The organism is Streptomyces sp. (assembly GCF_031181555.1).
Classification (GTDB): domain Bacteria; phylum Actinomycetota; class Actinomycetes; order Streptomycetales; family Streptomycetaceae; genus Streptomyces; species Streptomyces fimbriatus.
This window is the reverse complement of record NZ_JAPSKQ010000041.1, coordinates 1-42,812: the sequence shown is the minus strand read 5'-3', so window position 1 is coordinate 42,812 and position 42,812 is coordinate 1. Positions and strand designations below refer to the sequence as shown.

Sequence of the window (42,812 nt, the reverse complement as noted above, 5' to 3'; positions counted from 1 at the left end):
GAGCACCAGCTTGATCAGGTCGCGTTCGACCGTGTCCGGCTCCAGGTCGAGCCGCCGGCGCCGGCCGCCGTGCGGCTCGGCGTGCGCCTGCGGGGCGACATCCCACTCGGCGTGCGGCTCGACGTGCGGCTCGGCATGCGGCTCGACGTGCCGGTCGTCCTGGTGGGCCGTCAACGCGACTCCTCGAAGGGGGAGGGAACCTGCGCGTTCACCGAGCTGATGAGCGCGTTGAGATCGATGCGGACCAGGTCGACGTCCGCGATGCGCAGCGTGATGTCGCCCGTGATGACGACTCCGCCGGCCAGGAGCCGGTCGAGCAGGTCCACCAGGGCTATCTCCCGGCGTTCGACGACGGTCACGGCCCCTCCCCCGGTTTCCCCTCCGAGGGTGCCGTTTCCTCACCCGCGAACGAATAGGCGGCCCAGGGGCCGGTGAGTTCGACGCGGATTCCGGGAGCCCCGTCCTTGGTCCGGTCCACCTTTTCCACGAACTCCTCGGATTCCGTGCGCCGCACGAGGTAGGCGGCATTGAGCACATTCCGCCCGGAGGCGCCGGAGAGCGTGGGGTTCTGCGGTGCGTGCAGCCGGGAATCCTCGGCGCACTCGGAAAGCATTTCGTGCAGCCGGGTCGCGAAGGTCTCGGCCTTCTGCCACAGTTCCTCGTGCGATTTCGTCCGCATGCGCCGCTGCCGCAGATAGTCCCGGCCGGACGCCGGCTTCCGCTCCGGCGCGACGGCGGTTTCCGGCGCCGGTTCCGACTCGAGGTAGACCTTGACGCCCCACTCCACGCGGCCCTCCAGCCGGTCCAGGGTCCGCAGGAAGCTCTCCTCCCGCGCCTCCATCATCGTCCGTACGCCGCTGTCGTCCCGGAACACGGTGCCGAGCCGCAGCGGCAGCGGGGTGGTGACGGTGGTGAGCGCGTCGATCACGCCCTGGTGGGCACGGGCGACCGCGGTCAGCCAGTCGAGGTCCTCCAGATGCGCACGGAGCGGTTCCTCGGCGAAGTCCGCCTCCGGCACATGGCTGACGACGGCCACCAGGCCGTGGTGGGGCAGCAGCCGGGGCGGATCGCCGCTCACCCCCGTCAGCTGTGCCTGGAGCGGCGTACCGAAGGGACGGCAGACGGCGTAGACGTACCGCAGTCCGGTCACGGTGTCTCCTCCTGTGCGCGGCGGGGCTCCAGTTCCTCCAGCCGGGCCAGCCGTTCGCGCAACTCGGCGTTCTCCCTGGCCAGTTCGTCCCGACGGGCGCGCGAGGACAGCGCCGGGTCGGACTCCCACCAGTCGATCCCCATCTCCTTCGCCTTGTCGACGGAGGCGACGATGAGCCGCAGCTTGATGGTGAGCAGCTCGATGTCGAGCAGGTTGATGCGGATGTCGCCCGCGATGACGACGCCCTTGTCGAGCACCCGTTCCAGGATGTCGGCGAGGTTGGCGCCACCGCCCTGGCCGTAGGGCTCGGGCAACCGGCTGGGCGTCGTCATCGGCGGCTCCCGCTCTCCGGGGACTCGTCGTCGTACTCGTCGTCGTACTCCTCCGCGTCCTCCGCGTCCTCGGCTTCGGCCTCGTCGTCGTACTCGGCGTCGGCCTCCGCGTCGGGCCCGGGCTCGTCCTCGTACTCCTCCGCGTCCTCCGCGTCCTCCGCGTCCTCGGCTTCGGCCTCGTCGTCGTACTCGGCGTCGGCCTCCGCGTCGGGCCCGGGCTCGTCCTCGTACTCCTCCGCGTCCCCGTTCTCGTCCTCGTCCGCGTAGGCGTCCTCGGCCGGCTCCTCGCCGGTGTCCTCCTCCGCCTCCTCGTCCGCGTCGGACGTGTCCTCCTCGGACTTCTCCTCGGGCGCCGTGCCCTCGTCCTCCTCCTCGGCCAGGGCGTCCTCGTGGCTGCGGACGACCTCGCCGTCGCGGATCTCGCCCCGCCAGCCCTCCTCGACCTCGCCCTTGAGGGTGATGAAGCGGGCGAAGTTCTTCAGGTCGAGCCGGGCCCGGCGGCCCTGGGCGCGCCAGATGTTGCCGGTCTTCTCGAAGAGACCCGTGGGGTAGTACTCGATGACCAGCAGGACCCGGGTGAGGTTGTCGGCGAGACGGTGGAAGGAGACGACGCCCTTCGTCGTGCCCTTGGCGCCCTCGGAGGACCAGGCGATGCGGTCGTCGGGCACCTGCTCGGTGGTCCGTGCCTTCCAGCTGCGGTTGGACCAGAAGACCTTCAGCTGCCAGTCCGAGGTGGTGTCGTCGGACCTGTCGGCGCTCTTGACGCCCTTGGCGAAGGTGCTGAAGTCCTGGTACTGGGTCCACTGGTCGTAGGCCGTGCGCAGCGGGACCCCGACGTCGATGTGCTCGATGATGACGGTGGGCTTCTTGCCGGCCGAGCGCTTGCGCCCGCCCTTGCCTCCGCCCAGGTTCTTCAGGGCGCCCTTCACGTTGTCCTTGGCCCGCGAGGCGCCGAGCTCGACGGCGGTGCGCAGCGGGCTCTTGCCCTCGGCGATCTTGCGGCCACCGTCGGCGGCGAGCTTGGCGAGGCCCGGGCTGTTTCCCTCGGCGATGTCGTTGAGCTTGGCCGTGGTCTCGCCGAGCTTGCGGCCGACGCCGGTCAGCAGACGGGTGGCCTGGGCCGCGAGGTAGTCCTGCAGTTCGGCCTTGAGCCGGTCGGCGGCCTCGCTGTGGGCCACGTCCGCGAGAGGGTTCGTTCCCCCGCGCGCACCGTCACGAACGGCGGAGGACGCGGATCCGAGTGTGTCGGTCATCCTTCACCGCCTCCCTTCGACGTGCGGGAGCGGGTGCCCCGGGTCGCGGTGCTCCGCGCGGCCGCCGTCTTCTTGGCCGCGGCCTTCTTCGCCGGGGCCGCCTTCTTCGCCGCCGTCTTCCCGGCGGGCCGCTTGGCGGCCTCCTTCGACGGGGCCTTCTTCTTCGACGGGGTCTTCTTCGCCGCCCGCCCGGAGGCCGGCTCCTCCTCGCCCTGCTCGTCCTGCGGCTCGCGGTCCTCCTCCTCGGCGGCCCCGGCGTCCTCGGTACCGGCGTTCCCGGCGTCGTGCTCCTGCCGGCCCGCGCCCGTCAGCCGGTCGCGCATCTCGGTGGTACGGCCGTGCAGGCGGTCGGCGAGGGCGTCGAGCTGCCGCTCGACCAGGGCGCCGGAGGCCGCCTTGCCGACGCCGCGCAGATCACCGCGCAGCTGGTCGCCGAGCTCCTTGAACTGCGGGTTGTCCCGGAGCTGCTGGGACACCAGGTCCGCGATCCCCCGCGGGCCGAGATTCAGTTTCTTGCCGGCCACCAGGCCGCCGACGGCGACCGCCGCCTTCAGTTTCCTCGTCCGTCCGAGGAGATATCCGGCCCCGATCGCGAGGCCCAGTCCCACGCGGTTCACTGTTGCACCGTCCCGTCCCCTGTACCCGCGCTCGTGCGCGTTGCGGTCTCCAACCGGTCGAGGAGTTCGTCCTCCTGCCGGTCGAACTCCTCCTCGGTGATCTCTCCGGCCTCCAGCCGCTCCTCGAGCCGGGCCAGTTCGGCACGGATGGTGGCGGGGTCGTAGTAGATGCGCTCCGCCTCCCGGAGCACCTGCCGGATGGCCCAGCCGCTGCCGCGCACCGGGGCGAACGGCAGCAGCAGCACCTCCGAGAGCAGGCCCATGTCCTCACCCCGCTCCGGCGTCCGCCCCGCCGGCCGCGGTGCCCGCCGGTTCGGCCGGGCCGGGCTCGACGAAGCTGTACGGGGGCAGCGGGCCGTTCAGGCGTACCTCGAGGTGGGGCATGTCCTTGCGGGCCTGCTCCACCGCGGCCAGGAAGTCCTCCGCCGCCTCGCGCTTCACCAGGTAGGACACGTTGGCGAGCCAGCCCGTGGACTCGGGGCCCACGCTCACGGAGTCCGCGGCCGGTTCCAGGGCGTGCTCCAGCGCGGCGGCGTCCTCGGTCTCCTTGGCCTTGACCGCGCTGGCGACCATCTCGCCGAGCCGGATCTTGTCCTCGTAACTGCCGCCGCCCGCCTGCCGGTTGGCCTCCGCGAGAGCGCGGATCTCCGGGTTGCCGGCCATCACGTGGTGCAGGACGGCTTCCTCGACGTGGTTGGCCTTGACGTTGTACTCGACCCGGCCGTCCAGCGCCCTCAGCCGCTCCCTGTAGTGCTCGGCGCGCTCGGCGAGGACACCGGTGACGGCGTCGTCGTCCGGGGCGACGCTGCCGAAGCGCATGGGCAGCACGCAGCCGGCCGCGCCGGCCTCGCTGAGCACGTTCTGGTGGGCGAGCAGCTCCCTGCGCTTGGGGCGCAGCCCCTCGGGGGCGTCGCTGACGACGGCCGCCAACTCCCCCTCCCGCAGGATGCGCACCGGACGCGGCGGGTCGCCGACGCCTCCCATGCCCTCGGGGAGGGCAGGGTGTGTGACCGCCGTGATGCCGTAGACGTAGGTGCTCACTCCTGCTCCTCCTTCCGGCGGGTGGACGTGGTCTTGCGGGGCCGCGGACGGGCCTCGGTCTCGCGCTCGGAACCGCCGTCACGCCCCTGCTTGAACGCGTCGGAGATGGTTTCGGCGGCCCCCGACAGCGCCCCCTTGGACTTGCCCCGGGCGCCGGACTCGGTGACCTCGCCGACGATCTCGGGCAGGCCCGGGCTCTTGCGGGGTCCGGCCTCGAGGTCGAGGCGGTTGCACGCCTCGGCGAAGCGGAGATAGGTGTCAACGCTGGCGACGACGACACGAACGTCGATCTTGAGGATCTCGATGCCGACCAGGGACACGCGCACGAATGCGTCGATGACGAGCCCCCTGTCCAGAACAAGCTCAAGCACGTCGTAGAGGCCGCTGCTGCCGCCTCCACCGCCGGTCTGCTGTGCCGGTACGACTGTCATGCCGGCTGCTCCTCCTTGTCTGTGGGTGTGGGTCCGGTCGGGCGGCCTAGCGGCCGCCGGGCCTGTGTGCGTCGGCCCGCCCGCGCTCGTAGCGGCGGACGCGCCGGTAACCGGTGAGCTGGCCGTCGGGGTCCAGCTCCACCTGGTAACTCGCCATCAGGCTCATCGTGTCCGGGACGCGCTCGAGTTCGAGCACCTCGATCTCCAGCGCCCAGCCCTCCTCCGTCTGCTCGAAGGACGACACGGACTCGGCTTCCATACCGGTGAGTTCCGCGAGCTGTCCGCGCGCCTGGCGCAGCACCTCCATCGGGCTCGGCCGTTTGGTGGTCGTGTTCTTCTCCGTGGTTTCCGTGTTCTCCGCGGTCTCCGTGGTCTGACGGGATCGGGGAGACTTCTGGGTTTCCTGTGAACCGTGTGGCTCTTCGGTGTTCTTCGTGTTCGACATGGCCACCTCCCCCTTCGTGTGGCCGCAAGCCTGTTCGCCAAACCTCCACGGACTCACCCGATTGCCGCGCCCCCGCTCGTCGCCCGTCGGCCGGCGGTGCCGCTCAGTCGCGCAGCGCCCGCAGCCGGCGGCGTGCGGGCCCCAGGGCGCGGCCCCGCCGCGGCAGTCCGGCCCACGGGTCGGTGCGCGCCTGTTCGACGGCGTCGGCAACGGTCCAGCGGCGGGCGTGCAGGTCCGGGTCGTCCAGCCGGTCCCAGGAGACGGGGGTGGCGACGGGGGCGCCGGGCAGGGCGCGGACGGTGTAGGGAACGACCGCGGTCTGCGCGTAGGCGTTGCGCTGTACGTCGAGGTACAGCCGGTCGCCGCGGTCCTTCTTGCGGGCGGCGGTGGTGAGCCGGTCGGGGTGGGCGGTGACGAGGGTGTCGGCGACCTCGCGGGCGAAGGCGCGTACGTCGTCGAAGTCGTGGGTGCCGCTCAGTGGCACGATCACGTGCAGGCCGCGGGAACCGGTGGTCATCAGGGCCGAGGGCAGGTCCAGCTCGTCGAGCAGCTCCCCCAGCAGCCGCGCCGCCTCCCGCACCGCCGCGAAGTCGTCGCCCGCGGGGTCGAGGTCGAACACCAGCCGGTCGGGCCGGTCGGCGCGGTCGGCGCGGGACAGCCAGCGGTGCAGGGTGATGCTCGCCTGGTCGACGAGGTACAGGAGGGTGGCGGTGTCGTCGCACACCGTGTGCCGGACGGTGCCGCCCTCCTTGGCGACCTCGGTCCGGGTGATCCACTCCGGATAGGTGTCCGGCGTGTTCTTCTGCATGAACGCGGGACCGTCGATGCCGTCCGGACGCCGGTCCAGCATCAGCGGGCGGCCCCGCAGGTGCGGCAGCATGAACGGGGCGACGGCCCGGTGGTAGTCGACGAGATCGCCCTTGGTGTACTCCCCGGCGTCCCCGCCGCCGGGGAAGAGCACCTTGTCCGGCCGGTGGATCTCCACCGTGCGACGGCCGGCCCGTACCGTCCGCGCACCGCCGTCGGTCACGGCACGACCGCCTCCTCCACCAGCAGCCGGCCGGCCGCCGCGATCGACTCGGCGTCGATGCCGGCGGCGTGCAGCTGCTCGCCCGGGGAGGCCGAACCCGGCATGACGCGCACGGCGAGCCGCACCAGACGCGGTACGGGGCGCCCGTCGGCGAAGGCGTCGAGGACCGCGTCGCCGAGGCCGCCCTCGGGGTGGTGGTCCTCCACGGTCACCAGGCAGCCGGTCTCCTCGGCCGCCGTGCGCAGGGTGTCCCGGTCGACGGGCTTGACCGAGTACAGGTCGATCACCCGTACGGCGATGCCCTCCCCCTCCAGGGTGTCCGCGGCGGCCAGTGCCTCGGGCACGGTGACGCCCGCCGCGACGAGGGTGAGCCGGTCTCGGCCGGAGGAGCGCAGCACCTTGCTGCCGCCGACGGGGAACTCCTCGTCGGGCCCGTAGATCACCGCGCTCTCGCCGCGCGAGGTGCGCAGATAGCGGATGCCGTCGAGGTCGGCCATCTGGGCGACCAGCCGCGCCGTCTGGTTGGCGTCGCACGGGTACAGCACGGTCGAGCCGTGCACCGCCCGCATCATCGCCAGGTCCTCCAGACCCATCTGGCTGGGCCCGTCCTGGCCGATCGCGACACCCGCGTGCGAGCCGACGAGGTTGAGGTGGGAGCCGCTGACCGACGCCATGCGGATGAAGTCGTGGGCGCGGGTCAGGAAGGCCGCGAAGGTGGAGGCGTACGGCACCCAGCCGCGCGCCGCCATGCCGACCGCCGTGGCGACCATCTGCTGCTCGGCGATGTAGCACTCGAAGTAGCGCTCCGGGTGCTCCTTGGCGAAGAACTCCGCGCGCGTGGAGTCGCCGACCTCTCCGTCGAGGGCGACGACGTCGCCGCGCGCGGTGCCGAGGGCGGCCAGCGCCTCGCCGAAGGCGTTCCGGGTGGCCACCTCCTCGCCCTTGTCCCAGCGGGGGAGTTCGAGGGCGGTGGTGCTCCCGGCGGGCGGCGCTCCCGCTCCGGGCGTGCCGGGGCCGGACGGCGTCCGCACCCGGATCCGCAGGTCCCGCGGACCGCCGAGTTCGGCGATCGCGTCCTCGGCCTCCGGCAGCGGCTTGCCGTGCAGGCCCTCGCGGTCCTGGACGGCCTCGACGCCCTTGCCCTTGAGGGTGCGGGCGAGGATCGCGGTGGGCTGGCCCTTGGTGGAGGCGGCCTCCCCGCAGGCGCGGTCGACGGCGTCCACGTCGTGGCCGTCCACCTCGACGGTGTGCCAGCCGAAGGCCTGGAAGCGGCGGGCGTAGGCGTCGAGGTCGTGGCCGTGCCGGGTGGGGCCGCGCTGGCCGAGCCGGTTGACGTCCACGATCGCCGTGAGGTTGTCCAGGTGCTCGTACGCGGCCTGCTCGGCGGCCTCCCAGACCGAGCCCTCGGCCAGCTCGCTGTCGCCGCACAGCACCCACACCCGGTAGTCGGCGCTCTCCAGCCGCTTCCCGGCCAGCGCGATGCCGACGCCGACCGGGAGGCCCTGGCCGAGCGAACCGGTGGCCGTCTCGATCCACGGCAGCCGCCGGGGCGTGGGGTGTCCTTCGAGGCGGCTGCCGCGCTCGCGGAAGGTGAGCAGTTCCTCGTCGTCGAGGACGCCGGCCGCCTTGTAGGCCGCGTACATCAGGGGCGAGGCGTGGCCCTTGGAGAGGATGAAGCGGTCGTTGCCCGGGTGGTCGGGCCGGTCGAAGTCGTAGCGGAAGTGGTGGGCGAACAGGACGGCCATCAGGTCCGCCGCCGACATCGAGGACGTCGGGTGCCCGGAACCCGCGGCGGCCGCGGCACGGACACTGTCCACGCGCAACTGCTGTCCGAGTTCGACGAGTTCACCGGTGTTCATGAGTCTCCTTCGGCGGGGTCTGCGGGATCGGCGGGGGTGTCGGTGCGCTTGACGGGACCCGGGGCGGCACCGGAGCCCGGGGGCGGCTGATCGGCGGGCGGCGCGGGAACGGGCTGGTTCTTCGCGGGTTCGCCACCCGGCTGGTTCTTCGCCGGTTCACCGCCGGGCTGGTTCTTCGCGGGCTCGCCACCGGAAGCCGCTGCGTGACCCTGTCCCCGTCCCGGTCCGCCCGGCACCCGTGCCAGTTCCGGGGAGGCCGTGTCCAGGGGCACCGACCACGACCGTACGAGCCCCAACTGCACGGCCTGGCGCGGCAGTACGGCGTCCAGGAACCAGTCGGCGGCGACCCGCACCCGGTTGCCCGGCATCGCCGCCAGGTGGTAGCCGCGGGTGACCGCTCCCGCGACCGGCCCGGACAGGTGCACGCCGAGCGGGTTGGCGGCGGCCTTGACGCCGCCCAGGTCCACCACGAACCCCATGTCCTTGTGGCGGTAGGCGCGCCGCTCGCCGTCGCCGAACGACGCGGCGATGTTGTGCCCGCAGACCTTGCCCTGCCGCCAGGCGTGCTGTGCGGTCATCGGGGTGTACTCCCCGGGCTTCTCCAGATCGGGCACCGCGGCCGCGTCACCGCAGGCGAACACCTCCGGCCGGCCCGGCACCTGCAGGTGCGGGTCGACGAGCAGCCGGCCGCGTTCCATGGGCAGCCCGAGGGACTCGGCGAGCGGGTCGGGCCGTACGCCCACGCACCACACCAGCGTGCGGGTGTCGACGAACTCCCCGTCGGTCAGCAGCACTCCCTCGTGCGTGGCCTCCTTCACGGACGTGCCCATGCGCACGTCCACGCCCCGTTCGCGCAGCACCGTGTCCGCGGTGCGCGAGAGCCGTTCGTCCAGCTCGGGCAGGACCCGGTCGGCGATGTCCAGCAGCAGCCAGCGCGGCCGCATACCGGTCCGCAAAGGGTGCCGACTCACCTGCGCGTCGGTGAACAGCTGCCCGTGCGCGGCGACTTCGGTACCGGTGTAGCCGGCGCCCACCACGACGAAGGTGCACCGGGCGGCGCAGCTCTTGGGATCGTCGGCGGAGGCCGCGAGTTCCACCTGCCGGGTCACGTGGTCGCGCAGGTACAGCGCTTCGGGCAGGCCGCGGAAGCCGTGCGCGTGCTCGGCGACGCCGGGGACGGGCAGCAGCTTGTTGACGCTGCCGGCCGCGAGCACCAGCCGGTCGTAGGCGAGGGTGCCGCCCTCGTTCTCGGGACCGGTGTAGTGCACGGTCCGCCCGTCGAGGTCGATGCGGTCGGCCTCCCCCAGCACCAGTCGCACGTGCGGCAGCGTGCCGGACAGGGAGACCGTGACCCGGCGCGGCTCCAGGATGCCGGCGGCGACCTGGGGCAGCAGGGGCAGGTACAGGAAGTAGTCGGTCGGGTTCAGCAGGATGATCTCGGCCCGTCCCCGGGCCAGCCGGGACAGGGTCCGGGCCGTGCGGTACCCGGCGAAGCCGGCACCGACGATCACTATGCGGGGTCGACTCACGGTTCGCCTCCGGCGCTGTCGCATACCTCGGGAGACTTCCGCGTCCCCCCGGCCGGGGCCGCCAAACGTCCGCCGGTTGCCGCCCGGACCCCCGGGTACCCGGATCCGGACCCGGACCGCCCACGTCGCGGAGGCACCCCCCATGCCCGAGTACGGCTACTTCCTCTCGTGCGAGCAGTACGGCCCCGCCGAGCTGATCGAGCAGGCCCGGATGGCCGAGCAGGCCGGATTCCAGAGTCTGTGGATCTCGGACCACTACCATCCGTGGACCGACGAACAGGGGCAGAGCCCCTTCGTGTGGTCGGTGATCGGCGCGCTGTCCGAGGCGGTGTCCCTGCCGGTGGAGACGGCGGTGACCTGCCCGACCGTGCGGATGCACCCGGCGGTGGTGGCCCAGGCCGCGGCCACGAGCGCGGTGATGTCGCCGGGCCGGTTCCGGCTCGGCGTGGGCACGGGCGAGGCGCTGAACGAGCACATCCTCGGTGACGCCTGGCCGCCCGCGCACATACGGCTGGAGATGCTGGAGGAGGCCATCCAGGTGATGCGCCGGCTGTTCACCGGCGAGGAGGTCAACCACCACGGCACGCACTACACGGTGGAGAACGCCCGGCTGTACACCGTGCCGGACGAGCCCGTCCCGATCGACATCTCCGGCTTCGGCCCGGCGGCGACCAAGCTCGCGGCCCGGGTCGGCGACGGCTACGTCACGACGATGCCGGACGCCTCGATGGTGGAGCAGTACCGCAAGGGCGGGGGCGGCGGCAAGCCGGTGAGCGGCGGCACCAAGGTCTGCTACGGCACCGACCGGGAGGAGTGCGTGCGCACCGTGCACCGCCTGTGGGCGAACGAGCTGCTGCCCGGCGAGCTGGGCCAGGTGCTGCCCTCGCCGAAGCACTTCGAGCAGGCGCAGTCCCTGGTCACCGAGGACATGGTGGGCGAGAGCCGGGTGTGCGGCGACGACGTGGACGAGCATGTCGCCGAGCTCAGGCGGTTCGCCGACGCCGGCTTCGACCGGATCCACGTCAACCAGATCGGCCCCGACCTGCGCGGCTTCTTCGACTTCTACCGCACGAAGGTGCTGCCGCAGCTCCAGCAGGCCGGGTGACCCGGACGGAGGAGGGGCTGACGATGGAACTGCACCGGCCCGGCGTCTCCGTGTACACCGTGCCGACCGACGCCCCGGAGGCGGACGGCACGCTGGCCTGGGAGGCCACGACGGTGGTGATCGTCGAGGTGTCGGCGGGCGGCGCGACCGGTACCGGCTGGACGTACGGCCCGCCCGCGGTCGGCTACTTCCTCGAGGGGCACCTCGCCCCGCTGGTGGAGGGACGGAGCGCGCTGGACATCCCGGCCGTGCACGACGCGATGTGCCGCTCGGTCCGCGACACCGGACGCCCGGGCATCGCGTCCTGCGCGATCTCGGCGCTGGACATCGCCCTGTGGGACCTCAAGGCGCGCCTGCTGGAGCTTCCCCTGGTGCGGCTGCTGGGGGCGCGCAGGGAGCGGGTGCCGGTGTACGGCAGCGGCGGGTTCACGACGTACCACGACACGCACATGGCCGCGCAGCTCAACGGCTGGGTGCACGGGCAGCACATCCCGCGCGTGAAGATCAAGGTCGGTGAGGGCTGGGGCCGGGAGGTGGCCCGTGACCTGCACCGGGTGCGGGCCGCCCGGCACGTCATCGGCGACCACGCCGAGCTCTACGTCGACGCGAACGGGGCGTACACCCGCAAGCAGGCGGTGCGGGTCGGTCACGCCCTGGCCGAGCACGGGGTGGGCTGGTTCGAGGAGCCGGTGTCCTCGGACGACCTGACCGGGCTGCGGCTGGTCCGCGACGCCGTGGTGAGCGACGTGACCGCCGGGGGGCACGGGTTCGACCTGCCGTACTTCGCGCGCATGATCACGGCCGGGGCGGTGGACTGCCTCCAGGTGGACGCGACGCGCTGCGGCGGCGTGACCGGGTTCCTGCGCGCGGCGGCCCTGGCCGAGGGCCACGGTCTGGAGGTCTCCGCGCACTGCGCCCCGCACGTCCACGCGGTGGTCGCGGCGGCCGTCCCGAACCTGCGGCACATCGAGTGGTTCCACGACCACGTCCGCATCGAGGACATGTTCTTCGACGGCGCCCTGGACCCCACGGGCGGCACGGTCACGCCCACCCGGGGCCTCGGTCACGGCCTGACGCTGCGCGCGCAGGACGTGGCGGAGTACCGGGTCGGCTAGCACCCGTCCCGCGGGCCGGGCCGGCAGGCGTGTCCGTCACGGGCGGGGCGGGTCAGCCGGGGGGTGGCCAGGAGGCCGGCGCCCAGGGCGAGGGCGCCCAGGCGTCCCCGGTTGCGGGACAGCCGGTCCTGGGGGCTGCGGTCCGTGGACTCGTCGTCGAAGCGCCCGTGGGCGCCGTGGTCCCGCCCGTGCGGTCCGTCGGCCGGCGTCCACAGGTTCACCGGCCCCTCCTGCTCGCCCTCGTCGTGCTGCGAGTGGTACCCGGTGCGGGCGCGGCAGTGGTCGAGCAGGCCGGGTGCGACCGCGTCGGCGACGAGCGTGGCGGCCGTCGAGCCGCCGACCCGGCAACTCCCCCCACGCCGCCGGCCCCGGTCACCACGACGGCCTCGCTGTGCTTCGGCGACCGCCTCGTCCCGGCCAACGCGGGTCACGCCCGCGGCGCTTCGGGGCCGCCACCGCCGTCACCGTCCGGTCGTCGCGGCGGTACGGCGCCCGTGGTCGGCGGGACGGACGGCATCGGCGGAACGGGCGCCGCGGTGCCACCGGGTGCCACGTGCCGCTGCCCGGGGACGGCGGCACGCCCCGGGGCGGGCCGGGGGGCCGAGGGCCGGGCGGCGTTCCGCAGGGCGAGGGCGAGGGCGCCCAGGACGGCGGCCGTGATCAGCGCGGCGGCCCAGTCCGGCAGGACCAGGGCGAGCGCGAGCCCCGCGGCCAGTGCGACGGCCGCGCCCGCGTACAGGGCCACGGCGCCGGACGCGGCGTACAGCGCGGCCCGGCGCCGCTGCTTGCGCGTCTGTTCGCGCAGTTCGTCGCGTACGGTCTCGCGCGCCACCTGGGTCAGCTCGTCGACCAGGTGCCTGTCCAGATGCTCCAAGTGCTCCCAGCGCTGCATGGCCGCCGGGTACCCGGGGCCCGGGACGCGTAACGCCACCGGGTGCGGGGTGTGGAGATCGTCCGTGAGCGTCCCCCCGTCCGGTCCGGTCCAACTAGGCTCGGGCCCATGGAGATTCTGGGTGCCACACTGCGCGTCTGCGTCGACGACATCGAGACCGCCATCCCCTTCTACGAGCGGCTGGCGGGCGGTCCGGCCCTCCGGTTCGAGCGGGGCGGCGTCCAGGTCGCCGCGGTGGGCTGCTTCCTGCTGATGAGCGGTCCCGCGACCGAACTGGAGGTGCTGCGCCGGGTCGCGGCGACGATCGCGGTGAAGGACGTGGAGGAGGCCCACCAGGTGCTGACCGGGCTGGGCGCCGACATCATCGCGGGCCCGGTCCCCACCCCGGCGGGCCGCAATCTGCTCGCGCGGCATCCGGACGGGGCGGTCTACGAGTACGTGGACCGCCACCAGCCGTAGCCGGCCCGGTCACGGCGCGGGCCGGTCAGGCCGTGGGCCGCATGCGGAAGTCGTGGCGCTGCGGCAGCGGCTCACCGGTGATCCCGGTCCACAACCGCCCGATGGCCTCGTCCCCCTCCCGCAGGTCGGCGACCTCGAAGCCCGCGTCGAAGACGGCACGGGCCTCCTCGCGCCTCCCCTCGGCGAGCAGCAACCCCGCCTCGATCAGCCGGAACCGTCCGCGCGCCCGGGTCACGGGGTCCAGCCGCGTCCACACGGACCGCGCGTCCGCCGTACGCCCCACGGCGAGCAGCGCCTCTACCGCCTCCCGCCCGAGCGCGGCGGTGGCGGCGGTCCACGATCCGTCTGCGTCATCGGCGTCATCGGCCTCGCGGCGTTCCCGGCACAGGTCGTCGAAGGCCCGCGCGTAGCGCTCCGCGGCCCGTTCGTGGTGGCGGGCCTCCTGGTCGGCGACCGCGAGGCAGCGCAGCGCCGGCCACACCGACGGGGCGTGCCGCAGCCCCCGCTCCCAACTGCGCACCGCCTGTGCGAGGTCACCGGCGTGCCACTGGGCGACTCCGAGGTGGTACTCGGTGAGGGGGGTGGCGGGCGCCGTCTCGAGCATGTCCCGCCAGTGCCGGGCGACCAGCGTCTCACCCGGCGGCCGGCTGTCCGGCGGCTCGGGGAGGGAGCCGGCGCGCAGCAGGTGCAGCCAGGGTTCCTGGTCCTCGCCCAGGGTGGTCTCGTCGAAGGGCGTGCCGGGCAGCTTCCAGCCGGCCCGCAGCACTTCCAGCGCGCCCCAGCCGGAACCGGTGGCGAGTCTCTCGCCGGGTTCGGCGTCGGCGTACGGCTGCCAGGCGGCGTGGGCGGCGTCGACGTCGGCGCGGGGCAGGGCCGCTTCCAGCCGGTCCTCCGCCTCGCGCAGTACGCCGGTCCACTCCCCGTCCGGCCGCGCCTCGAAGGGGCCGTACGCCTCCAGCCAGGACACCCCGCTCTCGGCTTCGAGCCGGACGTGTTCCAGCTGGGTGCGGGCGAGGCCGGCCTGGATCTCGCAGTAGCCGCCGGTGCCGGGCTCGGTGAGCCACTCCTGCCAGCGCCGCCCGCCGGGTCCCCTCCCCCACACGAACAGCTTCCGGCCGCGCAGCGCGTCGGTCGAGGTCTGCACGAGACCGCGGCCGTCGGCGTCCAGGGCGGCGATCCAGCGCCTGCGCTCCGCGGGCACCTCGTAGAAGTAGTCGGCGGCGTAGGTGCTGTTCGGCGGATAGGTGCGGTCGACGCCGTCGTGCACCGGGACGGGCACCCGGCGCAGCCGGCGTTCGTAACCGATGGGGGTACCGCCCACGCCGTTCAGGCAGTGGGGGAGCCAGGCCTCCTCCGCCGGGGCGAGGACGCGGCAGTCCTCCGGGACGGCGATGTTGGACCACCAGTACGTCGGCACCGGCTTCTCGTGCGGGTTGCGGACGCGGACGCCGACGAGGAGGAAGTCGGAGCCGTCCGGCAGCCACAGGTCGACCTGGAACGGCAGGTCGCGCAGCCGCTCCCACTCCCACAGGCGCAGCATCTCACCGCCGTCGGGGGCGGGGACACGGGCGGCGTGCACGGGCGAGCAGGACAGGGTGGTGTGGCCGGTGGCGCCGATGTTCCACTCGATGCCGCCGGAGAACCAGGCGCCGTTGAGGGCGAAGTTGGCGGGCTGGAACACCGGGTTGCGGTAGAGGAGTTCGCGGCCGGTCGGCTTGTGGACGAGGGAGCCGACCCGGCCGCCCAGGCCGGGCAGCACGGTGGCGCGCAGCCGGTCGTTCTCGATCACGAGGGCGTCGACCGGTCGCGGCTCGCGCCGGCGGCCGTAGCCGTCGCGGACGCGGACGGGCAGCAGGCTGTGCAGGGGTGCGTAACCGACCTGCCGGGCCATGTCGCGCGGCAGGTCCTCCTTGTCGCGGTCCTCGACGCGGTGCGTCTCGTCGAGGGGCCGCAGCGGGGGCAGCGGGTTGTCGGGACCCAGGTGTGCGGCGGGCAGCGTCAGGACCTCACGTCGGATCGTCGTCACGATCTCCATGGAAGCCGCCGCGGGCCCGGCTGCACAGGGGCACTGCGGGTCAGGATTGCGCAAACGGGTCTGAGTAGTTGCGGTACAGGATGTAGCGCTGAGATTGATCATGGTCGCTACCACAGTGGCCAGCCCGGGTGGGGGGCTTCCGGGAAAGATCGTTGAGCGGGTGCGGGGGCTGCATACGGTCCGGCTGTGCCGGTGGAATTTCTGACTGATGAGCGAGCCGCTACCTACGGGACGTTCGGTGAGGTGCCCACGCGCCCGGAGCTGGAGCGGTTCTTCTTCCTGGACGACGACCGCGACCTGATCGCGCCGCGGCGGTCGGACGGGCATCGTCTGGGGATGGCGTTGCAGATCTGCACCGTCCGCTACATCGGCACGTTCCTGGGCGACGATCCCTCGCGGTGCCGTGGGAGGTCGTGGACTACCTGGCCGGGCAGCTCGGCATCGAGGACGCGTCGTGTGTGAAGTCGTACGCGGAGCGGCGGATGACGCCGTACAACCACGCGCAGGAGATCCGGGAGCGGTTCGGGTACCACGACTACGGCGATCGGAAGTGGTTGCGGGAGTTCCGGACGTTCCTGTACGGGCGGGCGTGGACGCACGCCGAGGGGCCGGTGGCGCTGTTCAACCACGCGGTGACGTGGCTGCGCCGGCACCGGGTGCTGCTGCCGGGTGTGTCGGTGCTGGCCCGGCAGGTGTCGGAGGCCCGCACGGTGGCGGAGCGGCGGCTGTACGAGTCGGTGGCCAGGGCCACGCACAAGGCGGACCGGACGCTGGCGCCGGCGCTGGTGGGGCTACTGGAGCGTCCGGAGGGCAAACGGGTCTCGGAGCTGGAGCGGCTGCGTACCCCGCCGACGAAGTCGACGGGGACGGCGATGGTCCGCGCGATGGAGCGGGTGGAGGAGATCTCGGCGTTCGCGCTGGGCCGGGTGAACCTGTCCCGGGTGCCGGTGAACCGGCTGAACACGCTGGCCAGGTACGGGCAGCTGAGCAAGGCGCAGACGATTGAGCGGGCGCCGGAGCCGCGCCGGACGGCCCTGCTGACGGCGGTGGTGCGTCAGCTGGAGGCGCAGGCGGTCGACGACGCGCTGGACCTGTTCGCGGTGCTGATGGCGAACCGGCTGATCAGCCCGGCGCGCAGGGCGTCGGAGAGGGAGCGCCTGGCGATGCTGCCGCAACTGGAGAAGGCGGCCCACATCCTGGCGAAGGCGTCGAAGATCCTCACCCAGGAGCTGGACCTGGTCGCCGAGCACGACGCGGACCTGGACGTGGCCGCGCTGTGGGCAGCGGTCGAGGAGGCGGTGCCGCGTACGGCCGTGGCCGTCGCGGTCGCGACCGTCGAGGCCCTGGTGCCCGAGGACGACGGCTCGGCCGAGGCAGCGATGCGCGAGAAGCTGGCCCTGCGCTACAACACCGTGCGCCCGTTCCTGGCGCTGCTGGGCGAGTCGGACGCGCTGAGCGCGGCCCAGGGCGGCAAGCGCATCTTGAAGGCGGTGCGGCGGCTGCCGGCGCTGTCGCGGCGGCGGGTCAAGGAGCGGCCGCTGCTGCCCCGCGAGGTCGACGCCGAGCTGGTGCCCGCGATGTGGCGGCGGGCGGTGTTCTCCAACGCCAAGCTGCCGCAGGGCGCGGTCGACCGGGACGCGTACGTGGTGTGCGTGCTGGAGCAGCTGCACCGGGCGCTGAACCGGCGGGACATCTTCGCCGCCCCCTCCAACCGGTGGGCCGATCCGCGGGCGCGGCTGCTGGACGGGCCGCGGTGGGAGGCGATGCGGGGCGACGTGCTGGCCGGCCTGTCGCTGAGCGAGGACGTCGGCGAGCACCTGGCCACGCTGACCCGGGGCCTGGATGCGGCCTGGCGGCAGATGGCGGGTCGCCTCGCCGAGGCCGGGGACGAGGCGAAGGTGGAGATCGTCGTCCCCGAGGGCGGGGGCCGGGCCCGCCTGAGTGTGGACAAGCTCGGAGCGGTGGGCGAGCCGGAGTCGCTGACCTGGCTGAAGACGACCACGGAGGCGATGCTCCCCAGGATCGACCTGCCGGACCTGCTGTTCGAGGTGCACTCCTGGACCGGGTTCCTGGACGCCTTCCGCCACGTGTCCGCCCGGCCCACGCGGATGGAGGGGATGCTCGTCTCCCTGGTGGCGCTGCTGGTGTCCGAGGCCTGCAACATCGGGCTCACCCCGGTGGTGGACCCGGAGAACAAGGCGCCGACCCGCTCGCGGCTGTCGCACGTGGACCAGAACTACCTGCGCGCCGACACCATCGCTGCGGCGAACGCGGCGCTGATCACCGCCCAGGGCCGCATCGAGCTGGCGCAGCGGTGGGGCGGGGGGATGTTCGCCTCCGTCGACGGGCTGCGCTTCGTCGTTCCCGTCAAGAGCATCAACACCGGTCCCTCGCCGAAGTATTACGGCTACAAACGGGGCCTGACCTGGCTAAACGCTGTGAACGACCAGGTGGCGGGGATCGGCGCGATGGTCGTGCGCGGCACCCCGCGCGACAGCCTGTTCACGCTGGACACGCTGCTGAACCTCGACGGCGGCGTGCGCCCGGAGATGGTGGCCACCGACAACGCCTCGTACTCGGACATGGCCTTCGGCTTGTACAAGATGCTCGGCTTCCGCTTCGCCCCGCGCTTCCGTGACCTGGCCGACCAGCGGTTCTGGCGGGCGGACGTGCCCGTGCCCGAGGGTGAGGAGCCGGCCGGGGACTACGGGCCGCTGGAGGCCATCGCCCGGCACAAGGTGAACCTGAAGCGGATCGAGACGCACTGGCCAGACATGCTGCGGGTGGCCGGGTCGCTGATCACCAACCAGGTGCGGGCGTACGACCTGCTGCGGATGTTCGGCCGCGAGGGACACCCCACGCCGCTGGGGGCGGCGTTCGCGGAGTACGGCCGGATCGACAAGGCCATGCACCTGTTGGCCCTGGTCGACCCGATGGACGACACCTACCGGCGGCTGATGAACCGGCAGCTGACCGTGCAGGAGTCCCGGCACCGGCTCGCCCGCGCGATCTGCCACGGCGGCCGCGGACAGATCCGCCAGGCGTACCGGGACGGCCAGGAGGACCAGCTCGCCGCCCTCGGCCTGGTCCTCAACGCCGTCGTGCTGTGGAACACCCGCTACGTGGACGCCGCCGTCGCTCAGCTCCGCGCGGAGGGCCACGACATCAAGGACGAGGACTTGGCCCGCCTGTCCCCGCTGAAGAACGCGCACATCAACTTCCTGGGCCGCTACCTGTTCAACATCGCCTCCTCCGGCCCCGCCCAGGGCCTGCGGCCCCTGCGCGACCCGGACGAGGTCGAGCCCGACGACGGGGACGAGGACTGATCCGCGCGTACCGGCCGCGCTGCGCCCGAGGGCCGGGTCAGGCCGTGCAGCGGCGCCACGGCTTGTCGTACTGTGCGACATCCCGTGAGTTCCCCTGAGCGGCGAACAGCTGCCGTTCCTCAGCATCGAGTTCGTGGACAGGCGTACCCGCAGGTGCCGGTGCCGGCTGGAACCTCGCGTGCCCTTCTCGATGTCCTGGTGCATATGAACGATGCACTTCGTAACGTGGTGCCCGTCGGGGTTGTTGCCGTGGTTCTCCCGACCCTCGGAGCGTCAGTCTCCCGCTTGGTCTACTTCGTGACCTTGATCCCCTTCAACTCGGTGGACTCCGGCGCCAGGATGGCGAACCAGTCGTAGGGGGAGTGCTTGGGGCTGTGGATGACCGGAACGCCGGCGTTCGCCTCGGTGTCCGCGGACGTACGGCCGATCTTGGTGGACGTGCCGTCCTTCCAGGTGCAGGTGACCTCCCGGGCGGTCTTGGCGACATGGCCGAACACCAGGCGCGGGGCGGCCGTGCCGTCCCCTGGGAGCAGCGGGAGCGAGACGGTCCCGTGCTCGCCGCCGGTCAGGACGTCGTCCTCGGGTGGCACCAAGTTCCCGATCTGAGTGGTCTTCGCCTCTTCACCGGTGACCCGGTGCACGAAGTGCGCGACCTTGCCCACCAGGTCGGAGGCTGTGGAGACGTCCTGCGGGTGCTCGCCGAACTTCGCCATGGCCGCCAGGGTGGCCTGGGCCTCCGCCGTGTCCGCCGGAGCCTTCCACACGTCGATGTACACCCTCCACGGCACTCCCGCGTCGGTGCCGCTCGCCAGGGTCGTCCGCATGTGCGGCTCGGATGCCTCCGCGCTGGCGACCGGCTGGCTCGCCGACGACACCCTCCGTTCCCCGTCACCGGACAGCCCGTTCAGTGCCAGAGCCCCCGTGGAGCCGGCCACGACCAGGGTGGTGGTCGCCACGACCGCCCAGCGACGGGCCCTGCGGCGGCGGCCGCCGCGAATCAGCGCCTGGGCGGGGGCTGTGCCGATCCTCACCTCGTCGGCGGCTTCGGCCAGCAGGAAGGCGATGTCGTGCTGTGTCATGTTGTGGCTCGTCTCCCAGTCCGCGCTCTTCACGTTCGTCCTCCCTGCGTCACTTTCTCCGCCAGTCCCGAAACGGCGCGCAGCTTCGCGATCCCCTTGGCTGCGTTGCTCTTCACCGTGCCGACCGAACAGCCCATCGCCTTGGCCGTCTGTGTCTCAGTGAGGTCCTCCCAGTAACGCAGGACCACTGCTTCCCGCTGCCGTGCCGGCAATTGGGCCAGCGCCTTCAGCAGCGTGTGACGGTCGTCGGCCTGGGCGATCCGGTCACCGGTGTCGGCCACCTCGTGTGTCAGGCCCGCGTCCCCGCTCCTGGGCAACAGGAACTCCCGCAGCTTCCTTCGATATCTGCGGGCATGCGTGTTGATCATCACTCGTCGCACATACGCCTCAGGGTCGTCGGCCAAGGCGACCCTGTGCCAGGCCACATAGACCTGCTCCAGCGTCGACTGGACCAGATCCTCCGCAGCGTGCTGCTCACCCGTGAGCAGAAATGCCGTGCGCATCAGGCGCGGCCAGCGACCGACGACGAAATCGTGGAACTCTCGGTCCCCGACCTGCTTTCGAACCCCCATGAGCACCTCCCTCCTAGATGTTCAAAAGAGTCCATACGAAGCCGAGACCGTTGCCTCACCACGGAATCTTCTTCCGCTTCGCACAAACGATCCTTTCCGAGAGCAAGATCAATAATGGGCCGCCGGATCGCCGCCGGACCCGGATTCGCTCTCACAACCCGTTCTCACTCAAAAGCGGCACGGATCCCGTTCTGAGACTTGCATTGTGCGAAAATTCGGGGCCATGACGAGCCCTCAGCACCCCTCCCCGGCGGACCGGTCGGACGCCGACGCCGTCGAGGCTCACGCCTGTCCGAAGTGCGAAGCCCAGCCCGGATCACCGTGCCGCTCGCGCGGCGGCGCGGTCGCCTCCGCCTACCACACCCGCCGCTTCACCCGCGTGCCCCGGCTGAAGAAGGCACTGCGCGTGCCGACTCCGGCCGACCGCGCACCGGGCCGGCCGTGGCGGCCGGGCACCCCTCCCCCCGCACCGGTCGATCCGGCCCTGCCGAGCGCGGACATCCGCATCGGCTACGCCCGCTGCTCCACCCTCGGCCAGGAACTCGACTCCCAGCTCGACGCCCTCGCCGGGCACGGCATCCCCCGGGACAAGATCTTCGCCGAGAAGATCAGCACCCGCGTCCGCGTACGCCCGAAGTTCGAGGAGGCCCTCCGTACGGCGCGGGAGGTCAAGGCCCACGCCCCGCACTGCCGGGTCATCTTCACCGCGTACGAGATGAAACGACTCGGCCGTGACGCCGCCGAACTCACCGCGCTCGCCGACCACCTCACCGCCCACGGTCTCATCCTGGAGATGCTCGCCGGGCCACTGCCCGGCATCTACGACCCCACCGGCCCGGGGAAGCTGCTGTTCGCGTTCTTCGCCGCGATGGCGGAGACCGAGCGGGAGAACATCCGCGAATCGACGCTGGAGGGGCTCGACACCGCGGCCCGCAGGGGCAAGCACGGCGGCCGGCCCCCGGTCATCACCGACGACATGCTCCACACCGTGCTGCGGCGCCGCGCGGGCGGTGAGTCCGTCGAGCAGATCCAGCCCGACCTGATCATCCCCACCGGCAAACGCAAGGGACACAACCCCTCGGTGGCCAGCATCTACCGGGCCCTCGCCGAGCACGCCAAGCGCGAAGCATACCCCGAAGCCGTCGAGCAGGCCCACGCCGACTTCGCCGCCAGCCGGACCGCGACGGTCCCCGAGCCCCGCCCCGACACCCCTGACCGAGCGTCACTCTGATCACAGAGAGCTACTTGTCACTTCGCGGCAGCTTCGGGAGGACAGGACCCAGAACCCCAGCCCAGGCCCATGATCAATCTCAGCGCTGCATCCTGTACCGCAACTACTCAGACCCGGCAAAGGCGGACACGGTACCGGGGCGGGCGTCCACGACGACGTTCCGCATGCCGGTGGTCCTCGCCGACGAGCGGCCCAGGGCCCGACGGCCCCTCAGGAGGCGGTACCGGGTGAGCCGGTGGGGGCCGTCAGCCGGAGGCCGTCATCTCACTGGTGATCGCCCAGCGTTCGTGGTCGCGCCAGGCCCCGTCGATGAAGAGCATCTTCGGCGAGAAGCCCTCCAGGCGGAAGCCGCAGGCGCGGGCCAGGGCGATGGACGCGGCGTTGCCGGGCTGCACGTTGATCTCCAGCCGGTGCAGCCGCATCGGGCCGAAGGCGTGGCGCACGACGAGGTCCAGCCCCTCGCGCATCAGCCCGCGCCCCGCCGCGTGCGCGAAGGCCCCGTAGCCCAGCGCGCCGCACCGGAAGCCGCCCTCGACGATGTTGTTGATGTTGATGAACCCGGCGAGGGCGCCGTCCGCCTCCTTCTCGCAGACCAGGAACCCCGCCTTGGTGGGGTCCTCGATCAGCCGCCCCGCGTACGCGGAGTACGCCTCGGCGCTGTCCGGCGGGAACAGCCAGGGGTGGTGCAGGTCCTTGCTCTCCCGGACCCGGGCGGTGAACTCGGCGCCGTCCGCGTGGGTGAAGTGGCGTATGCCCACACGGGGGCCCTCGGCGAGGTAACGGGAAGCGGTGTGCGGCATCCTGCCACCCTACGACGGGCCCGGCGGCCTCGCGCGGGGCGCGGCGCACCGCCGTGCGGGCCGCTCAGGTCAGCGCCGGCTCCTCCAGCGTCAGGGTTCCCGCGTCCGCGTCGAGTTCCGCCGCGACGCCGAAGGGCACGGTGAGCGCGTCGTCGCAGTGCCCGAACCCGAACTGCTCGGCCACCGGCACGCCGAGGCCGCCGAGCCGGTCGGCGAGCAGCGCCCGCACCCCGTCGTACGGCTCGCACTGCGCCCAGGAACCGAGCAGCAGCCCCGAGACACCGTCCAGCCAACCGGCCCGCAGCAGCTGGGTGAGGTAGCGGTCCAGCCGGTACGTCTCCTCCCCCACGTCCTCCAGGCACAGCAGCCCGCCGCGCGCGGAGGGTCGGGCGTGCGGGGTGCCGAGGTCGGCGGCGAGGAGGGAGAGGCAGCCCCCGAGCGTGACCCCGCGCGCCCGACCGGGGACGAGCGCGGTGCCGTCGGAGCGGATGGTGCGGACGGTTTCGGGGGCGAGGAGGGTGGCCCTGAGGTGGTCCTGCGCCCGCGCGTTCTTGACGAAGTCGACGCCCGCGGCCATCGGGCCGTGCAGCGTGACCAGGCCGAGCCGGACCGCGAACGCCTCGTGCAGCGCGGTGATGTCGCTGAAGCCGACGAACACCTTCGGTCCGGCCGCCCGCATCGCGGTCCAGTCGAGGAGGTCCACCATGCGCTGTACGCCGTAGCCGCCGCGGGCGCAGACCACCGCGTCGACGGCCGGGTCGCACCAGGCGGACTGCAGGTCGGCGGCCCGGTCGGCGTCGGCGCCCGCCAGGTAGTCGAACTCGTCGTGCCGGTCCAGGACATGGGGCGCCACCACCGGGTCGAGGCCCCAGCCGCGCAGCACGTCGAGCCCGGCCCGGAGCCGCTCCTCGGGCACCGGACCGCTGGGCGCGACGACGGCCACCCGGGCACCGGGGGCCAGCCGGGCCGGCCGGCGCAGCGGTTCCACCCGGCTCATTCCGTGAGCTCCAGGGTCGGGACACCGGGCACCTTCAGCCCGAACACCTGGGCGTACAGGGACAGTTCCGCCTCCAGTGCGCGCACCATGGTCTCCGCGCGGCGGAATCCGTGCCCCTCCCCCTCGAAGGCGAGGTAGGCGTGCGGTACCCGCTTGCCGGCCAGCCGGGCCAGGAACCGTTCGCACTGCACGGGCGGGCAGATCACGTCGTCCAGGCCCTGGAGCAGTACGAACGGCGCGGTGAGCCGGTCGGCGTGGGCGACGGGCGAGCGTTCCTCGTACCGCTCGGGGACCTCGGCGCGCGGGCCGATCAGGCTCTCCAGGTACTGGGACTCGAAGTCGTGGGTCTCCCCCGTGCCCCAGCCGGCGAGGTCGAGCACCGGGTAGATGATGGTGCCGCAGGCGTAGACGTCGGTCGTGGTGAGGGAGGCGGCCGTGGTCCAGCCGCCGGCGCTGCCGCCCCGGATGGCGAGCCGCTCCCGGTCGGCGGTGCCCTCGTCGGCGAGGGCCAGCGCGACGGCGGCGCAGTCCTCGACGTCGACCACGCCCCACTGCCCGCGCAGCCGGTTGCGGTACGCACGCCCGTACCCCGTCGAGCCGCCGTAGTTGACCTCGGCGACGCCGATGCCGCGCGAGGTGAAGTAGGCGATCTCCAGGTCGAGCACCAGCGGCGACCGGCCGGTGGGACCGCCGTGCGCCCAGATCACGTACGGGGGCCGTTCGTCCGCGGGGCCGGCGTACCCGGGGTGGTGCGGCGGGTGGACGTGGGCGTGGATCTCGCGGCCGTCCGGCCCGGTGAACGTGCGGCTGTGCGGCTCGGGGTAGTACCCGGGGTCCACGGCGTCCTCGTGCGCGGAGCCGATCACCCGGGCCCTGCCCGTCCTGGTGTCCAGCTCCACCACCTCGTGGGCGCTGCGCGGGCCGGCCCCGACGGCGACGACCCGCTCGCCGTGCGCCGCGAGGGAGGGCGTGAACTCGGTCCAGGGTCCGGCGGCGTCGACGACCTCGCCGGTCTCGGGGTCGAGCACGCCGAGGGCGGCGGCGCCCCGGCCGTGCACGACGGCGATCAGCCCGCCGTCCAGCGGGGCGAACCAGCGCGATCCCAGCTTCCACAGCGGCCCGCCGAACTCCTCCTCGCGCGGGCAGACCGCCTCCCCGTCCCGGTAGAGGTTCCACCAGCCGGTGCGGTCGCTCGCGTACAGCAGCCGGCCGTCGTGCGTCCAGTCGGCCTGGGCGACGGACTCCTCCGGTCCGCCGGCGACCGTCCGGGCGTCTTCGAAGGTGCCGTCGGAGGTGACGTCGGCGACGAGCAGTTCGGTGCCGTCCCACGGCATGCGCGGGTGGTCCCAGGCGAGCCAGGCGGCGCGCCGTCCGTCCGGCGAGAGGCGGGGCCCGGTGACGAACCGGTGCCGGCCGTCGCTCAGTTCGCGCACGGCCCCCCGGTCCCCGGCGGCGGAGCCGTCCAGCGGTACGGCGGCCAGGACGCGGCGCACGTCGCTGGGGCCGTCCCCGGTGAACTCCTCCAGGACGCACCACACCTCGCCGCGCTCCGGCAGCAGCACCGGCTCGGCCCAGCGCAGCCCCGGCCCGACCGGGGACACCGGGGTGAGCGGGCGCGGATCGCCGCCCGGCTCGTACCGGTACAGGCGCTGGTCGGCGAAGTTCACGAACACCACGAGCGGGCCGTCGTCCCGCACGGTCCCGGCCCAGGGGCGGCCGCCGTACTCGATGACCCGGCTGCGCACGTTCCACGGCGCGGGCAGGACGGACTCCTCGGTGCCGTCGGCGTGCCGCCGCACCAGGGTGCGCCGGCCGCCCTCGGCGGGCCGGGGCTCGGTCCACCACACCTCGTCCCCGACGAAGCCCGTGTACTCCGGGCCGCCGTCGTGCGCCGCGGCCGTGGCCGCGTCGATGGGCGAGGGCCACTCGCCGTACGCCAGGATCCGCACTGTCTCCCCCACTGCTCAGGCCGTCCGCAGGAACCGGTCGAGGACACGGACGCCGAAGTGGAGCGCCTCGACCGGGACGCGCTCGTCGACCCCGTGGAACAGGGCCTGGTAGTCGAGGTCCTCCGGCAGCTTCAGCGGCGCGAACCCGTAGCCGGTGATGCCGAGCCGCGAGAACTGCTTGGCGTCGGTGCCGCCGGACATGCAGTACGGCACCACGTGCCCCTCGGGCGCGAACTCCTCCACGGCGGCCCGCATCCGCCGGTACGTCGGCGAGTCCACCGGCGCCTGGAGGGCCACCTCGCGATGGTGGAACTCCCAGTCCACGTCCGGCCCGGTGAGCAGGTCCAGGGTCGCGCGGAACTCGTCCTCGGCGCCGGCCAGGAAGCGGCCGTCGACGTACGCCACGGCCTGCCCGGGGATCACGTTGACCTTGTAACCGGCGTCCAGCATCGTCGGGTTGGCGCTGTTGCGGACGGTGGCCTCGACGAGTTTCCCGGCGGTGCCGAGCTTGTCCAGCAGCGCGTCCACATCGGTCAGGTCCGTCTCGATGCCGTACACGGCGGCGAGTTCGGTGAGCGCGGCCCGTACGGTCGGGGTGAGCCGCAGCGGCCACTCGTGCTCGCCGATGCGGGTGATGGCGGCGGCCAGGCGGGTCACCGCGTTGTCCCGGTTGACCTTGGAGCCGTGCCCGGCCCGGCCGCGCGCGGTGAGCTTCAGCCAGCCCGTGCCGCGCTCGCCGGCCGCGATCGGGTACAACTGCCGCCCGTCGCCGTCGTGGAAGGTGAACGCGCCCGACTCGCTGACGCCCTCGGTGCAGCCCTCGAAGAGGTGGGCGTGCCGGTCGGCGAGGAAGCCGGAGCCGTCCTCGGCGCTGTCCTCCTCGTCGGCGGTGAAGGCGATGACCAGGTCGCGCCGGGGCCGCACGCCCTGGCGCGCCCAGGCCCGCACCACGGCGAGGATCATCGCGTCCATGTTCTTCATGTCGACCGCGCCGCGGCCCCAGACGACCCCGTCGCGGACCTCGCCGGAGAACGGGTGCACGCTCCAGTCGGCGGCCTCGGCCGGTACGACGTCCAGATGGCCGTGGACGAGCAGCGCGTCGGCCGACGGATCGCTGCCCTCCAGACGGGCGACGACGTTGGTCCGGCCCGGGGTGCGTTCGAGGAGCACCGGTTCCAGCCCCGCCCCGGCGAGCCGCTCGGCGGCGTACTCGGCGGCGGGCCGCTCCCGGCAGTCGCCCCCGCCCCGGTTGGTGGTGTCGATCCGGATCAGGTCGGACGTGAACGTCACGACCTCGTCCAGGGCCCGCTCGTCAGCCATACTGCTCCTCCACCGCGGCCGAGGCGATCGTGGTGACCGCCTTGAAGGTGCGGATTCCGTCGTACATGGTCCCGCTGGTGTACGCGACCTTCCGCTCACCGGTCCGGGCCACGCCCGGCACGACGGTCGCGGCCATCGCCAGATGCTCGGCGTCGAACTCCACCACGACGGTGAACGGCCCGCCGTCGACCGGCTCCCGGCGCCCCGCCAGCGCGGCCGCCTGCTTGGCCGCCGCGCGGATGTCGGCGGCCGTCCTGGCCGGTGTGCGGCAGACCGCGGCGTACCGCGACACGTGGTCCTTGACGGCGACCTTCAGCGCCTCGGGCGCGTAACCGAGCGCGTCCTCGCACGCGACGTCGTCGCCGGTGACCAGGACCACCGGCACCCCGTACTCGGCGACCACGTGCGCGTTGAGCAGCCCTTCGCTGGCCCGTACGTCGTTCACCCACACGCCGGTGATGGAGTTGGCGAGGTAGGTGTGCGCGAGGACGCCCTCCATGCCCGCGCCGGCGTGGTAGCCGATGAACGCGATGCCGTCGACGTCGCCGTGCTGCACGCCCTCGACCATGGAGAGGGACTTGTGCCGCCCGGTGAGCATCTGCGCCCGCTCGTCCAGTCGCTCCAGCAGCAGGTTGCGCATGGTCCAGTGGGCCTCGTTGATGAGTACCTCGTCGGCGCCGCCGTCGAAGAAGCCCTGCACGGCCGCGTTGACGTCCGAGGTGAACATCGACCGGCACCGCTCCCACTGGGGAGTTCCCGGCAGCACGTCGGCCGGCCAGGTGACGCCGGTGGCGCCCTCCATGTCGGCGCTGATGAGGATCTTCATGCGGCACACGCTACGTGGTCCGGCCGAATCCCTGCCAGCCTGTGGATGACTCCCACCGGTCCGGACCCGTGACGGTCCGGCCCGGTGGGTCCGGGCGCATCCACGCGCGTACCCTGCGCGGCGCGTCCCGCCACGTATCGGCTGGACGGCAGTCCGACGCGAACGCCCCCGGGCGGCACCGGCTCGGCGTCGAGGGAGCGCCGGCTCGAACCACACGCTCCTGCCCGACTTCGTCCGGTTCGCCCCCTCAACCCGCGTCAACTCGCGCGCGAGGGTGCCGACCACGGACGGGCGCCCCGCGGCGTCGGCAGTTCGCGGTCGTCGTCCTCCACCTCGCACAGCAGCGTGTCCGCGCGTGCCCGCACCGGCGTGCACGCGGGTGCTCCCGCGCGCGGACGGCCGTCTCAGTCCTCGTGCCCCAGTTGGAGGTCGCGTTCCGTACGTCCTCCGCCGGCGACCTGGAGCACGGTCGCGACCGGGGGGTAACCGGCCGCGATGACGGTGTACTCGCCGGAGGAGAGGTCGACGAACCGGAAGGTCCCGTCGGGTCCGGTGGTGAGGGTGTCGACGACGTTGCCCGCCGCGTCCAGCAGGGTCACGCGCGCCTCCTCGACGGGCCGTCCGCCGCCGGCCCGCACCGTGCCGCGCAGCACCGCGCCGCCGGCGAGCTCGACGTCCTGGCGGGTCTCGCGGGCCGCCTGCACGGTGACGGGGAGGGCGGCCGGGCGGAAGGCGGGCGCGCTCGCGGCGAGGGTGTACTCGCCGGCCACCAGCTCGGTGATGACGTAGCCGCCCTCCCGGCCGCTGCGGGTACTGGCGACGACCTCCCCGTGGACGTTGGTGAGCGTGACGGCGGCGTCCCGCACCGGGGTGCCGTCGGCGGTGAGGACGCTGCCGGCGAGGCGGCCGGCGCCGCCGAGGACGACGTCGAGTTCGACGGGCCGTTCGCCGACGGTCACGGAGACCGCCTGCGGCTGGTGGCCGCCCGCGGCGGCGATCAGGACGTACGATCCGGGGCCGGGCGTGGCCAGCGCGTACCGCCCGTCCTCGCCGCTGGCACCCCGTCCGGTCTGCTGCCCGGCGCCGTCGATGAGGGTGAGCGCCGCGCGCGGTACGGCGGTCCCGTCGGGATGCTGCACGGTGCCGCAGACGGGGATGCCGCCGGCGTACGGCGAGCGGTGCGAGGCGGGGGTCCCCCCGCCCGCGGGGTGGGGGAAGGCCGACGGCACGTGCGCCGTGAGGTACGGGGCTTCCTGTGCCGGGTCGGCGGTGGGGGCGTTGTGGGACACCAGGGGTTTCTCCTTGAGGAAGAAGGCGATGAGCAGGCCGAGGACGAGCACCGGCACCAGGTAGAGGAAGATGCGCGGCATGGCGTCGGCGTACGCCCGGATGTAGGCGTCGCGCAGCTCCGGCGGCAGCGCGTGCACGAGTTGCGGGGTGATCGATTCGGCGTCGGGCGCGGCGCCCGCGTGGGCGGGCAGGTGTTCGTCGAGCGCGTCGGTGAGCCGGTCGGCGAAGAGGGTGCCGAAGACGGCGGCGCCGACGCTGCCGCCGATCTGCCGGAAGTAGTTGTTGGCGCTGGTGGCGGTGCCGAGGTCACCGGGGCGCACGGAGTTCTGCACGGCGAGGACCAGCACCGGCATCACCATGCCGATGCCGGTGCCGAGCACCGCCATCCAGATGCTGTAGTGCAGCCGCGGCGTGCCGGTCTCGAGGCGGGACAGCAGCCACATGCCGACGACGGAGAGGGCGGAGCCGAGGATGGGGTGGAGCCGGTAGCGGCCGGTGCGGCTGATGAGGTGCCCGGAGACGATCGAGGCGCCGACGATGCCGGCCATCATGGGCAGCATCAGCAGCCCCGACTCGGTGGCGGTGGCCCCGTCGACCATCTGCAGGTACGTCGGCAGGTAGCTGGCCGCGCCGAACAGGGCGACGCCGATCACCAGGCCCACCAGACCGGTGACGTTGAAGACGGAGTCCCGGAACAGCCGGAGCGGGATGAGGGGTTCGGCGGCGAAGCGCTCGACGACCAGGAAGAGGACGGTGGCCGCCGCGGCGCCCGCGGCGAGGCCGAGGACGACGCGGGAGTCCCACGCGTACTCGGTGCCGCCCCAACTGGTCAGCAGCACCAGGCAGGTGGAGGCGGCGGCCAGCAGCAGGCAGCCGAGGACGTCGATGCGGGGCCGCGCGGCCGGCTTCGGGAGCCTGAGCACGACGGCGACGACGGCCAGGGTGACGATCCCGAAGGGCACGTTGATGTAGAAGCACCAGCGCCAGGAGAGGTGGTCGGTGAAGTAGCCGCCGAGCAGCGGTCCGGCGACCGACGCGAGGCCGAAGGCGGCGCCGATCAGTCCCATGAAGCGGCCGCGCTCCCGCGCGGGCACGATGTCCGCGATGATCGCCTGGACACCGATCATCAGGCCGCCCGCGCCGACGCCCTGCACCGCGCGGTAGGCGATCAGCTGGTCCATGGTCGACGCGCGGCCGGCCAGCGCGGAGCCGACGACGAAGACGACGATCGCGAACTGGAAGACGCCCTTGCGGCCGAACAGGTCGCCGAGCTTGCCGTAGATCGGCAGGCCGATGGTGGCGGTGAGCAGATAGGCGGTGATCGCCCAGGACATCTTGTCCAAGCCGTGCAGCTCGCCGACGATCTTCGGGAGCGCGGTGGCGACGATCATCTGCTCCAGGGCGGCGAGCAGCAGCGCCAGCATCAGCGCGAGGAAGACCAGCCGCACGCGACGCGGACTCAGCCCCGGCTCCGCCACCGGCTCCGGGGTCGGCGGCGGGCCCCCGGCCGACGGTGCCGTGACCGCCGTGACCGGCTCGTCCTGAGCCAGAGTGGTCCCTCCCACGTGCCGCTCCCCTCGTCGCGCTGCCGCACAGTTGCCGCGTGAAAGCGACAACTACGAGCAAGCGCGACGAGTTACGGGACGCAGAAGGGGCACGAAGAGATCACCCGAACCGGTGAGAAGCCAACTCCCGCCCGTTCCTTGGTTCTTCGGATGCCCTACTTCTCGACCTCGGCGGCCAGGCGGGCCAGCACGGCGTCGTGGATGCGGGCGAGGCCCTTGGGGGCGAAGGTCTTCTCGAAGAAGCCGCCGATGCCGCCGGCGCCCTGCCAGGTGGTGGTCACGACGACCCGGGACCTGCCCTCGCCGGCCGGGGTGACCCGCCAGGTGGTGACCATGGAGGAGTTGCGGTCCTTCTCGACCAGTTCGCCGTCGCTCGGCTCGGTGACCTCCAGGAGGCAGTCGCGGACGCGCTTGCTGGTGGCCTGGAGCTTCCAGTGGACGAGGGTGCCCTCGCCGTCACCGCCCTCGCGGACCTCGTACTCGCTGTACTGCTCGGGCAGCACCTTCGCGCGCGTGCCGCTGTAGTCGGCGAGGGCGTCGAACACCGTTTCCGCGTCCGCCGCGACGATCCGCTCCGTAGTGGACTCGACCTGCGCCATCGGTTTCCTCCAGGGCATGGGTTCTCGGGGTCGGTGCAAGCCAACCACCCCTCGTCCGGCCGCCCAAATCGGGGGTCCGTTTGTGACCGGAAGCATGACCGAAGATGTCACCCGCACGATCAAGGGAACATTTGTTCTATTCTGTGGTCCAGTGCTACCGAGGAGGCGTCATGCGCTGGGAGAACCTCGCCACGGGCTCCGAACACAGCCGGGCCGACGCCGCGCTGTTCGGCGCGGAGGCGGTGACCACCCGCACCTTCGACACGCCGGAGTTCCGCGGAATCACCTTCCACGAGATCCGGGCCCGCTCGATCGTCAACCGGGTGCCCGGGGCCTCCCGCATGCCGTTCGAGTGGACGGTCAACCCCTACCGGGGCTGCACGCACGCGTGCGTCTACTGCTTCGCCAGGAAGACGCACAGCTACCTGGACCTCGACACCGGCCTCGGCTTCGACAGCCAGATCGTGGTCAAGGTGAACGCTCCCGGGCTGCTGCGCCGCCAGCTCGCCTCCCGCCGCTGGCAGGGCGAGCACATAGCGATGGGCACGAACGTCGACTGCTACCAGCGCGCGGAGGGCCGCTACCGGCTGATGCCGGGCATCCTGGCCGCCCTGCGCGACCACGCGAACCCCTTCTCGATCCTCACCAAGGGCACGCTGGTCCTGCGCGACCTGGAGCTGCTGAAACAGGCCGCCGAGGTGACCGACGTCGGCATCTCGGTCTCCGTGGGCTTCACCGACGAGCGGCTGTGGCGCACCGTCGAACCGGGCGCGCCCGCGCCGGAGCGCCGGCTGGAGGTCGTCCGGACGCTCGCCGCGCACGGCGTCGGCTGCGGGGTCCTGATGGCGCCGGTGATCCCGTTCCTGAGCGACGGGCCGGACCAACTGCGCGCCACCGTACGGGCGATCGCCACCGCCGGCGCCACCTCCGTCACTCCCCTGGTCCTGCATCTGCGGCCCGGCGCCCGCGAGTGGTTCATGTCCTGGCTCGGGCGGCACCACCCGCACCTGGTGAACCGCTACGAGCGGCTGTACGCGGAAGGCGCCTACGCCCCGAAGTGGTACCAGCGCCGGATCACCCGTCAGGTGCACGACCTGGCCCGGGAGTACGGCATCGGCCCCACGCGCGCGGGGACGCCGCGGCGGGCCGGGACGCCCGGCCCGGCCGGGGCCCCGGTGTCCGAGCCGACCCAACTCACGCTCGTCTAGGAGCGTTCGAGCGCATCCGGCGGCGCAATCGGGTCAAGAACCGGTCGGACATGTTCGCCCGGTGCCCTTCCCCGGGACGATGCGGCGTGGACCGTGATCCTCGCGGTCAGCCGCCCCTCCGTCCCCGGGAGGACTTCCATGGGAAAACGCGCAGCCGTGCTGTGCGGCGCCGCCGCCGTCGTGGCCGCGGGTCTCACGGCCGTGCCCGCCGAGGCCGGCGCGCCGCAGGCCGCGGACCCCTCGCACACGGCGGACGCCCCGCGCACCACCGCACCCGCGTGGAGGAAGTGCGCCACCGAGGACTACCCGACCCTGCAGTGCGCGTCCGTCGACGTGCCGCTCGACCACACCGACCCCGGTGGGCGGAGGATCACGCTCGCGCTGTCCCGCGTCCCGCACACCGCGAAGACGTACCAGGGCCCCCTGCTGGTGAACCCGGGCGGCCCCGGCGGCAGCGGTCTGACGCTCGCCGGGTTCGTCGCCGCCTCGCTGCCCCCGGAGGTGGCCGCCCAGTACGACGTCATCGGTTTCGACCCGCGCGGGGTCGGCGCGAGCGAGCCCGCGCTGGACTGCGCGCCGGACCACTTCGCCCCGGTGCGCCCGGACCCGGTGCCGACCACGCCCGCGGTGGAGCGGGCCAACCTCGCGCGCGTGAAGTCCTTCGCCGAGGCCTGCGGCAGGAAGTACGCGGATCTGCTGCCGCACATCGACACGGTCGGCGCGGCGCGCGACCTGGACGTGATCCGGCGGGCCCTGGGCGCGGAGAGGATCAATTACTTCGGTTACTCCTACGGCACCTACCTGGGCGCCGTCTACGCCAAGCTGTTCCCGGAGCGGGTGCGGCGCCTGGTCCTGGACTCGGTGGTCGACCCCACCGAGGTGTGGTACGACGCCAACCTGAACCAGGACCACGCCTTCAACGACCGCCACCGCGCGTTCCTGGCCTGGGTCGCGCGGCACGACGCGCGGTACCGGCTCGGCACCGACCCGGAGGAGGTCGAGGCCAAGTGGTACGCGATGCGCGCGGCCCTGCGGGAGAGGCCGGCCGGCGGCACGGTGGGCGCCGCCGAGCTGGAGGACACCTACGTCCCGGGGGGCTACTACAACGGCTACTGGCCCTACCTCGCGGAGGCGTTCGCGGCGTACGTGAACGACGAGGACGCCGAGCCGCTGGTCGCGGCGTACGAGGACTTCGGCGCCGTCGACGCCTCCGGCGACAACGGCTACAGCATCTACACCGCCGTGGAGTGCCGGGACGCCTCCTGGCCGCGTGACTGGCGGCAGTGGCGCAAGGACAACTGGGAGGCGTACGAGCGGGCACCGTTCATGACCTGGAACAACGCCTGGTACAACGCGCCGTGTGCGTTCTGGCCGGCCCGGCCCCTGCGGCCGGTGCGCATCGTCAACGGCGAGCTGCCGCCGGCGCTGCTGTTCCAGGCGACGCACGACGCGGCGACCCCGTACCGGGGCGCCGTCACGGTCCACCACCTGCTGGCGCGCTCCCGCCTGGTGGTCGAGCGGGACGGCGGCAACCACGGCATCACGCTGAGCGGGAACGACTGCCTGGACAGGCATCTGACGGCCTATCTGAAGGACGGGACCGTGCCGCGCGGGGGTCACGGGGAGGCCGACGCGGTGTGCGCGGCGCTGCCGGACCCGAAGCCGTCGACGTCGAAGGCGGCACCGAGGACCGCACGCGGTGCGGCGCTGCACGGCCTGCTCGGCTTCCGCGGCTGAGTCCCCCCGCGCGGTGAGGGGTACCGGCCGTTTCGTCACCGTCTCCGGCCGGCCCCCCGAACGAGGACGGCCGCCCGGCCGGCGAGGGCGGCGCCGGGCCCGGGCCCGTCAGGTGTCCGGGAACCCGCGGCCCCGGTCCGTCCGGGGTTCCCGGGGGAGATCGAGGCCCCCCCGCTGCCCGGGGGCGTGGGGTATCCCCAGCGGCCGTCCCCGGATAATCCCGGGCCGGCCGCGGCCGTGATCGTCTAGGGTCCCGCCATGAACGGCGACCGTCTCGACATCCGCGCCATGACCGCGGACGACTGCGACCGCGTGGCGGAGATCCGCGTACGCGGCTGGCAGCACGCCTACCGGGGGCTCGTCCCGCAGCCGTACCTCGACGGCCTCGACGTGGCGGCGGACGCCGAACGCCACCGCGAACGCCTCCTGCGCGGCGACGGCCGCGTGGTGAACCTGGTCGCCGAGGCCGACGGCGGCGGGCTCACCGGCTGGGCGGCCTTCGGCCCGTACCGGGACGGCGACGTGCTCACCGGGGACGCCGAGCTGTACGCCCTGTACCTGCGCCCCGAGTCCGTCGGGCACGGCGTGGGCAGGGCACTGCTCACCGAGGCGGTCCGCCGCTGCTCCGCCGCCGGCCACGCCCGCATGTACCTGTGGGTCCTCGAGGGCAACACCCGCGCCCGCCGCTTCTACGAGCGGGCCGGCTTCGCCGCGGACGGCGGCGAGGAGCCCTTCGAGGTGGACGGGGTGGCCGTGCCCGAGGTGCGGTACGCGAAGGACCTCCTCGCGCCCCGGGGCTGACGGCGCTACCGCTGCCCCGGAATCCGCCCTCCGGAGGATCTCTGGCGGGGGATCCGCGCCAGCGCGCGTACCGCCGCCTCGGCCAGCGCCGGGTGGGCCAGGGCCTCGTTCAGCACCGGTTCGGCGCGGGCGTCACCGAGGTCGCCCAGGCCCTCCACGCAGGCGAGAGCCACCCGGCGGTACGGGTCGTGCGGGCGCAGGCGCCGCTCCAGCGTGGTGATCAGGGCGGGCACGGCCTCGGGGGTGCGCAGCCGGACCAGAAGGCGCACGGGGTGCAGGGCGTAGGCGACGCGCAGTTCGTTGGTGGCGAGGGCGGCGGCGGCCCGGCCGGTGCGCGGGTCGCCGAGGCGGGCGAGGGCGTGCGCGGCGGAGGCGCAGCGCGGCGGGTCACGGTGGTTGAGGAGGAGCACCAGGGACTCGAAGGCGCGGCGGTCTTCGGCCACACCGAGGCGGAAGGCCGCGAGTTCGCGGGCCCACAGCGGTTGTCCCGGCGCGGTCAGCACGGCGGCCAGCTCATCGTGGTCCGCGGTGGCGGCCAGCCGCCGGTACGCCGCCGAGTCCCCGGACTCCGCCCGTAAGCGCTCCGTGAGCGAGCGCAACTCTTCGTCCATGGAACAGAGGTTAGAGCCGCCGTCCGCGCCGCGGGACGCACATCACAAACACGAGGGCTGGCGCGCTCGTTACCCGCCGGTTAAGCTCAGACGAGCGAGTTACCCACTCGCGTTCTTCCCCACGGCGGTCTGGTGACGCGGCCGCCGGCGGGGGCACCTCCCACGCCGTCAAGGCGGTGGGGGGAGCAGTCGGTTCGGTACCTGACGTACCGCAGGACGACCCGGCCTCGGGACAGGGCCGGTCGGATCCGCCGTTCCCCGGGCGTGTGCACGCCCGGCGACGGCACCGGGCGTGTGCGCTCGCAGCCCGGCAACACCCGCACCTCACCCGCACGCACCCGGTGCGCCCCTCGGCGCACCCGGGCGTGTTTCCCGTCGTCACCCTCATTCCTGGAGTCCCGCGATGGCCACTCCCCTGTCCGACACCCCTCTGTCCCCGCTCCAGACCGTCGCCGTCGTCGGCCTCGGCACGATGGGCACCGGCATCACCGAGGTCCTGGCCAAGGCCGGCCGCACGGTCGTCGGCATCGACATCAGCGAGGCCCAGGCCGCGAAGTGCGTCGCCGCCCTGGAGGCCTCGACCGCCCGCGCCGTGGAGCGCGGGCGCCTGACCGAGCGGGAGCGCGCGGACGTCCTCGGCCGCGTGACCACCTCCACCGACCTCACGGCGGCGGCCGGTGCCGATCTGGTGATCGAGGCGGTTCCGGAGTCGTACGAGATCAAACAGCAGATCATCCGCGAACTCGACGGGATCGTGCGGCCGGAGACCATCCTGGCGACCGGCACCAACGCCCTGTCCGTCACCCGGCTCGCCGCCGACTCGGCCCGCCCCGAGCGGGTGCTGGGCATGCACTTCTTCAACCCCGCCCCGGCGATGAAGCTGGTGGAGATCGTCTCCTCCGTGCTGACCGCCCCGGCGGTCGTCACCGCGGTCACCGACCTCGCCCTGGACCTCGGCAAGGAGCCGGTCGCGGTCGGTGACCGGCCCGGATTCGTCGCCGACGGGCTGCTGTTCGGCTACCTCAACCAGGCCGCCGCGATGTACGAGGCCAACTACGCCTCCCGGGAGGACATCGACGCCGCGATGCGGCTCGGCTGCGGTCTGCCCATGGGCCCGCTGGCGCTGCTCGACCTGATCGGCATCGACACCGCGCGTACGGTGCTGGAGGCCATGTACGCCGAGTCCCACGACCGGCTGCACGCCCCCGCCCCGATCCTCAAGCAGCTCAGCGAGGCGGGCCTGACGGGCCGCAAGGCGGGACGCGGCTTCTACACCTACGAGGCCCCGGGCAGCGGCACGGTCGTGCGGGACGCGCTGACCCCGCGGGAGGGCGGCTCGCCGGCTCCCGGCCGCCCGGTCCGCTCGGTGGGCGTCGCCGGCTCGGGCACCATGGCCTCCGGCATCGCCGAGGTCTTCGCCAAGGGCGGCTACGAGGTGGTCCTCGCCGCCCGCAGCGAGGAGAAGGCACAGGCCGCCAAGGCCCGTATCGGCACGTCCCTCGCGCGCAGCGTCGGCAAGGGCCGGATGACCGCCGAGGCCGCCGCCGAGACGCTGGAGCGGATCCGGCCGACCGGCACGTACGACGACTTCGCCGACGTCGACCTCGCGGTCGAGGCGGTCGCCGAGGACCTGGAGGTCAAGCGGCAGCTGTTCGCGACGCTGGACAAGGTCTGCAAGCCGGGCGCGGTGCTCGCCACCACCACCTCCTCGCTCCCGGTCGTCGCCTGCGCCCGCGCCACCTCGCGTCCGCAGGACGTCATCGGCATGCACTTCTTCAACCCGGCCCCGGCGATGAAGCTGGTCGAGGTGGTCCGCACGGTGCTGACCGCCGACGACGTGCACGCCACCGTGCGCGAGGTCTGCGCCAGGATCCGCAAGCACGCCGTGGACTGCGGTGACCGGGCCGGGTTCATCGTCAACGCGCTGCTGTTCCCGTACCTCAACAACGCGATCAAGATGGTGCAGGAGCACTACGCGTCCCTGGACGACATCGACGCCGCGATGAAGCTGGGCGGCGGCTACCCGATGGGGCCCTTCGAGCTGCTGGACGTCGTCGGGCTGGACGTCTCGCTCGCCATCGAGAAGGTCCTGCACCGCGAGTTCCGCGACCCGGGTCTCGCCCCGGCGCCGCTGCTGGAGCACCTGGTGGCCGCGGGCTGCCTCGGCCGCAAGACCGGCCGTGGCTTCCGCGAATATGCCAAGCGCTGAGCGGCGCCCCGGCGACCGGTTCCAGGACGGCGCCCGGTGGGGCGGGCTGCTCGGCCCCGGCCGGCTCCCGCCGCCCGCCCGCACCGGGCCTCCCCCGCCCCCCGAGGGCGGGGGAACCCCCGGTCATGCGCATCGAGCTGCGCACATGCAGTACGTTCGGGGCATGTCCCAGCCCGCCAAGTCCGTACGTACACCCGCCACGACCGAGCCGCCGGAAAGCGCCGCAGGCTCTCGCGCCGCCGCCCAGCGGCTGAAGATGCGCCGGGAACTGGCGGCCGCCGCGATGGAGCTGTTCGCGACCAAGGGGTACGAGGCGACCACCGTCGACGAGATCGCGGCCGCCGCCGGGGTCGCCCGCCGCACCTTCTTCCGCCACTTCCGGTCCAAGGAAGAGGCGATCTTCCCCGACCACGACGACACCCTGGTCCGCGCGGAGGCGGTGCTCAACGCCGCGCCCGCGCACGAGCATCCGCTCGACACGGTGTGCCGCGGCATCAAGGAGGTCATGAAGATGTACGCGGCGCGGCCGGAGATCTCGGTCGCCCGCTACAAGCTGACGCGCGAGGTGCCCACCCTGCGCGAGGCGGAGATCGCGTCGGTGGCGCGCTACGAGCGCCTCTTCACCCGCTACCTGCTCGGCCACTTCGACGAGCACGCGCACGACGACGACGCCAACGACGACCCGCTGCTGGCGGAGGTCGCCGCGTCCGCCGTGGTCACCGCCCACAACCACGTGCTGCGGCGCTGGCTGAGGGCCGGCGGCCAGGGGGACGTGGAGGCCCAGCTCGACCACGCCTTCGCGATCGTCCGCAAGACCTTCGGGAGCGGCATCATGGCGGGCCGCCGCACCGCCGCACCGCAGCCGCCCGCGGCCCCGGTGCCGGCGCACGGCGAGGTGCTGGTCACCGTCGCCCGCACCGACGCCCCGCTGGACGAGGTGATGCGGACCATCGAGCAGGCGCTGAAGGAGCGCTGACCGCTCCTCGCCCCTGTGATGACGGCCACCCCACCGGGTGGCCGTTTTGGCATGTCAGAGGGCCTTTTCGCCCGCCTTCGAGAGGTCATTCGATCGATCATCGCTCATTTGTTACGTAAAGATTTCATCTGAGAGCAATTTCTGGCACTCAGTGCCTTGTCAGCTGACACGCGGTGTCATAGCTTGAAGGAGTCCGGGCGCCTGTCCCAGCGGGCCCACCGCCCGTGTGCGCTCCGGACGCCTGCGTCACAGGCAACCTCCCGCGCCACAAAGCGCTGCCGAAACACCACCGCCGAACCGACGGCACACCCTCGACGACCCTCAGCAGCACACCGACGTAACCCTCAGCGCCCCTCCCTCAGGGCGCTCATCGCCGGAGGCAATACCGTGACCGTGAAGGACATCCTGGACGCGATCCAGTCGCCCGACTCCACGTCGGAGGACTTCGCCGCCCTGCCGCTCCCCGAGGCGTACCGCGCGATCACCGTGCACAAGGACGAGACGGAGATGTTCGCGGGCCTGGAGACCCGCGACAAGGACCCCCGCAAGTCGATCCACCTGGACGAGGTCCCGGTGCCCGAGCTCGGCCCGGGCGAGGCCCTGGTGGCCGTCATGGCCTCCTCGGTCAACTACAACTCGGTGTGGACCTCGATCTTCGAGCCGGTGTCGACGTTCGCGTTCCTGGAGCGCTACGGCAAGCTCTCGCCGCTGACCAAGCGCCACGACCTGCCGTACCACATCATCGGCTCCGACCTGGCCGGTGTCGTCCTGCGCACCGGTCCCGGCGTCAACGCCTGGAGGCCGGGCGACGAGGTCGTCGCGCACTGCCTGAGCGTCGAGCTGGAGTCCCCCGACGGCCACGACGACACGATGCTCGACCCGGAGCAGCGCATCTGGGGCTTCGAGACGAACTTCGGCGGCCTCGCCGAGATCGCGCTGGTGAAGACGAACCAGCTGATGCCGAAGCCGAAGCACCTCACCTGGGAGGAGGCCGCCGCCCCGGGCCTGGTCAACTCCACCGCCTACCGGCAGCTGGTCTCCCGCAACGGTGCCCAGATGAAGCAGGGCGACAACGTCCTGATCTGGGGCGCGAGCGGCGGGCTCGGCTCCTACGCCACGCAGTTCGCGCTGGCCGGCGGCGCCACGCCGATCTGCGTGGTCTCCTCGCCGCAGAAGGCGGAGATCTGCCGGTCCATGGGCGCCGAGCTGATCATCGACCGCAACGCCGAGGACTACCGGTTCTGGAAGGACGAGCACACCCAGGACCCCAAGGAGTGGAAGCGGTTCGGCAAGCGCATCCGTGAGCTCACCGGCGGCGAGGACGTCGACATCGTCTTCGAGCACCCCGGCAAGGAGACCTTCGGCGCCTCGGTGTACGTCACCCGCAAGGGCGGCACCATCGTCACCTGCGCCTCGACCTCCGGCTACATGCACCAGTACGACAACCGCTATCTGTGGATGTCGCTGAAGCGGATCGTCGGCTCGCACTTCGCCAACTACCGCGAGGCGTACGAGGCCAACCGCCTGATCGCCAAGGGGAAGATCCACCCGACGCTCTCCAAGGTCTACTCCCTGGAGGACACCGGCCAGGCCGCCTACGACGTGCACCGCAACCTCCACCAGGGCAAGGTCGGCGTGCTCTGCCTCGCCCCCCAGGAGGGCCTCGGCGTGCGCGACCAGGAGATGCGCGCCCAGCACATCGACGCCATCAACCGCTTCCGGAACATCTGAGGGCCGGTACATGACAGAGCGCCAGAAGGACCGTCCGTGGCTCATGCGGACCTACGCCGGTCACTCGACCGCCGAGGCGTCCAACGAGCTGTACCGGCGCAACCTCGCCAAGGGCCAGACCGGCCTGTCGGTCGCGTTCGACCTGCCGACGCAGACCGGCTACGACCCGGACCACGTCCTCGCCCGCGGCGAGGTCGGCCGGGTCGGGGTGCCGGTCTCGCACCTCGGTGACATGCGCCGGCTGTTCCAGGACATCCCCCTGGAGCAGATGAACACCTCGATGACGATCAACGCCACCGCCATGTGGCTGCTGGCGCTCTACCAGGTCGTCGCGGAGGAGCAGGGCGCGGACATCACCAAGCTCCAGGGGACGACCCAGAACGACATCGTGAAGGAGTACCTGTCCCGCGGGACGCACGTCTTCCCGCCGGGACCGTCGCTCCGCCTCACGACGGACATGATCGCGTACACGGTCTCCCACATGCCGAAGTGGAACCCGATCAACATCTGCAGCTACCACCTGCAGGAGGCGGGTGCCACACCGGTCCAGGAGATCGCGTACGCGATGTCCACCGCGATCGCCGTCCTCGACGCCGTGCGCGACAGCGGTCAGGTGCCGCAGGAGCGGATGGGCGACGTCGTCGGCCGCATCTCCTTCTTCGTGAACGCGGGCGTCCGCTTCATCGAGGAGATGTGCAAGATGCGCGCCTTCGGCCGCATCTGGGACCGCATCACGCGCGAGCGGTACGGCATCGAGAACCCCAAGCACCGCCGCTTCCGCTACGGCGTCCAGGTCAACTCCCTCGGTCTGACCGAGGCGCAGCCGGAGAACAACGTCCAGCGGATCGTGCTGGAGATGCTGGCCGTGACCCTCTCCAAGGACGCACGCGCGCGTGCCGTGCAGCTGCCGGCCTGGAACGAGGCCCTGGGCCTGCCCCGCCCCTGGGACCAGCAGTGGTCGCTGCGCATCCAGCAGGTCCTCGCCTACGAGAGCGACCTGCTGGAGTACGACGACATCTTCGAGGGCTCGAAGGTGATCGAGGCGAAGGTCGAGCAGCTGGTCGAGGAGTCGCTCGCGGAGATCGAGCGGATCCAGGAGATGGGCGGCGCGATGGCCGCCGTCGAGTCCGGCTACCTCAAGTCGCAGCTGGTCTCCTCGCACGCCGAGCGCCGGGCCCGGATCGAGTCCGGCGAGGAGAAGATCGTCGGCGTCAACATCTTCGAGGGCACCGAGCCCAACCCGCTGACGGCCGACCTGGACACCGCGATCCAGACGGTCGACCCGGCGGTCGAGGCCCGCGTCGTCGAGGCGCTCCGGCAGTGGCGGGACACCCGCTACCAGCCGCCCTTCAACCACCCGCGCCCCTGCAAGGCGCTGGAGAAGCTGAAGGAGGCCGCGCGCGGCACCGACAACCTCATGGAGGCCACCCTGGAGTGCGCCCGCGCCGGCGTCACGACCGGCGAGTGGGCCGGGGCGCTGCGCGAGGTGTTCGGCGAGTTCCGCGCCCCGACGGGCGTGTCGTCGGCACCGGTCGCGGTGGCCGCCGAGGACGGTTCCCAGCTCGCGGACGTGCGCCGCCGGGTGGAGCTGACGGCCCGCGACCTCGGCGTCGGCAAGCTGCGCTTCCTGGTCGGCAAGCCGGGCCTGGACGGGCACTCCAACGGCGCCGAGCAGATCGCCGTGCGGGCCCGTGACGCCGGGTTCGAGGTGGTCTACCAGGGCATCCGGCTCACCCCGGAGCAGATCGTGGACGCGGCCCTCGCCGAAGACGTCCACGCGGTGGGGCTGTCCATCCTCTCCGGCTCGCACGCGCAGCTGGTTCCGGACGTGCTCGAGCGGCTGCGTGTGGCCGGTGCCACAGATATACCGGTGATCGCAGGTGGCATCATCCCGAACGGTGACGCCGAGCAGCTGCGGGCCGCCGGAGTGGCCGCGGTCTTCACCCCGAAGGACTTCGACATCACCGGAATCATCGGCCGCATCGTCGACGAGATCCGCACAGCGAACAAGCTCGACCCCCTGGAGGTCCCCGCATGACCACGGTCAACCGTCTGCGTCCCCGCCGCTCGTGTCTCGCGGTCCCGGGAAGCAATCCCCGCTTCCTGGAGAAGGCGCAGGGCCTCCCGGCGGACCAGGTCTTCCTCGATCTGGAGGACGCGTGCGCGCCGCTCGCCAAGCCCGAGGCGCGGCACACCATCGTCAAGTTCCTCAACGAGGGCGACTGGACCGGCAAGACCCGCGTCGTGCGCGTCAACGACTGGACGACCGAATGGACGTACCGGGACGTCGTGACGGTCGTCGAGGGCGCGGGGCCGAACCTGGACTGCATCATGCTGCCGAAGGTGCAGAACGCCCAGCAGATCGTCGCCCTGGACCTGCTGCTGACGCAGATCGAGAAGACGATGGGCTTCGAGGTCGGCCGGATCGGCATCGAGGCGCAGATCGAGAACGCCCAGGGCCTGAACAACGTCAACGAGATCGCGCAGGCCTCCCCGCGCATCGAGACGATCATCTTCGGCCCGGCCGACTTCATGGCGTCCATCAACATGAAGTCGCTGGTCGTGGGCGAGCAGCCGCCCGGCTACCCGGCGGACGCCTACCACTACATCCTGATGAAGATCCTGATGGCCGCCCGCGCCAACGACCTCCAGGCGATCGACGGCCCCTACCTGCAGATCCGCAACGTCGACG

At 72.5% G+C, this 42,812-nt stretch carries 37 protein-coding genes and 2 pseudogenes; 13 read left to right on the top strand and 26 right to left on the bottom strand.

Annotation, left to right across the window (positions count from 1 at the left end; genetic code table 11):
- The 13 genes and pseudogenes from RIM90_RS31550 to RIM90_RS11760 form a co-directional block, all read right to left on the bottom strand.
- Positions 1–174 (bottom strand): annotated as a pseudogene (locus tag RIM90_RS31550) (gas vesicle protein K); the annotation flags it as partial.
- Positions 171–359 carry a gas vesicle protein gene (locus RIM90_RS11815; protein ID WP_004981027.1) on the bottom strand — a complete coding sequence of 63 codons (189 nt, stop codon included), beginning with the start codon at positions 357–359 and terminating at the stop codon, positions 171–173. The pseudogene RIM90_RS31550 and the gene RIM90_RS11815, both read right to left, overlap by 4 nt.
- Entirely contained in the window at positions 356–1,150 is a 795-nt protein-coding gene (locus RIM90_RS11810) for a GvpL/GvpF family gas vesicle protein (RefSeq protein WP_309060595.1), read from the bottom strand. Before RIM90_RS11810 ends, RIM90_RS11815 begins: the two co-directional genes overlap by 4 nt.
- Positions 1,147–1,482, bottom strand: coding sequence for a gas vesicle protein (locus tag RIM90_RS11805; protein WP_309060594.1), 336 nt, complete (start codon positions 1,480–1,482; stop codon positions 1,147–1,149). Before RIM90_RS11805 ends, RIM90_RS11810 begins: the two co-directional genes overlap by 4 nt.
- The gene (locus RIM90_RS11800) at positions 1,479–2,735 is read right to left on the bottom strand and encodes an SRPBCC family protein (RefSeq protein WP_309060593.1); all 1,257 of its coding nucleotides are present in this window, start codon (positions 2,733–2,735) and stop codon (positions 1,479–1,481) included. Before RIM90_RS11800 ends, RIM90_RS11805 begins: the two co-directional genes overlap by 4 nt.
- A complete protein-coding gene (locus RIM90_RS11795; RefSeq protein WP_309060592.1) occupies positions 2,732–3,352 on the bottom strand; it encodes a DNA primase in 621 nt (206 codons plus the stop codon). The genes RIM90_RS11800 and RIM90_RS11795 overlap by 4 nt, the downstream gene beginning before the upstream one ends.
- A complete protein-coding gene (locus RIM90_RS11790) occupies positions 3,349–3,615 on the bottom strand; it encodes a gas vesicle protein GvpG (protein ID WP_309060591.1) in 267 nt (88 codons plus the stop codon). Before RIM90_RS11790 ends, RIM90_RS11795 begins: the two co-directional genes overlap by 4 nt.
- 4 nt (positions 3,616–3,619) lie before the next feature.
- Positions 3,620–4,393, bottom strand: coding sequence for a GvpL/GvpF family gas vesicle protein (locus RIM90_RS11785; protein ID WP_309060590.1), 774 nt, complete (start codon positions 4,391–4,393; stop codon positions 3,620–3,622).
- A complete protein-coding gene (locus tag RIM90_RS11780) occupies positions 4,390–4,824 on the bottom strand; it encodes a gas vesicle structural protein GvpA (RefSeq protein ID WP_309060589.1) in 435 nt (144 codons plus the stop codon). Before RIM90_RS11780 ends, RIM90_RS11785 begins: the two co-directional genes overlap by 4 nt.
- A 46-nt stretch (positions 4,825–4,870) precedes the next feature.
- Positions 4,871–5,269, bottom strand: a complete 399-nt coding sequence (locus RIM90_RS11775; protein WP_309060588.1) for a gas vesicle protein — start codon at positions 5,267–5,269, stop codon at positions 4,871–4,873.
- A gap of 103 nt (positions 5,270–5,372) precedes the next feature.
- Complete coding sequence (ligD, locus tag RIM90_RS11770; protein WP_309060587.1) at positions 5,373–6,299, bottom strand: non-homologous end-joining DNA ligase; 927 nt, start codon at positions 6,297–6,299, stop codon at positions 5,373–5,375.
- A complete protein-coding gene (locus RIM90_RS11765; protein WP_309060586.1) occupies positions 6,296–8,158 on the bottom strand; it encodes a transketolase in 1,863 nt (620 codons plus the stop codon). Before RIM90_RS11765 ends, ligD begins: the two co-directional genes overlap by 4 nt.
- Positions 8,155–9,687 carry an NAD(P)/FAD-dependent oxidoreductase gene (locus RIM90_RS11760; RefSeq protein WP_309060585.1) on the bottom strand — a complete coding sequence of 511 codons (1,533 nt, stop codon included), beginning with the start codon at positions 9,685–9,687 and terminating at the stop codon, positions 8,155–8,157. The genes RIM90_RS11765 and RIM90_RS11760 overlap by 4 nt, the downstream gene beginning before the upstream one ends.
- 142 nt (positions 9,688–9,829) lie before the next feature.
- On the opposite strand from RIM90_RS11760, the gene RIM90_RS11755 reads away from it, so the two are divergent.
- Together RIM90_RS11755 and RIM90_RS11750 are read left to right on the top strand one after the other, a co-directional pair.
- The gene (locus RIM90_RS11755) at positions 9,830–10,792 is read left to right on the top strand and encodes an LLM class F420-dependent oxidoreductase (protein ID WP_309060584.1); all 963 of its coding nucleotides are present in this window, start codon (positions 9,830–9,832) and stop codon (positions 10,790–10,792) included.
- 23 nt (positions 10,793–10,815) lie between these two features.
- Positions 10,816–11,907 (top strand): enolase C-terminal domain-like protein, encoded by a 1,092-nt coding sequence (locus RIM90_RS11750; protein WP_309060597.1) that lies wholly within the window; start codon positions 10,816–10,818, stop codon positions 11,905–11,907.
- Here the strand turns inward: RIM90_RS11750 and RIM90_RS11745 are convergent.
- Together RIM90_RS11745 and RIM90_RS11740 are read right to left on the bottom strand one after the other, a co-directional pair.
- A complete protein-coding gene (locus tag RIM90_RS11745) occupies positions 11,904–12,338 on the bottom strand; it encodes a hypothetical protein (protein ID WP_309060583.1) in 435 nt (144 codons plus the stop codon). The two genes, RIM90_RS11750 and RIM90_RS11745, sit on opposite strands and share 4 nt — an antisense overlap.
- Positions 12,335–12,799, bottom strand: a complete 465-nt coding sequence (locus RIM90_RS11740) for a phage holin family protein (RefSeq protein ID WP_309060582.1) — start codon at positions 12,797–12,799, stop codon at positions 12,335–12,337. Before RIM90_RS11740 ends, RIM90_RS11745 begins: the two co-directional genes overlap by 4 nt.
- Before the next feature lie 108 nt (positions 12,800–12,907).
- Between RIM90_RS11740 and RIM90_RS11735 the strand changes: the two genes are divergently transcribed.
- Entirely contained in the window at positions 12,908–13,258 is a 351-nt protein-coding gene (locus RIM90_RS11735) for a VOC family protein (protein WP_309060581.1), read from the top strand.
- Positions 13,259–13,283: 25 nt separating this feature from the next.
- Here the strand turns inward: RIM90_RS11735 and RIM90_RS11730 are convergent, their stop codons facing one another.
- On the bottom strand, positions 13,284–15,293 hold the full coding sequence (locus tag RIM90_RS11730) for a DUF5107 domain-containing protein (RefSeq protein ID WP_309060580.1): 2,010 nt from the start codon (positions 15,291–15,293) through the stop codon (positions 13,284–13,286).
- Between the two features lie 186 nt (positions 15,294–15,479).
- Between RIM90_RS11730 and RIM90_RS11725 the strand changes: the two are divergent.
- Positions 15,480–18,619: pseudogene (locus RIM90_RS11725) on the top strand (Tn3 family transposase).
- Between the two features lie 290 nt (positions 18,620–18,909).
- Here the strand turns inward: RIM90_RS11725 and RIM90_RS11720 are convergent.
- Positions 18,910–19,731 (bottom strand): hypothetical protein, encoded by an 822-nt coding sequence (locus RIM90_RS11720; RefSeq protein WP_309060579.1) that lies wholly within the window; start codon positions 19,729–19,731, stop codon positions 18,910–18,912.
- Entirely contained in the window at positions 19,728–20,270 is a 543-nt protein-coding gene (locus RIM90_RS11715; RefSeq protein WP_309060578.1) for a SigE family RNA polymerase sigma factor, read from the bottom strand. The genes RIM90_RS11720 and RIM90_RS11715 overlap by 4 nt, the downstream gene beginning before the upstream one ends.
- A gap of 223 nt (positions 20,271–20,493) precedes the next feature.
- Between RIM90_RS11715 and RIM90_RS11710 the strand changes: the two genes are divergently transcribed.
- Positions 20,494–21,501, top strand: a complete 1,008-nt coding sequence (locus RIM90_RS11710) for a recombinase family protein (protein ID WP_309060577.1) — start codon at positions 20,494–20,496, stop codon at positions 21,499–21,501.
- 245 nt (positions 21,502–21,746) lie between these two features.
- Here the strand turns inward: RIM90_RS11710 and RIM90_RS11705 are convergent, their stop codons facing one another.
- The 7 genes from RIM90_RS11705 to RIM90_RS11675 form a co-directional block, all read right to left on the bottom strand.
- Positions 21,747–22,301, bottom strand: coding sequence for a GNAT family protein (locus RIM90_RS11705; protein ID WP_309060576.1), 555 nt, complete (start codon positions 22,299–22,301; stop codon positions 21,747–21,749).
- A 64-nt stretch (positions 22,302–22,365) separates the two neighbouring features.
- Complete coding sequence (locus RIM90_RS11700; RefSeq protein WP_309060575.1) at positions 22,366–23,298, bottom strand: LD-carboxypeptidase; 933 nt, start codon at positions 23,296–23,298, stop codon at positions 22,366–22,368.
- Entirely contained in the window at positions 23,295–25,259 is a 1,965-nt protein-coding gene (locus RIM90_RS11695; RefSeq protein WP_309060574.1) for a prolyl oligopeptidase family serine peptidase, read from the bottom strand. The genes RIM90_RS11700 and RIM90_RS11695 overlap by 4 nt, the downstream gene beginning before the upstream one ends.
- A 3-nt stretch (positions 25,260–25,262) precedes the next feature.
- Positions 25,263–26,567, bottom strand: a complete 1,305-nt coding sequence (locus tag RIM90_RS11690; RefSeq protein ID WP_309060573.1) for a M20/M25/M40 family metallo-hydrolase — start codon at positions 26,565–26,567, stop codon at positions 25,263–25,265.
- Positions 26,560–27,393, bottom strand: coding sequence for a M55 family metallopeptidase (locus RIM90_RS11685; protein WP_309060572.1), 834 nt, complete (start codon positions 27,391–27,393; stop codon positions 26,560–26,562). Before RIM90_RS11685 ends, RIM90_RS11690 begins: the two co-directional genes overlap by 8 nt.
- A gap of 404 nt (positions 27,394–27,797) precedes the next feature.
- Positions 27,798–30,248, bottom strand: a complete 2,451-nt coding sequence (locus tag RIM90_RS11680; RefSeq protein WP_309060571.1) for an MFS transporter — start codon at positions 30,246–30,248, stop codon at positions 27,798–27,800.
- 155 nt (positions 30,249–30,403) lie between these two features.
- On the bottom strand, positions 30,404–30,847 hold the full coding sequence (locus RIM90_RS11675) for an SRPBCC family protein (protein ID WP_309060570.1): 444 nt from the start codon (positions 30,845–30,847) through the stop codon (positions 30,404–30,406).
- 170 nt (positions 30,848–31,017) lie between these two features.
- On the opposite strand from RIM90_RS11675, the gene RIM90_RS11670 reads away from it, so the two are divergent.
- The 3 genes from RIM90_RS11670 to RIM90_RS11660 all read left to right on the top strand — a co-directional run bounded on the left by RIM90_RS11670 (position 31,018) and on the right by RIM90_RS11660 (position 34,593).
- On the top strand, positions 31,018–32,055 hold the full coding sequence (locus RIM90_RS11670) for an Rv2578c family radical SAM protein (protein WP_309060569.1): 1,038 nt from the start codon (positions 31,018–31,020) through the stop codon (positions 32,053–32,055).
- Positions 32,056–32,193: 138 nt separating this feature from the next.
- Positions 32,194–33,792 carry an alpha/beta hydrolase gene (locus RIM90_RS11665; RefSeq protein WP_309060568.1) on the top strand — a complete coding sequence of 533 codons (1,599 nt, stop codon included), beginning with the start codon at positions 32,194–32,196 and terminating at the stop codon, positions 33,790–33,792.
- A 258-nt stretch (positions 33,793–34,050) separates the two neighbouring features.
- Positions 34,051–34,593, top strand: a complete 543-nt coding sequence (locus tag RIM90_RS11660; protein ID WP_309060567.1) for a GNAT family N-acetyltransferase — start codon at positions 34,051–34,053, stop codon at positions 34,591–34,593.
- Positions 34,594–34,598: 5 nt separating this feature from the next.
- On the opposite strand, the gene RIM90_RS11655 is transcribed toward RIM90_RS11660, so the two are convergent.
- On the bottom strand, positions 34,599–35,204 hold the full coding sequence (locus RIM90_RS11655; RefSeq protein ID WP_309060566.1) for an adenylosuccinate lyase: 606 nt from the start codon (positions 35,202–35,204) through the stop codon (positions 34,599–34,601).
- A 403-nt stretch (positions 35,205–35,607) separates the two neighbouring features.
- Between RIM90_RS11655 and RIM90_RS11650 the strand changes: the two genes are divergently transcribed.
- The 5 genes from RIM90_RS11650 to RIM90_RS11630 all read left to right on the top strand — a co-directional run.
- Positions 35,608–37,413, top strand: coding sequence for a 3-hydroxyacyl-CoA dehydrogenase family protein (locus tag RIM90_RS11650; protein WP_309060565.1), 1,806 nt, complete (start codon positions 35,608–35,610; stop codon positions 37,411–37,413).
- Positions 37,414–37,576: 163 nt separating this feature from the next.
- Positions 37,577–38,389, top strand: coding sequence for a TetR family transcriptional regulator (locus tag RIM90_RS11645; protein WP_309060564.1), 813 nt, complete (start codon positions 37,577–37,579; stop codon positions 38,387–38,389).
- Between the two features lie 393 nt (positions 38,390–38,782).
- The gene (ccrA, locus tag RIM90_RS11640; RefSeq protein WP_309060596.1) at positions 38,783–40,120 is read left to right on the top strand and encodes a crotonyl-CoA carboxylase/reductase; all 1,338 of its coding nucleotides are present in this window, start codon (positions 38,783–38,785) and stop codon (positions 40,118–40,120) included.
- A gap of 10 nt (positions 40,121–40,130) precedes the next feature.
- On the top strand, positions 40,131–42,158 hold the full coding sequence (locus RIM90_RS11635; protein ID WP_309060563.1) for a protein meaA: 2,028 nt from the start codon (positions 40,131–40,133) through the stop codon (positions 42,156–42,158).
- Positions 42,155–42,812: CoA ester lyase (locus tag RIM90_RS11630; RefSeq protein ID WP_309060562.1), on the top strand; the 658-nt coding region annotated here is incomplete at its 3' end. The genes RIM90_RS11635 and RIM90_RS11630, both read left to right, overlap by 4 nt.

Bases quoted from the DNA above. Each gene is read 5' to 3' on its own strand.
- RIM90_RS11805 (WP_309060594.1), bottom strand. From the start codon at position 1,482: ATGACGACGCCCAGCCGGTTGCCCGAGCCCTACGGCCAGGGCGGTGGC.
- RIM90_RS11800 (WP_309060593.1), bottom strand. From the start codon at position 2,735: ATGACCGACACACTCGGATCCGCGTCCTCCGCCGTTCGTGACGGTGCG.
- RIM90_RS11790 (WP_309060591.1), bottom strand. From the start codon at position 3,615: ATGGGCCTGCTCTCGGAGGTGCTGCTGCTGCCGTTCGCCCCGGTGCGC.
- RIM90_RS11780 (WP_309060589.1), bottom strand. From the start codon at position 4,824: ATGACAGTCGTACCGGCACAGCAGACCGGCGGTGGAGGCGGCAGCAGC.
- RIM90_RS11775 (WP_309060588.1), bottom strand. From the start codon at position 5,269: ATGTCGAACACGAAGAACACCGAAGAGCCACACGGTTCACAGGAAACC.
- RIM90_RS11765 (WP_309060586.1), bottom strand. From the start codon at position 8,158: ATGAACACCGGTGAACTCGTCGAACTCGGACAGCAGTTGCGCGTGGAC.
- RIM90_RS11755 (WP_309060584.1), top strand. From the start codon at position 9,830: ATGCCCGAGTACGGCTACTTCCTCTCGTGCGAGCAGTACGGCCCCGCC.
- RIM90_RS11750 (WP_309060597.1), top strand. From the start codon at position 10,816: ATGGAACTGCACCGGCCCGGCGTCTCCGTGTACACCGTGCCGACCGAC.
- RIM90_RS11740 (WP_309060582.1), bottom strand. From the start codon at position 12,799: ATGCAGCGCTGGGAGCACTTGGAGCATCTGGACAGGCACCTGGTCGAC.
- RIM90_RS11735 (WP_309060581.1), top strand. From the start codon at position 12,908: ATGGAGATTCTGGGTGCCACACTGCGCGTCTGCGTCGACGACATCGAG.
- RIM90_RS11730 (WP_309060580.1), bottom strand. From the start codon at position 15,293: ATGGAGATCGTGACGACGATCCGACGTGAGGTCCTGACGCTGCCCGCC.
- RIM90_RS11715 (WP_309060578.1), bottom strand. From the start codon at position 20,270: ATGGGGGTTCGAAAGCAGGTCGGGGACCGAGAGTTCCACGATTTCGTC.
- RIM90_RS11710 (WP_309060577.1), top strand. From the start codon at position 20,494: ATGACGAGCCCTCAGCACCCCTCCCCGGCGGACCGGTCGGACGCCGAC.
- RIM90_RS11705 (WP_309060576.1), bottom strand. From the start codon at position 22,301: ATGCCGCACACCGCTTCCCGTTACCTCGCCGAGGGCCCCCGTGTGGGC.
- RIM90_RS11700 (WP_309060575.1), bottom strand. From the start codon at position 23,298: ATGAGCCGGGTGGAACCGCTGCGCCGGCCGGCCCGGCTGGCCCCCGGT.
- RIM90_RS11690 (WP_309060573.1), bottom strand. From the start codon at position 26,567: ATGGCTGACGAGCGGGCCCTGGACGAGGTCGTGACGTTCACGTCCGAC.
- RIM90_RS11685 (WP_309060572.1), bottom strand. From the start codon at position 27,393: ATGAAGATCCTCATCAGCGCCGACATGGAGGGCGCCACCGGCGTCACC.
- RIM90_RS11675 (WP_309060570.1), bottom strand. From the start codon at position 30,847: ATGGCGCAGGTCGAGTCCACTACGGAGCGGATCGTCGCGGCGGACGCG.
- RIM90_RS11670 (WP_309060569.1), top strand. From the start codon at position 31,018: ATGCGCTGGGAGAACCTCGCCACGGGCTCCGAACACAGCCGGGCCGAC.
- RIM90_RS11665 (WP_309060568.1), top strand. From the start codon at position 32,194: ATGGGAAAACGCGCAGCCGTGCTGTGCGGCGCCGCCGCCGTCGTGGCC.
- RIM90_RS11660 (WP_309060567.1), top strand. From the start codon at position 34,051: ATGAACGGCGACCGTCTCGACATCCGCGCCATGACCGCGGACGACTGC.
- RIM90_RS11655 (WP_309060566.1), bottom strand. From the start codon at position 35,204: ATGGACGAAGAGTTGCGCTCGCTCACGGAGCGCTTACGGGCGGAGTCC.
- RIM90_RS11650 (WP_309060565.1), top strand. From the start codon at position 35,608: ATGGCCACTCCCCTGTCCGACACCCCTCTGTCCCCGCTCCAGACCGTC.
- RIM90_RS11645 (WP_309060564.1), top strand. From the start codon at position 37,577: ATGTCCCAGCCCGCCAAGTCCGTACGTACACCCGCCACGACCGAGCCG.
- RIM90_RS11635 (WP_309060563.1), top strand. From the start codon at position 40,131: ATGACAGAGCGCCAGAAGGACCGTCCGTGGCTCATGCGGACCTACGCC.